Source organism: Sphingomonas molluscorum, assembly GCF_039522995.1.
Taxonomy (GTDB): domain Bacteria; phylum Pseudomonadota; class Alphaproteobacteria; order Sphingomonadales; family Sphingomonadaceae; genus Sphingomonas; species Sphingomonas molluscorum.
On record NZ_BAAAEL010000006.1, the window covers coordinates 227,071 to 282,525 of the forward strand.

The 55,455-nt window shown below is 67.6% G+C and carries 53 protein-coding genes (2 of these 53 cut by a window edge); 24 read left to right on the top strand and 29 right to left on the bottom strand.

Annotation, left to right across the window (positions count from 1 at the left end):
• The 5 genes from ntrX to dusB form a co-directional block, all read right to left on the bottom strand.
• Window positions 1–1,307: the 5' portion of a nitrogen assimilation response regulator NtrX gene (gene ntrX, locus ABDZ92_RS08765; RefSeq protein WP_125959648.1), read on the bottom strand. It extends 76 nt beyond the left edge of the window; only the first 1,307 of its 1,383 coding nucleotides appear in the window; its start codon is at window positions 1,305–1,307; its stop codon lies off the left edge, out of view.
• Complete coding sequence (locus tag ABDZ92_RS08770) at window positions 1,304–3,535, bottom strand: ATP-binding protein (RefSeq protein WP_241211754.1); 2,232 nt, start codon at window positions 3,533–3,535, stop codon at window positions 1,304–1,306. Before ABDZ92_RS08770 ends, ntrX begins: the two co-directional genes overlap by 4 nt.
• Before the next feature lie 89 nt (window positions 3,536–3,624).
• The gene (ntrC, locus tag ABDZ92_RS08775) at window positions 3,625–5,067 is read right to left on the bottom strand and encodes a nitrogen regulation protein NR(I) (RefSeq protein ID WP_125959646.1); all 1,443 of its coding nucleotides are present in this window, start codon (window positions 5,065–5,067) and stop codon (window positions 3,625–3,627) included.
• Window positions 5,064–6,191, bottom strand: a complete 1,128-nt coding sequence (locus ABDZ92_RS08780) for a two-component system sensor histidine kinase NtrB (protein WP_425542287.1) — start codon at window positions 6,189–6,191, stop codon at window positions 5,064–5,066. The genes ntrC and ABDZ92_RS08780 overlap by 4 nt, the downstream gene beginning before the upstream one ends.
• Window positions 6,167–7,165, bottom strand: coding sequence for a tRNA dihydrouridine synthase DusB (gene dusB, locus ABDZ92_RS08785; protein ID WP_125959645.1), 999 nt, complete (start codon window positions 7,163–7,165; stop codon window positions 6,167–6,169). Before dusB ends, ABDZ92_RS08780 begins: the two co-directional genes overlap by 25 nt.
• 92 nt (window positions 7,166–7,257) lie before the next feature.
• Between dusB and ABDZ92_RS08790 the strand changes: the two genes are divergently transcribed.
• The 3 genes from ABDZ92_RS08790 to ABDZ92_RS08800 are packed head-to-tail and all read left to right on the top strand — an operon-like array spanning window position 7,258 to window position 9,474.
• Entirely contained in the window at window positions 7,258–8,418 is a 1,161-nt protein-coding gene (locus ABDZ92_RS08790) for a bifunctional 2-C-methyl-D-erythritol 4-phosphate cytidylyltransferase/2-C-methyl-D-erythritol 2,4-cyclodiphosphate synthase (protein WP_125959644.1), read from the top strand.
• Window positions 8,415–8,933: a hypothetical protein gene (locus tag ABDZ92_RS08795; protein ID WP_125959643.1), complete on the top strand. Its 519-nt coding sequence runs from the start codon at window positions 8,415–8,417 to the stop codon at window positions 8,931–8,933. The genes ABDZ92_RS08790 and ABDZ92_RS08795 overlap by 4 nt, the downstream gene beginning before the upstream one ends.
• Before the next feature lie 4 nt (window positions 8,934–8,937).
• Window positions 8,938–9,474 (top strand): CinA family protein, encoded by a 537-nt coding sequence (locus tag ABDZ92_RS08800; RefSeq protein ID WP_125959642.1) that lies wholly within the window; start codon window positions 8,938–8,940, stop codon window positions 9,472–9,474.
• Here the strand turns inward: ABDZ92_RS08800 and ABDZ92_RS08805 are convergent.
• Window positions 9,399–9,896 carry a type II toxin-antitoxin system RatA family toxin gene (locus ABDZ92_RS08805; protein ID WP_125959641.1) on the bottom strand — a complete coding sequence of 166 codons (498 nt, stop codon included), beginning with the start codon at window positions 9,894–9,896 and terminating at the stop codon, window positions 9,399–9,401. The two genes, ABDZ92_RS08800 and ABDZ92_RS08805, sit on opposite strands and share 76 nt — an antisense overlap.
• 5 nt (window positions 9,897–9,901) lie before the next feature.
• A complete protein-coding gene (lipA, locus tag ABDZ92_RS08810) occupies window positions 9,902–10,828 on the bottom strand; it encodes a lipoyl synthase (RefSeq protein WP_125959640.1) in 927 nt (308 codons plus the stop codon).
• 140 nt (window positions 10,829–10,968) lie between these two features.
• On the opposite strand from lipA, the gene ABDZ92_RS08815 reads away from it, so the two are divergent.
• Entirely contained in the window at window positions 10,969–11,598 is a 630-nt protein-coding gene (locus tag ABDZ92_RS08815) for a carbonic anhydrase (RefSeq protein WP_125959639.1), read from the top strand.
• Window positions 11,599–11,601: 3 nt separating this feature from the next.
• On the opposite strand, the gene ABDZ92_RS08820 is transcribed toward ABDZ92_RS08815, so the two are convergent.
• Window positions 11,602–12,375, bottom strand: a complete 774-nt coding sequence (locus ABDZ92_RS08820; RefSeq protein ID WP_125959638.1) for a polyphosphate kinase 2 family protein — start codon at window positions 12,373–12,375, stop codon at window positions 11,602–11,604.
• A 75-nt stretch (window positions 12,376–12,450) separates the two neighbouring features.
• Window positions 12,451–14,280 (bottom strand): aspartate--tRNA ligase, encoded by a 1,830-nt coding sequence (aspS, locus tag ABDZ92_RS08825; RefSeq protein WP_125959637.1) that lies wholly within the window; start codon window positions 14,278–14,280, stop codon window positions 12,451–12,453.
• Between the two features lie 166 nt (window positions 14,281–14,446).
• Here aspS and rnd point away from each other — a divergent pair, with 166 nt between their 5' ends.
• Window positions 14,447–15,622: a ribonuclease D gene (rnd, locus tag ABDZ92_RS08830; RefSeq protein WP_125959636.1), complete on the top strand. Its 1,176-nt coding sequence runs from the start codon at window positions 14,447–14,449 to the stop codon at window positions 15,620–15,622.
• Entirely contained in the window at window positions 15,619–15,924 is a 306-nt protein-coding gene (locus ABDZ92_RS08835) for an I78 family peptidase inhibitor (RefSeq protein WP_125959635.1), read from the top strand. The genes rnd and ABDZ92_RS08835 overlap by 4 nt, the downstream gene beginning before the upstream one ends.
• Here the strand turns inward: ABDZ92_RS08835 and ABDZ92_RS08840 are convergent.
• From ABDZ92_RS08840 to ABDZ92_RS08855, 4 genes are read right to left on the bottom strand one after another with little or no spacing between them, the layout of a single operon-like run.
• The gene (locus ABDZ92_RS08840; RefSeq protein ID WP_125959634.1) at window positions 15,902–17,431 is read right to left on the bottom strand and encodes a Ppx/GppA family phosphatase; all 1,530 of its coding nucleotides are present in this window, start codon (window positions 17,429–17,431) and stop codon (window positions 15,902–15,904) included. The genes ABDZ92_RS08835 and ABDZ92_RS08840 overlap by 23 nt on opposite strands.
• 3 nt (window positions 17,432–17,434) lie before the next feature.
• A complete protein-coding gene (locus ABDZ92_RS08845) occupies window positions 17,435–19,558 on the bottom strand; it encodes an RNA degradosome polyphosphate kinase (protein WP_239434765.1) in 2,124 nt (707 codons plus the stop codon).
• A 2-nt stretch (window positions 19,559–19,560) separates the two neighbouring features.
• Window positions 19,561–20,202, bottom strand: a complete 642-nt coding sequence (locus tag ABDZ92_RS08850; protein ID WP_125959632.1) for a P-loop NTPase family protein — start codon at window positions 20,200–20,202, stop codon at window positions 19,561–19,563.
• Window positions 20,199–21,419: a heavy-metal-associated domain-containing protein gene (locus ABDZ92_RS08855; RefSeq protein WP_241211753.1), complete on the bottom strand. Its 1,221-nt coding sequence runs from the start codon at window positions 21,417–21,419 to the stop codon at window positions 20,199–20,201. Before ABDZ92_RS08855 ends, ABDZ92_RS08850 begins: the two co-directional genes overlap by 4 nt.
• Before the next feature lie 106 nt (window positions 21,420–21,525).
• Here ABDZ92_RS08855 and purM point away from each other — a divergent pair, with 106 nt between their 5' ends.
• From purM to ABDZ92_RS08870, 3 genes are read left to right on the top strand one after another with little or no spacing between them, the layout of a single operon-like run.
• Window positions 21,526–22,632, top strand: coding sequence for a phosphoribosylformylglycinamidine cyclo-ligase (gene purM, locus ABDZ92_RS08860; RefSeq protein ID WP_125959630.1), 1,107 nt, complete (start codon window positions 21,526–21,528; stop codon window positions 22,630–22,632).
• Entirely contained in the window at window positions 22,625–23,473 is an 849-nt protein-coding gene (gene purN, locus ABDZ92_RS08865) for a phosphoribosylglycinamide formyltransferase (protein ID WP_125959629.1), read from the top strand. Before purM ends, purN begins: the two co-directional genes overlap by 8 nt.
• A gap of 10 nt (window positions 23,474–23,483) precedes the next feature.
• Window positions 23,484–24,113, top strand: coding sequence for a hypothetical protein (locus tag ABDZ92_RS08870; RefSeq protein WP_125959628.1), 630 nt, complete (start codon window positions 23,484–23,486; stop codon window positions 24,111–24,113).
• Between the two features lie 68 nt (window positions 24,114–24,181).
• Here ABDZ92_RS08870 and ndk read toward each other — a convergent pair whose 3' ends face one another.
• The 3 genes from ndk to ABDZ92_RS08885 form a co-directional block, all read right to left on the bottom strand.
• Window positions 24,182–24,604 (bottom strand): nucleoside-diphosphate kinase, encoded by a 423-nt coding sequence (ndk, locus tag ABDZ92_RS08875; protein ID WP_125959627.1) that lies wholly within the window; start codon window positions 24,602–24,604, stop codon window positions 24,182–24,184.
• A gap of 96 nt (window positions 24,605–24,700) precedes the next feature.
• Complete coding sequence (locus ABDZ92_RS08880) at window positions 24,701–25,141, bottom strand: DNA polymerase III subunit chi (protein WP_125959626.1); 441 nt, start codon at window positions 25,139–25,141, stop codon at window positions 24,701–24,703.
• Window positions 25,142–25,159: 18 nt separating this feature from the next.
• The gene (locus ABDZ92_RS08885) at window positions 25,160–26,635 is read right to left on the bottom strand and encodes a leucyl aminopeptidase (RefSeq protein WP_125959625.1); all 1,476 of its coding nucleotides are present in this window, start codon (window positions 26,633–26,635) and stop codon (window positions 25,160–25,162) included.
• 175 nt (window positions 26,636–26,810) lie between these two features.
• Here ABDZ92_RS08885 and ABDZ92_RS08890 point away from each other — a divergent pair, with 175 nt between their 5' ends.
• Genes ABDZ92_RS08890 through rsmA form a run of 4 tightly spaced genes read left to right on the top strand, consistent with a single transcriptional unit; the run spans window position 26,811 to window position 32,369 of the window.
• Window positions 26,811–29,054 (top strand): LPS-assembly protein LptD, encoded by a 2,244-nt coding sequence (locus tag ABDZ92_RS08890; RefSeq protein ID WP_125959624.1) that lies wholly within the window; start codon window positions 26,811–26,813, stop codon window positions 29,052–29,054.
• Between the two features lie 59 nt (window positions 29,055–29,113).
• Window positions 29,114–30,502 (top strand): peptidylprolyl isomerase, encoded by a 1,389-nt coding sequence (locus tag ABDZ92_RS08895; RefSeq protein ID WP_125959623.1) that lies wholly within the window; start codon window positions 29,114–29,116, stop codon window positions 30,500–30,502.
• An 11-nt stretch (window positions 30,503–30,513) separates the two neighbouring features.
• Window positions 30,514–31,536 carry a 4-hydroxythreonine-4-phosphate dehydrogenase PdxA gene (gene pdxA / locus ABDZ92_RS08900; RefSeq protein WP_125959622.1) on the top strand — a complete coding sequence of 341 codons (1,023 nt, stop codon included), beginning with the start codon at window positions 30,514–30,516 and terminating at the stop codon, window positions 31,534–31,536.
• 5 nt (window positions 31,537–31,541) lie between these two features.
• The gene (gene rsmA, locus ABDZ92_RS08905) at window positions 31,542–32,369 is read left to right on the top strand and encodes a 16S rRNA (adenine(1518)-N(6)/adenine(1519)-N(6))-dimethyltransferase RsmA (RefSeq protein WP_125959621.1); all 828 of its coding nucleotides are present in this window, start codon (window positions 31,542–31,544) and stop codon (window positions 32,367–32,369) included.
• 6 nt (window positions 32,370–32,375) lie between these two features.
• Here rsmA and ABDZ92_RS08910 read toward each other — a convergent pair whose 3' ends face one another.
• The 4 genes from ABDZ92_RS08910 to ABDZ92_RS08925 form a co-directional block, all read right to left on the bottom strand.
• Window positions 32,376–32,897 (bottom strand): tetratricopeptide repeat protein, encoded by a 522-nt coding sequence (locus ABDZ92_RS08910; RefSeq protein WP_125959620.1) that lies wholly within the window; start codon window positions 32,895–32,897, stop codon window positions 32,376–32,378.
• Between the two features lie 34 nt (window positions 32,898–32,931).
• Window positions 32,932–34,113, bottom strand: coding sequence for an RsmB/NOP family class I SAM-dependent RNA methyltransferase (locus ABDZ92_RS08915; RefSeq protein WP_125959619.1), 1,182 nt, complete (start codon window positions 34,111–34,113; stop codon window positions 32,932–32,934).
• A 21-nt stretch (window positions 34,114–34,134) separates the two neighbouring features.
• A complete protein-coding gene (guaB, locus tag ABDZ92_RS08920; RefSeq protein WP_125959618.1) occupies window positions 34,135–35,592 on the bottom strand; it encodes an IMP dehydrogenase in 1,458 nt (485 codons plus the stop codon).
• Window positions 35,593–35,657: 65 nt separating this feature from the next.
• Complete coding sequence (locus ABDZ92_RS08925) at window positions 35,658–36,437, bottom strand: ATP-grasp domain-containing protein (RefSeq protein WP_125959617.1); 780 nt, start codon at window positions 36,435–36,437, stop codon at window positions 35,658–35,660.
• 122 nt (window positions 36,438–36,559) lie between these two features.
• On the opposite strand from ABDZ92_RS08925, the gene ABDZ92_RS08930 reads away from it, so the two are divergent.
• The 8 genes from ABDZ92_RS08930 to ABDZ92_RS08965 all read left to right on the top strand — a co-directional run bounded on the left by ABDZ92_RS08930 (window position 36,560) and on the right by ABDZ92_RS08965 (window position 43,599).
• A complete protein-coding gene (locus ABDZ92_RS08930) occupies window positions 36,560–38,377 on the top strand; it encodes a DUF885 domain-containing protein (RefSeq protein ID WP_125959616.1) in 1,818 nt (605 codons plus the stop codon).
• A 97-nt stretch (window positions 38,378–38,474) separates the two neighbouring features.
• Window positions 38,475–39,182, top strand: a complete 708-nt coding sequence (locus ABDZ92_RS08935; protein ID WP_125959615.1) for a response regulator transcription factor — start codon at window positions 38,475–38,477, stop codon at window positions 39,180–39,182.
• Entirely contained in the window at window positions 39,151–40,722 is a 1,572-nt protein-coding gene (locus ABDZ92_RS08940) for a sensor histidine kinase (RefSeq protein WP_125959614.1), read from the top strand. Before ABDZ92_RS08935 ends, ABDZ92_RS08940 begins: the two co-directional genes overlap by 32 nt.
• Window positions 40,722–41,150 (top strand): HPr kinase/phosphorylase, encoded by a 429-nt coding sequence (locus ABDZ92_RS08945; protein WP_206432145.1) that lies wholly within the window; start codon window positions 40,722–40,724, stop codon window positions 41,148–41,150. The genes ABDZ92_RS08940 and ABDZ92_RS08945 overlap by 1 nt, the downstream gene beginning before the upstream one ends.
• Window positions 41,147–42,070 carry an RNase adapter RapZ gene (gene rapZ / locus ABDZ92_RS08950; RefSeq protein ID WP_125959612.1) on the top strand — a complete coding sequence of 308 codons (924 nt, stop codon included), beginning with the start codon at window positions 41,147–41,149 and terminating at the stop codon, window positions 42,068–42,070. The genes ABDZ92_RS08945 and rapZ overlap by 4 nt, the downstream gene beginning before the upstream one ends.
• A 22-nt stretch (window positions 42,071–42,092) precedes the next feature.
• A complete protein-coding gene (locus ABDZ92_RS08955) occupies window positions 42,093–42,500 on the top strand; it encodes a PTS sugar transporter subunit IIA (protein ID WP_125959611.1) in 408 nt (135 codons plus the stop codon).
• Window positions 42,497–42,769, top strand: a complete 273-nt coding sequence (locus ABDZ92_RS08960; RefSeq protein WP_125959610.1) for an HPr family phosphocarrier protein — start codon at window positions 42,497–42,499, stop codon at window positions 42,767–42,769. The genes ABDZ92_RS08955 and ABDZ92_RS08960 overlap by 4 nt, the downstream gene beginning before the upstream one ends.
• 17 nt (window positions 42,770–42,786) lie before the next feature.
• Window positions 42,787–43,599: a TrmH family RNA methyltransferase gene (locus ABDZ92_RS08965; RefSeq protein ID WP_125959727.1), complete on the top strand. Its 813-nt coding sequence runs from the start codon at window positions 42,787–42,789 to the stop codon at window positions 43,597–43,599.
• A gap of 49 nt (window positions 43,600–43,648) precedes the next feature.
• Here ABDZ92_RS08965 and ABDZ92_RS08970 read toward each other — a convergent pair whose 3' ends face one another.
• A complete protein-coding gene (locus tag ABDZ92_RS08970) occupies window positions 43,649–45,043 on the bottom strand; it encodes a DNA recombination protein RmuC (RefSeq protein ID WP_125959609.1) in 1,395 nt (464 codons plus the stop codon).
• 149 nt (window positions 45,044–45,192) lie between these two features.
• Between ABDZ92_RS08970 and ABDZ92_RS08975 the strand changes: the two genes are divergently transcribed.
• Entirely contained in the window at window positions 45,193–46,857 is a 1,665-nt protein-coding gene (locus ABDZ92_RS08975; RefSeq protein WP_125959608.1) for a formate--tetrahydrofolate ligase, read from the top strand.
• A 37-nt stretch (window positions 46,858–46,894) separates the two neighbouring features.
• On the opposite strand, the gene def is transcribed toward ABDZ92_RS08975, so the two are convergent.
• Together def and recR are read right to left on the bottom strand one after the other, a co-directional pair.
• On the bottom strand, window positions 46,895–47,419 hold the full coding sequence (gene def, locus ABDZ92_RS08980; protein ID WP_125959607.1) for a peptide deformylase: 525 nt from the start codon (window positions 47,417–47,419) through the stop codon (window positions 46,895–46,897).
• 44 nt (window positions 47,420–47,463) lie between these two features.
• Window positions 47,464–48,060 carry a recombination mediator RecR gene (gene recR / locus ABDZ92_RS08985; protein WP_125959606.1) on the bottom strand — a complete coding sequence of 199 codons (597 nt, stop codon included), beginning with the start codon at window positions 48,058–48,060 and terminating at the stop codon, window positions 47,464–47,466.
• A gap of 54 nt (window positions 48,061–48,114) precedes the next feature.
• Here recR and fmt point away from each other — a divergent pair, with 54 nt between their 5' ends.
• Together fmt and truA are read left to right on the top strand one after the other, a co-directional pair.
• Window positions 48,115–49,017: a methionyl-tRNA formyltransferase gene (gene fmt, locus ABDZ92_RS08990; RefSeq protein WP_125959605.1), complete on the top strand. Its 903-nt coding sequence runs from the start codon at window positions 48,115–48,117 to the stop codon at window positions 49,015–49,017.
• On the top strand, window positions 49,014–49,763 hold the full coding sequence (gene truA, locus ABDZ92_RS08995; RefSeq protein WP_125959604.1) for a tRNA pseudouridine(38-40) synthase TruA: 750 nt from the start codon (window positions 49,014–49,016) through the stop codon (window positions 49,761–49,763). Before fmt ends, truA begins: the two co-directional genes overlap by 4 nt.
• Here the strand turns inward: truA and ABDZ92_RS09000 are convergent.
• From ABDZ92_RS09000 to ABDZ92_RS09025, 6 genes are all read right to left on the bottom strand, one after another.
• On the bottom strand, window positions 49,753–50,943 hold the full coding sequence (locus tag ABDZ92_RS09000) for a class I SAM-dependent RNA methyltransferase (protein ID WP_272695538.1): 1,191 nt from the start codon (window positions 50,941–50,943) through the stop codon (window positions 49,753–49,755). The genes truA and ABDZ92_RS09000 overlap by 11 nt on opposite strands.
• Window positions 50,940–52,337 carry an NAD(P)H-hydrate dehydratase gene (locus ABDZ92_RS09005; protein WP_206432140.1) on the bottom strand — a complete coding sequence of 466 codons (1,398 nt, stop codon included), beginning with the start codon at window positions 52,335–52,337 and terminating at the stop codon, window positions 50,940–50,942. The genes ABDZ92_RS09000 and ABDZ92_RS09005 overlap by 4 nt, the downstream gene beginning before the upstream one ends.
• Window positions 52,334–52,702, bottom strand: a complete 369-nt coding sequence (locus ABDZ92_RS09010; protein ID WP_125959602.1) for a hypothetical protein — start codon at window positions 52,700–52,702, stop codon at window positions 52,334–52,336. The genes ABDZ92_RS09005 and ABDZ92_RS09010 overlap by 4 nt, the downstream gene beginning before the upstream one ends.
• Complete coding sequence (locus ABDZ92_RS09015; RefSeq protein ID WP_125959601.1) at window positions 52,699–53,457, bottom strand: N-formylglutamate amidohydrolase; 759 nt, start codon at window positions 53,455–53,457, stop codon at window positions 52,699–52,701. Before ABDZ92_RS09015 ends, ABDZ92_RS09010 begins: the two co-directional genes overlap by 4 nt.
• Window positions 53,458–53,643: 186 nt before the next feature.
• A complete protein-coding gene (locus tag ABDZ92_RS09020; protein WP_125959600.1) occupies window positions 53,644–54,474 on the bottom strand; it encodes a 4-(cytidine 5'-diphospho)-2-C-methyl-D-erythritol kinase in 831 nt (276 codons plus the stop codon).
• Window positions 54,471–55,455, bottom strand: the 3' portion of a protein-coding gene (locus ABDZ92_RS09025) for a tetratricopeptide repeat protein (RefSeq protein ID WP_125959599.1). It continues 665 nt past the right edge of the window; the window shows 985 of its 1,650 coding nt (coding positions 666–1,650); its start codon lies beyond the right edge, outside the window; the stop codon is at window positions 54,471–54,473. Before ABDZ92_RS09025 ends, ABDZ92_RS09020 begins: the two co-directional genes overlap by 4 nt.

A 55,455-nucleotide genomic window follows, 5' to 3' on the forward strand; every position in this document is an offset into this window, starting at 1 on the left:
AAGCTCGCAGTGCGCGAGATGTTCCCTGAGAAACGCCGGATCTGCACCCGCAGATATTCCCGCTCGAACGACTCCCGGGCCTCGCGGAGTGGCGCCCCCATGATGGCATTGGCACCCAATCCGCCGCTCCCCTCGCCGGGCGTACCGAGCACTTCCGGAGGAAGCAGGTCCACGTCGATCCGGCCGATGCGGTTGCCAGGCGCAAGGATCACGGTGCGCTCGACGACATTGCGCAACTGGCGGACGTTGCCCGGCCACTCATAGGATTGCAGCGCCACCATCGCATCGGGAGCGATCTCCGGTGTCGGCACCCGCCGCTCGGAGGCGTAATGCGCGACGAAATGCTCCACCAGCGCCGGTATGTCCTCGCGGCGCTCGGTAAGCGCCGGGATCACCACCGGAACGACGTTGAGGCGGTAGTAGAGGTCTTCGCGGAAACGGCCCTCCGCGATCTCGTCCTGCAGGTTCCGCGCGGTAGCGGAGACGACCCGCACGTCCACCTTGACGACGCGCTGGCCCCCGACGCGTGTGAAGCTCTGATCGGTCAGCACCCGCAGGATGCGGGCCTGGGTCGTGATCGGCATGTCCGCGATCTCGTCCAGGAACAGGGTGCCGCCATGCGCCTGTTCGAGCAGGCCCGGGCGAACGAGCTCGCCCCCCTCCTCCACCCCGAACAACTCTTCTTCCACGCGCTCGGGCGTCATCCGCGCCGCGCTCACGATCACAAAGGGCGCAGCGGCGCGCTGGCTCCAGCCATGAAGCAGGCGGGCCGCGACTTCCTTGCCGATGCCGGGGCCGCCGGTGATGAGCACGCGGCTGCCGGTGGAGGCCACGCGCTTGAGCGTCGCCCGTACGGTATTGATCGCCGCCGAACTGCCGGTCAGGTCGTCCTCACGACCTGCCGATGCGCGGAGCGAGGCGACCTCGCGGCGCAGCCGCTCGGTTTCGGTCGCGCGTTCTACCAGGAACAGCAGGCGCTCTGCCTCGAACGGCTTCTCGATGAAGTCGACCGCACCGCGACGGATCGCCGCCACCGCAGTGTCGATGTTGCCGTGACCGGAGATCACCAGCACGGGAAGCGTCGGGTCCCGCTCTTTGATGACGTCGAGCAGTTCGAGCCCATCCAGTCGCGAACCCTGCAGCCATACGTCGAGCAGCACCAGTGACGGACGCCTTGCGGCAATCGCCTCCAGCGCTGCATCGCTGTCGGCAGCACCCCGCGTTTCATAGCCCTCGTCTTCCAGCACACCGGAGACGAGATCGCGGATGTCGGTTTCGTCATCGACGACAAGGATATCGAGCTTCATGAGCGGAGTGTTCCGTTACGGGTAAGCATTGCCTGGCGTTGAGATTCTTCGGGGCCGGTGTAGCCGGAAGCTGCCCCCTCTCCCTCCAGTGCTGCAAGGACGTTCAGGTCGAGTGTAATGGTGACGACCGTGCCGCCCCCGGGCCGATCGCCGAAGCTGATGTTGCCAAAATGCTCCTCGACGATCTTCTTGACGATGGCGAGGCCAAGGCCGGTGCCCCGTGCACGCGTGGTCATGTACGGCTCGACGATCCGATCCCGCTCCACCGGAAGGCCGATCCCGTTGTCGCTAACCGTCAGCTGTAGCTGACCAGCGCCGATTTCCTGGAGGCTGACGCAGATTTCTCCCTTGGGCGCATTTTCTGGCCGCCCCTCAACTGCTTCGACAGCATTCTTGACGATGTTGGTGAGCGCCTGGCCGAACTGGCGGCGGTCGCAGACGACAGGCGGAAGGCCATCCTCCGCGACGAGGGTGAAGGTGATGTCGGGATGCGCAACCTCGTGCAGGAACACAGCCTGGCGCGCAATGTCGAGCATCGACTCTTCATGGAAGACGGGCTTGGGCATGCGGGCAAAGGACGAGAACTCGTCGACCATCCGACGCAGATCGCCCACCTGCCGCACGATCGTATCGGTCAGCTTTGCGAAGGTGCCGTCGTCATTCTCGATCTGCCGGCCATATCGCCGCTTGAGCCGCTCGGCGGCGAGCTGGATCGGGGTGAGCGGGTTCTTGATCTCATGCGCGATGCGGCGCGCCACGTCCGACCAGGCGGCGCGCCGCTGGTCCAGCAACTGCTGGGTGATGTCGTCGAAGGTCAGGATGAAGCTGCCGTCGTCCCGCGTGATCTTGACGGCCAGCGTCTTCGCCTCTCCCCGCGCCTGCAGTTGGACGATCGCCTCTCGGGCGTCCCCTGCGAGCGTCGCATCGAGTTCGGCAGCCACGGCAGCAAGCGGTTTTCCGACTGCCGCTGCCGCATCGACGCCCAGCAGATTGGCAGCAGAGGCGTTGATCACACGGATGGCGCGATCGGGCCCGACCGAGATGACGCCGGCGCTGACGCCGGACATCACCGCCTCGATGAGGGCGCGTCGGCTGTCGATCTGTTCGTTCGCCTTCACCAACGCGCTCGTCTGCTCGTTCAGCCGCTGGGTCATCAGGTTGAAGGCGGTTGCGAGGGTGCCGATCTCGTCCATCCGCCGCGGAATGGCGACCCGAGCGGTCAGGTCGCCCCCGGCGACCCGGTCTGCGGCTTGCACCAATTCGCCCACGGGACGCACGAGGCGATCCGCCACGACCAGCGCCACCCACACCGCGAGCCCCACGATCATCAGTGAGATGACAAACAGCGAGATATTGAACCGCAACTGGATCGAGCCGGATCGGCCGAGAAATGCCTGGTAACTCTTCAGCATCGTCTCCGCACGACCGGACAAGGCCAGGTATTTGGTCATGTCCCACTCGCGCCCGCCGTACAGGTACAGGTTGTCGACGCCGGGGATGCGAGTGACGGACCGCGATCGACCGTTCTTGATGTCCGTGATGGCGTCGCTGTTCGACAGCGCGCGGACCCGGCTCATGTCGAACTCCGTCGAGAGATCGCGATCCGTGGGGTTGTAGAAGAGCTGTGTCTGGAGTTCTCCTTTGGGAGAGATGGAGAAGATGACCGCTTCCGACAGGTTCCGGTAATAGGCCTGTTGCGCAAAGAATTGCTGCACCTCCAGCTGGTCCGTCGGATACTCCCGGAGGACCGGGCCGAGGTCACCCGCCATGGTCACGACTTCGTTGCGAACGTAGCTGAGGATCTGCCGGTAGCTTTCCTGCGTCAGCGCGCGGGCATCGACCAGCATGCTGCGCGCCTGGTCGGAGAACCAGAACTCCACGCCCGTCTGGAACAGCAGCGATGCGAAGATGGTGACCAGCAACATGGGGACGCTTGCCAGCAGCGAGAACATCGCGACGAGGCGCACGTGCAGCGCGCCGCCGCCCCCGATCGACGCTGCGCGCTTCTTGGCCGCGCGACGCCCCAACAACACCAGCAGCGCCATGCAAGGCAGCAGGTTGGAGACGAGGAGCAGCGCCATCACCGGAGGGGTGAGCAGATGCTGCCGCTCTCCTCCGGACAGGACGAAGTAGCTGCCGACACCCACCGCGATGGCGATTGCCAGAACGCCGAACTCTATGGCTGGAACGAAGCGCGTCGGGAGCGTGAAGCTCCGCCTGTTCTCCATCCTCGCGCCATTGACCATCCGCCATGGCGTACAACGTTACTGTTGCCGAGAAAACACATAATCGTCCGTGTCGGACGGATGGAGGCTGCTCAGCGGGGGAGCGTTCGGACCATTCCCGGCTCGATCGCCAGGTCATCCAGGCGCTTGCGCAGCGTGTTGCGGTTGATGCCCAGCGCCCGCGCAGCCCGCAACTGGTTGTTGCCGTGCCGCTCCAGCATCGCCTCGATCAACGGACGCTCAACCTCCGCAATAACCCGGTCGTAGAGGGTGCCGTCGTCCAACGCCTGCGGGTTATCGTTGGCGAGGCGCCGGAGAAAGGCGCGAACCGCCCCGTCGATCGCGCCTTCCCCCTCGGCAGGCGCAAGGCTGCGCGAACCGTCGCCGAAGGAACCGCGGAGTTCGTCGGCGCTGATCCGCTCGTCCCGTCCCAGGACCGCGCAGCGCCGCATCAGGTTCTCGAGCTCACGAACGTTTCCCGGCCAGTCATGCCCATCCAGCGCCGCGACCGCATCCGCGGAGAGGGACCGCCGCGGAAGCCCTTCGTCAGCTGCGCGGTTCAGGAAATGCCGGGCAAGCAGCGCGATATCCTGCCGCCGCTCGCGGAGCGCCGGCAGGGCAACCGGCACCACGTTCAGACGATAGAACAAGTCTTCGCGAAACGCATTCGCCTGGACCAGGGACGCGAGATCCCGGTTGGTTGCCGCCACGATGCGAACGTCCGCGCGGATGGTCCGGGCACCGCCCACCGTCGTGAACTCACCCGATTGCAGCACGCGCAGGAGGCGCGTCTGCGCCTCCATCGGCATGTCGCCGATCTCGTCGAGGAACAGCGTACCGCCCGCGGCCCGCTCGAACTTGCCGGCGACACGCTGGGCAGCGCCGGTGAAGGCGCCTCGCTCGTGCCCAAACAGCTCCGCTTCGATAAGCTCCCGCGGGATCGCCGCCATGTTGAGCGCGATGAAGGGAGCCCGACGTCGCGGGCCGAGGTCGTGCAGGGCGCGGGCCACCAGCTCCTTGCCCGTTCCCGACTCGCCAGAGATCAGCACCGTCAGGTCGCTGGACACCACCCGGGCGATCACGCGATATACGTCCTGCATCGCGGGCGAGCGCCCGATCAGCGGGAGATTGGCGTCGATCGCCTCGCCCGGATCCGCGGGTGCGCTGGTACGCCGAGCGAGCGCCGCCTTTACCGCCATTCCGAGAACGTCCAGGTCGAAGGGCTTGGGAAGATAGTCGAAGGCGCCGGCCTCGTTCGCCCGCACCGCGGTCGTCAGCGTATTCTGTGCAGAGAGCACGATGATCGGCAGGGCCGGGTGCTCGGCCCGCAGCTTGGTCGCCATCTCCAGCCCGTCCCCGTCTGGCAGCACGACGTCGGTGATCAGCACGTCCGGTAGCGCCGCCCCGATTTCCGCTCGAAGCTGCGTCAGGGAGGCGGCGGCCGAGACGCGGTAGCCGTCGCGCCGCAGCGCCTGCGCGATGACGGTGCGAATGCTCGCGTCGTCGTCCACGACCAGAACGGAGGCGTCGATCATGCGTCGGGTGCTCTCGGCAAGAGGATACGAAAGACGGTGGAGGGCGGCTCTCCTTCGCGGGCGTAACGGATCACGCCTCCAAGCTCGCCGACCAGCTTCTCGACCAGCGGCAGCCCGAGTCCACGTCCCTCCCGCTTCCCGGACACAAAGGGTTCGAACAGATGCTCCGCCAGATCGGGAGGAGCGCCAGGACCGTTATCGATTACGCACAACTCGATCGGCAGTGGCCGGCGGGCTTTGCCGCGTCCACTGCTCACCGAAACGCCATGCCGGTAGGCCGTCGCCAACGTGATCCGGGGTGCCGCCGTCTCGCCCAGTGCCTCGGCAGCGTTCTTGAGGAGGTTGAGCAACAACTGCACGAAGGCGTCGCTCTCGAGCAGCACATCGGGAAGCGAGGGATCGAACCGCTCCTCGATGAGGATGCTGCTCGCAAAGCCCGCAGCTGCGATCTGCCGCGCATGCGCGATCAGCGGGTAGATGTTGCGCGCTTCGAGGGTCCGGGGCCGCTGGTCGGTGAAGTCCTCCATCCGGTCGATCAGCGCGGCGACTCGGTCGACCTCCGCCGTGATCAGGCTGGTAAGTTCCCGCCGCTCGTCCTCCTGCCCCACCTGCGCAAGCAACTGCGCGGCGCCCCGGATCCCGGAAAGCGGATTCTTGATCTCGTGCGCGAGCATCGCCGCGGCGCCGATTGCGGCGCGGGCTCCGCCTCGGTCGCCCGCGCTGGCGAAGCGGCGGGACGCCCCCTCCGGATGGATCGTAATGATACGCCAACCCGGCTGCTCCGGCAGTGCTCCCTCGACATAATCCGCACGCACCGGTCCTATACGATCGAGCACCAGCTCGACGTCATATGCTGCGAACCCGTGCCCGTCCCGTCGGGCCGCCGGCCCGCTCGGGAGCCGGACAAGCAGATCGACCAGCTGGCCCCGCATCGCACGTTCCGAATGGTTGAGCAGGCTCTCGCAGGCGCTGTTCGCATGCGCGACGGTTCCATCCGGCCGCACCACCAGCGCCGCGACCGGCAGCGCCGCGAACCACTCCGCCGCCTCCGGCTCTGCCATGGAAGGGGCGGCAGTGCCGCTTGCCACGTCGATACGGCTCAAGCAGCCGCGCGCGAGCGCCAAGGGGCGTAGAACTCGGCCAGCATCCGCCGGACGACGGCCGGATCCGCCTCTTGGTTCACCTTGTTGCGGAACTCGGCGGACCCATGCAGGCCGCGCGTGTACCACCCGATGTGCTTGCGCATCATGTTCACACCCACTTCAGTGCCATAATGCTCCAGCATCATCTCGTAATGCTCTGCAATCAGGAGATATTGCTCGTCGAGCGTCGGCTCTGCGCGCTCGGTTCCGTCCGTCAGCGCGTCCATCACCTGCCGAAGGAGCCACGGGCGCCCATAGGCGCCGCGACCGATCATCACGCCATCGGCGCCGGACTGGTCGAGCGCCTTCCGCGCATCCTCAACCGAGCAGATGTCGCCATTCGCGATCACCGGGATCGACACGGCGTCCTTCACGCTGCGGATGAACGCCCAGTCCGCCTCGCCCTTGTACATCTGGTTGCGAGTGCGGCCGTGGACCGTCACCATCCGCGCGCCGAGATCCTGGGCGATCCGGGCGAGTTCGGGCGCGTTGAGGCTGCTGTGGTCCCAACCCATCCGCATCTTGACCGTGACGGGCAGCTTCACCGCCTTCACCGTCGCGTCGATCAAGGCCGCGGCAAGCTTCAGGTCGCGCATCAACGCCGATCCGGCGTCGCCGTTCGTCACCTTGCGAACCGGGCAGCCCATGTTGATGTCGATGATCGCCGCGCCCCGCTCCTCGCTGAGCTTCGCGGCTTCGGCCATCTCCGCGGGCGTGCAGCCGACCAGCTGCATCGACACCGGCTCTTCGGCCGGGTCCCACGCTGCCTTCTGGATCGACTGGCGAGTCTCGCGAATGGCCGCCTGGCTGGCGATCATCTCGGTGACGTTGAGACCGGAGCCGTAACGGCGCACGATGCGTCGGAACGGCAGATCGGTCACGCCCGTCATGGGCGCGAGGATCACCGGCGCGGAGACGGTCACGGGACCGATCTGGATAGGAGCGAGGGTCTGCATCGGATGTGCCTGAAAAACGGGCAGCCTGTACGCGACTGGGCCGCACTAGGCAAGGCTGGCGGCGCGCAGCCGCTTGCGCTAACCGGCGCCGCATGAACGGCCATCGCACGGTCGCGCTGATCGTCGCCGCAGGTCGTGGCGAACGGTCCGGCAGCGCGCTTCCCAAGCAATTCGCATCGGTCGCCGGTCGGCCGATGGTGGCGCACAGCCATGCCGCCCTCGCCGGCCACCCTGCCATCGATCACGTTCTGGTGGTGACGGGTGCCGATCAGGCCGAGGCCCTGGAAGCCGCTCTCGGCCCGGTGCCCCACGTCGCAGGCGGCGCCACGCGCCGTCTGTCGGTGCTCGCAGGTTTGGAGGCAATCGCAGCGACGGGGGGCGCCGACCGGGTGCTGATCCACGATGCGGCGCGTCCGTTTCTGAACGCCGACGTCATCGATCGGCTGCTGAGCGCGCTGGATGCTGCGCCGGGGGCGGTGCCGGTGCTGCCGGTGGCGGACACCGTCGCACGGGCCGTGGGCGATGGGCTTGGCGAGGTCGTACCCCGCGAAGAACTGGTGCGTGTCCAGACGCCGCAGGCATTCGCGTTTTCCGCTATTCTCGCGGCGCACCGCGGCTGGGTTGCGGAGGCGGAGCCGACAGATGACGCACAACTGCTGCGCGCTGCCGGAGGCCAAGTCGTGCCGGTGATGGGAGATATCATGCTCGAGAAAGTCACCTACCCCGGCGACTTCGCCGCGGCGGAAGCGCGCGCTGCGGCGCGCTTCCGCGTCCGCAGCGCCACCGGCTACGACGTCCACCGACTCGAGGCGGGCGAGGAACTGTGGCTCGGCGGCATCCGGATCCCGCATGACCGCGGCCTCTCCGGCCACAGCGACGCAGACGTGGGGCTCCATGCCCTCACCGACGCGCTGCTGGGGACGATCGGCGCCGGTGACATCGGCACGCACTTTCCGCCCAGCGACCCGCAGTGGAAGGGCGCTGCATCCGACCGTTTCCTGGTTCATGCCGCCGACCTGATCCGCGCGAAGGGCGGGATCATCGACTTCGTCGACCTGACGCTGATCTGCGAGGCTCCGAAGATCGGACCGCATCGCGAGGCGATCCGCACCCGGATCGCAGACCTGCTGGTGCTTTCCGAGGACCAGGTGAGCATCAAGGCAACCACCACGGAGCGGCTGGGCTTCACCGGCCGCGGCGAGGGCATCGCCGCTCAGGCGATCGCCACCGTCCGGATCCCGGAGGCAGGATGAAGCCCTTTTTCTCAGCGGCGCTGGCTGCGCTACTCGCGACGGCAGGGACCGCGCAGGCGCAGACCAACGCCTGTGTCACCCGCACCGAAGCGGAGGCGCTGGTGCTGTTCGTCGCTCCCGACCTGATCCGACAAACGGGGCAGCGTTGCGCGGCCGCGTTGCCGGCAACGGCCCTGCTGCGGCAGACGAGCGGTGCGCTCCTCTCGAAATATGAAGCGGAGTCCGAGCGTGCGTGGCCGGAGGCTCGCAAAGCGCTGCTCAAGATCGCTGGTCCGGACGTGAGCCAGATGCTAGACTCCGCCTTTGCCAAGCCGATGATCGGAGCGCTGGTCGCACCCCTCGTCACGGGCGACCTGAAGGCGAAGGACTGCCCCACCGTAGAACGGGCGCTGACGCTGGTGCAGCCGCTCCCCGCTCGGAACACCGCCGCACTGCTCGTGCTGTTTGCGCAGGCCGACGCCGCAAGCCCGCGCCCGATGATGCGCCTGCCGGTCTGCCCGGCGGGCAAGGAATAAGAAGATGGACACCATTCTCCCCTCCCCGCTCGTTGAGGCCGCGCGCCGCGTGGTCGAGGAAAACCGCGCCGCCGGTCGTCGCATTGCCGTTGCGGAAAGCTGCACCGGCGGTCTCGTCTCGGCTGCGATCACCGCCATTCCCGGCTCCTCCGAAGTGTTCGAGGGCGGGCTGGTTACCTATTCCAACGAACTGAAGGCGAAGGTGCTGAACGTCAGCACCGACGTTCTGGAGACGTTCGGCGCCGTGTCGATCGCGACCGCCTGGAGCATGGCACAGGGACTGATCGAAGTGACCGACGCCGATGTCGGCGTGGCGATCACCGGTGTCGCCGGTCCCGGCGGCGGAACGGAGAAGAAGCCGGTGGGAACAGTGGTGTTCGCGCGCGCCGAGCGCGGCGGCGATCCCCAACACGTAATGGCCGACTCGCGCCATTTCGCCGCGGCAGACCGCGGGGACGTGCGGCTTCAGGCAGCGCTGTGGGCGCTTGAGCTGCTGCTGCCGGGCGTTGGGCTGGAGGAGGAACTGCCCCCCGCCCCGTAAAGCACGGCGGCGCGTTCCTCAAAGGCGCCGATCATCTTGCGAAGCGCACGATCGAAGACCTGGCCGGCGAGAAGCTCGAACATACGGTTCTTGAACGCAAAATCGACGCAGAAATCGACCAGCGTGCCGCCCTGCCCGTCCGACCGGAATTTCCAGTCGTTGTTCAGATACTTCAACGGCCCATCGAGATAGTCGACGCGGATATGCGCCGGCCGCTCCTTGGAAACCTTCGAGGTGAAGGTCTCACGCAGGCCCTTGAAGCCGACGACCATGTCGGCGACCATCTCGCTCTCGCTGTTCGATCGAACACGCGTCGCGCTAACCCAGGGCAGGAACTCGCCGTAGCGACCAACGTCGGCGACGAGTTCGAACATCTGTTCCGGCGTGTAGGGCAGATGGCGCGTTTCGGAGTGGCGCGGCATAGCGTTCAGCCCCGCGCCACGCCGAGCTTCGCGTCCCGCGCGGCGCGCATCTTCTCGAAGTCGTCGCCCGCGTGATAGCTGGACCGCGTGAGCGGCGAGGAAGCGACCAGCAGGAATCCCTTCGCGCGCGCAATCGCCGCATAGGCATCGAACGCCTTTGGCGTCACGAACTCAGCCACCTTTGCATGGCGCGGCGTCGGCTGGAGGTACTGACCCATCGTCAGAAAATCGATGTCGGCCGAACGCATGTCGTCCATCACCTGGTGTACCTCCAGGCGCTCCTCACCCAGGCCCAGCATCACGCCGGACTTGGTGAAGATCGACGGATCGAGCTTCTTGACGCTCTCCAGCAGCCGCAGCGACGCGTAGTAGCGCGCGCCCGGGCGGATCGTCGGATAAAGCCGCGGCACCGTCTCCAGATTGTGGTTATAGACGTCCGGCCGCGCGGCAACGATCGCCTCGACCGCCGCCTCATGCTTGTTGCGGAAGTCCGGCGTCAGGATCTCGATGGTCGTGGTGGGATTCGCGTTGCGGATCGCCTCGATCACCTTCACGAACTGCTTCGCACCACCGTCCGGCAGGTCGTCGCGATCGACTGAGGTGATGACGATGTGGTTCAGCCCCATCTGCGCGGCGGCATCGGCAACGTTCTGCGGCTCCATCGGATCGACGGCGCGCGGCATGCCGGTCTTCACGTTGCAGAAGGCACACGCCCGGGTGCAGGTGTCGCCCAGGATCATCACCGTCGCGTGCTTCTTCGACCAGCATTCGCCGATGTTCGGGCACGCCGCTTCCTCGCAAACGGTCGTCAGGCTCTTGGACCGCATCAGCGCGCGCGTCGCGGCGAAACCGGCCGATGTCGGCGCCTTGACGCGGATCCAGTCGGGCTTGCGTTCGCGGGGCGGGCGGGCGAGCGGCGTCATCTCGTTCATGGGCGCCAGATAGCGCTCGCGGGGCGCTCCCACAACCGCCGAGCGCCGCAAGCGGGCTTGCATTGGGCGCACGCGAAAGGCTGCGCGCAGAAATCGTTTGTTACTCGCCTCGCCGCGCGGGCTTTGATAGTCGGATCCCTATGACACGCATGACCGACCTCATCGAAGGCTATTACCGCTTCCGCGGCGGTGAATGGCAGGAAGAACGCGAGCGCTGGGCGGAGCTCAAGACTGGCCAGTCCCCGCGGGTGATGATCATCGCCTGCTCGGACAGCCGAGTCGATCCGGCGACCGTGTTCGGCACCCGCCCCGGCGAAGTGTTCGTGGTCCGCAACGTGGCGAACCTGGTGCCGCCGTTCGAAGTCGGCGGCGGCCGCCACGGCGTTTCCGCGGCACTCGAATTCGCCGTGACCAAGCTCGAAGTCGAAGAAATCCTCGTCATGGGCCACGGTGCCTGCGGCGGCGTCAACGCAGCGCTGACCCGTAGCCTGGAGCATGCTGCGCCCGGCGAAGGCGGCTTTGTCGCTCACTGGATCGACCTCCTCGACGAAGCGCGCGACCGCGTTCTCGCGCAATATGGTGACGGCCCTGAGGGCCAGGCCGCGCTGGAGCAGGAAGGCGTCCGCGTCTCCATGGCCAATCTGATGACCTTCCCGTTCGTCAAGGAACGGGTCGAAGACGGCCGCCTGAGCATTCATGGCGCAGTGTTCGCGATCGCAGACGGCAAGCTGCGCGTCCGCGACGAGAACGACGTCTTCTCGGCAGCCTAATCGCTAACCGCCGGCGAGTTGGTCCCTGAGGGTGGCCAACTCGCCGGTCAGCGGCGGCGGGTCCATTGGGACCGCCCTTTCCAGTCGCTCGGCGATCGCGGTGAGTGCCGCGATCCGGGCGGCTTTTTTGTTGTTTCCATCGATCGCGATCCACGGCGCCTGCGGCGTGTCGGTGCGGGCGAACATTTCCGCCATCGCCTCCAGATAGTCCGCGCGCCGGCTGCGATTGTGGAAATCATCCGGCCCGGTTTTCCAGCGTTTCCAGGGATCCTCGATCCGCGCGCGCAGCCGCTCGTCCTGCTCCTCCTGCGTCACATGCACGAACAGCTTCACCAGCGTGGTGCCGGATGCGATCTGCTGCGCCTCGAACGCATTGATCTCGCCATAGGCACGCTGCCATGCGTCGCAGGTAGCGAGCCTCTCCACCCGTTCCACCAGTACGCGTCCATACCAGCTGCGATCGAACAGCGCGATCGAGCCCGCCGGCGGAAGATCCCGCCAGAACCGCCAAAGGAAATGGCGGGCGCGCTCTTCGTCGGTCGGAGCCGCGACAGGGTAGACCTGGAAGTGCCGAGGGTCCCAGCGGGCGGTCAGCCGCTGGATGATCCCACCCTTGCCCGCAGCATCCCAACCTTCGAACATGACGATAGCGGAGCGGCCATGCACGATGTGCGCGACCTGGATATGCTGTAGCCGCTTCTGAAGCGCCTTCAGATCCTCGTCATAGTCGCCGTGGTATTTGGCGCCGGTCTCGTGATCGGAAAGGCAGAGGGTCATGCCGCTACAAGCGCGCGAGCCCCCGTGCCGTTCCGCAAACCCGCCAGCGCGCCATACGCGCCAGCGGGCTCGGCATCAGCCTGCCGCGCTTGGCGCCACGGCTTCGGCGGTGTCCTTCTTCGCCGTGTCGGCGGTCACCCGGATGTTGAGCTCGCGCAGCTGCTTGTTCGAGACGAAGCTCGGCGCGCCCATCATCAGGTCCTCGGCCTTCTGCGTCATCGGGAAGGTGATGACCTCGCGGATGTTCGGCTCGTCCGCCAGCAGCATCACGATGCGGTCGACGCCCGGTGCCGAGCCGCCGTGCGGGGGCGCGCCATACTTGAACGCGTTGATCATGCCCGCGAAGTTCGCGTCGACGTCCGCCTGCGAATAGCCGGCGATCTCGAACGCCTTGTACATGATTTCCGGACGGTGGTTCCGGATCGCGCCCGACGACAGCTCGATGCCGTTGCAGACGATGTCGTACTGGTAGGCCAGGATGTCGAGCGGGTCCTTGCTCTCCAGCGCCTCCAGCTCGCCCTGCGGCATCGAGAAGGGATTGTGGCTGAAGTCGACCTTCTTCGCGTCCTCGTCATACTCGAACATCGGGAAGTCGACGATCCAGCAGAATTCGAAGCGGCTGTCGTCGATCAGGCCGAGCTGATCCGCCACACGGGTGCGGGCGATGCCTGCCAGCTTGGCGGCCTGCGCCTCCTTGCCGGCGGCGAAGAACACGCCGTCGTCCGGGCCGAGGCCCAGCGCCTCGGCGATCTTGGCCATGCCTTCCTCACCGTGGTTCTTGGCGATCGGGCCGCCCCACTCGCCGCCCTTGCGGGTGGCATAGCCGAGGCCAGCAAAGCCCTCGGACTGGGCCCAGCTGTTCATGTCGTCGAAGAACTTGCGGCTCTTCTCGGCCGTGCCCGGTGCCGGCACCGCGCGCACTACGTCGCCCGCTTCCACGATTGACGCGAAGCGGCCGAAGCCGGAGCCCTGGAACAGCTCGGACACGTCGGTGATGATCAGTGGGTTGCGTAAGTCGGGCTTGTCGTTGCCGTACTTCAGCATCGATTCGCGGTACGGAATGCGCTTGAACGGCAGCGCGCTGACGGTGCGGCCCTTGCCCTGCCAGTCGGCGAACTCCTCGAACACGCCGTGCAGCACCGGCTCGATCGCGGCGAATACGTCGTCCTGCGTGACGTAGCTCATCTCGAAGTCGAGCTGGTAGAACTCACCCGGCGAACGGTCGGCGCGGGCATCCTCGTCGCGGAAGCAGGGCGCGATCTGGAAATAGCGATCGAAGCCCGCGACCATCAGCAGCTGCTTGAACATTTGCGGCGCCTGCGGAAGCGCGTAGAACTTGCCCGGGTGGACGCGGCTCGGCACCAGATAGTCGCGGGCGCCTTCCGGTGACGAAGCGGTCAGGATCGGCGTCTGGAACTCGGTGAAGCCCTGGTCGATCATGCGACGGCGAAGCGACGCGATCACCTGCGCGCGCAGCATGATGTTGGCGTGCACCTTCTCGCGACGCAGGTCGAGGAAGCGATAGCGCAGGCGGATGTCCTCGGGATATTCCGCGTCGCCCGCCACCGGCATCGGCAGCTCCTGCGCCATCGACTGGACGGTCACGGCGCGCGCGAACACCTCGATCTCGCCGGTGGCGAGGTTCGGGTTGACCGTCGCCTCGCTGCGGCGTTTCACCACGCCGTCGATGGTCACGACCGATTCCGCGCGCAGCGACTCGAGCGTCGGCAGCGCCGGCGAATCGCTGTCCGCGACGATCTGGGTGATGCCGTAATGGTCGCGCAGGTCGATGAAGAGCACGCCGCCGTGGTCGCGCTTCCTGTGCACCCAACCCGACAGGCGGACTTCCTGGCCGTCGTTGTCGGCGTCCAGCTGGCTGCAGTTGTGCGTACGATAGGCGTGCATAGTGCAATCTCTAGATTGCGCCGCCCAGCGGGAGCCGGGATTTCGCAAGCACGACGCTCTCAACGCGAAATCCCCGGCCCATGCTGAACCGGCGAGGAAAGGCAGGCCCGCCGCTTCCCTCCCCATCCCCCTTTTGTCAACCCGCAGCACCGCCTATGGGCATGCGATGCACATCCATCCGTTGATCACCGACAGCGCCGCCCTTGCCGATCTCTGTGCGCGCCTCGCCACTGCCGACTATGTCTGCGTCGACACCGAGTTCATGCGCGAGAACAGCTATTACCCAGAGCTGTGCCTGATCCAGATCGCCGACGACAAGGAAGCCGCCGCGATCGACCCGATGGCGCCGGGCATCGACCTCAAGCCCCTGCTCGACCTGCTGGTCGAGAACGAGGACGTGCTGAAGGTCTTCCATGCCGGCGGCCAGGATCTGGAGATCGTCTATAACCTGACCGGCAAGACGCCCCACCCGCTGTTCGACACGCAGGTCGCGGCGATGGCGCTCGGCCAAGGCGAGCAGGTCGGCTACTCCAATCTCGTCGACGCCTATCTCGGCATCACCGTCGACAAGGGCGCGCGCTTCACCGACTGGAGCCGCCGTCCGCTCGACAGCCGGCAGCTCGATTATGCCATCGCCGACGTGACGCACCTGTCCAAGATCTTTCCCAAGATGCTCAACCGCCTCCGCAAGACGGGGCGCGGCGACTGGCTCGACGAGGAGATGGAGCGGATCGGGAACCCGTCCAACTATTTCAACGATCCCGATCTCGCCTGGCAGCGCATCCGCATCAACAGCCGCAAGCCCGAGGTGCTCGGCCGGCTGAAGGCGCTGGCCCGCTGGCGCGAACTCGAAGCACAGGGCAAGGACCTGCCGCGCGGCCGCATCGTCAAGGACGAGACCATCGCCGATTTGGCCGGCAATCCGCCGAAGAAGCAGGCGGACCTCGCCAAGGTGCGCGGCCTCTCGGCGACCTGGGCCGGGAACGACATCGGCGGCCGGCTGATGGCGGCGCTGGCGGATGCGACGCCGCTTCCCGCGTCCGAGATGCCTGCTCGCGACGAACGCGGGCCCTCGCTGGGCAAGGAAGGGGCACTCGTCGCCGACCTCCTCAAGCTGCTCCTGAAGATCCGTGCCCGCGACATCAACGTCGCCGCCCGCCTGCTCGCCCGTTCCGACGAGCTCGAAGCGCTGGCGGCGGGACAGCGGGACAAGCTGCCTATTCTCCAGGGATGGCGCTATGAAGAGTTCGGGCGCGACGCCCTCGCGCTGGTGGAGGGCCGCATGGCGTTCTCGGTCGGAGGCGGCAAGCTCAAGATGACGTTGACGGAGACTGCAGAATGATCCGGTATCTTTTTCCGCTGGTGGCGCTTGCCGGCTGCACGCCTACCGTCGCGACGCAGGAGCCGTCGGCCCCGCCCGAGACAGGTACCCTCGGCGAGGGTCTGTGCAAGGTCGAGCCCCTGGCCGACCTGGTCGGCTCGCCCGCAAGCTCCGACCTGGCGGCGGAAGCGCTGCGCCGTTCCGGAGCGCGCGCGATGCGGTGGATCGCTCCCGACAGTGCAGTGACCATGGATTTCAGGCCCGACCGCCTCAACGTCGACATCGACGCAGGCGACAAGGTCACCCGCTTCCGCTGCGGCTGACGGCGCTCCCTGCCGCGGCTTCCAGTCCGAAGGCCGCGGCAAGCGCTCGGTGGCGCTTTTCGACGGCCTCACCGTACAAGGCAGCATCCACCGGCGCGTAGCGCAGGAGAATGGCACGGCCGGCGCGTTCCAGACGCGTTCGGTTGAGCGGCGCTCCCAGACCGCCGCTCAATCGCTGACCCAGCCGGATTGCGAGCCCCCACCGCCGCGCCGTGTCCAGCATCTCGGACCGGGCGAGCGTCGGAAGCGGTGCCGGCGAATCGCTTCCGCCCCCCAGCGCGGTATGCAGCGCTTGCGCCACCAGCGCGCGGCCAGCCGGATCGATCGCCACCCACTGGCCATGCAGCGCGATTTCCACGCCGCGTTCGGCGCGGAAGTCCGGGTTGGCATGCCAACCGACATCGGCAAGGAGGCATGCGGCGTGGCGGAGCCGTGCCAGATCCGCGGGCTCGTCGGCGAACAGCGGTGCGATCCACTGGTTCAGCAGGTCGCCATGTTCTTCGAACCGCGAGAGCCGGCGACCTTCCTCACGTGCAGCCGCCAGCAGCGGATCCTCTCGCCGCGCTTCCGGATCGAGCGCCTGGTAGAGCAACCCCTCGCGAAGACCGAAGGAGGACGTCACGGTGCGTTCGCTGCCTAGGCCCGACAGCACCTCTGAGAGCAGCGCGGCTGCGTCCCCTAGGGTGGGGATCCGGCCCGAGGACAGGTTGGGGACGGCCTTCAGGTCCTGCTTGCTGGCGGTCGTCAACATCGCCCCCAGCGTGCGGATGCGCGCCGCAGACATGGCATAGCCGTTGACGATCGGCAGCGGATATCGCGTCAGGTGCATGTCCCATTGGGTGAGCCCGCGCCAAGATCCTCCGACGAGGTAGAAGGGCAGCCCCGACCCCCGCCCCGCCCAGCCGCTGTTCTTCAACACCCCCGCGATGTGGCGCGCCAAGGCGTCCTTTCCCTTCTCGCGGATGGCGGCGATCCGCAGGACCCCCAAGGGGAAAGATGCCCGCTCGCGCACCTCTCCGCCGGAGACCCGGACCAGTTCGAGGCTACCGCCGCCCAGGTCGCCCACGATGCCGTCGGCGTCGGGAAACGCAGACAGCACGCCGTACCCCGCTCCGATCGCTTCCGCTTCGCCGGGCAGGATCTCGACCTCAAGGCCTTCCGCCGCGGCCAACGCGATCAGGTCGGACCCGTTGCTCGCATCGCGGACCGCGGCAGTGGCGACGGTGCGGACTTCCGGAACCGCCATCTCCCGCGTCAGCCAGGCAAAGCGCGCGAGGGCCGTTGCCGCCATCGCCATCGCCTTTCGATCGATGCTCCCGGTGCGGCTGAGGGAGCCGCCCAGGCCGGCCAACACTTTCTCGTTGAAGAGCACGGAGGGCAATCGTGGCGGCCCGTTGTAGACGACCAGGCGAACGGAGTTCGAGCCGATGTCGATGATCGCGTTCCGCGCGGTCACGGGCGCGGCAGGCAGCGGCGCAGGCGCGCGAAGGAGAGAAAGCAGCGCCATGGGTCAACCGTCCTGTTCGGTGAGATGCTGTCGGAGCGAAAGCTCCTGGGGCATGGTGTCGTCGAGCGCCGCCCCACGTCCGGACAACGAAGGATTGGTCATGAAATAGCGGTGCAGGTTGAAGCCCGGGCCATCCACTTCCACCCGCTTGTAGCTGCCGTCCGGCCCCAATTCCCAGCTTTGCTCCTCGTCGATCAGGTTGGCGAGCAGCACCTGATCGAGCACCTGCTCGTGCACGGTGGGGTTGGTGATCGGCAGCAGATATTCCACCCGCCGGTCGAAATTGCGCGGCATCCAGTCGGCCGACGAAATGAACAGCAACGCCTCGTCATTGGGCAGGGCGCTGCCGTTGCCGAAGGCCCAGATGCGGCTGTGCTCCAGAAAGCGGCCCACTATCGACTTGACGCGGATATTCTCCGACATGCCTGGAACCCGCGGCCGCAGGCAGCAGATGCCGCGGATCACCAACTCGATCTGCACCCCGGCGCAACTCGCCTCGTATAGTTTGTCGATCACCCTCGGATCGACCAGCGAGTTCATCTTCGCCCAGATCGCCCCCTCCCGACCCGCCTTTGCATGGCAGATCTCTTCCTCGATCAGCTCGATGAGGCGATCGCGCAGGTTGCGCGGCGAGATCGCGAGCCGCTCCAGATGCGCAGGCTCCACATAGCCGGTGATATAGTTGAACACCTGCACGGCATCGCGCCCGATCATTGGATCCGCCGTGAAGAAGCTCAGATCCGTGTAGATGCGCGCGGTGACCGGATGGTAGTTGCCGGTGCCGAAATGGCAGTAGGTCCGCACCCCGCCGTCCTCGCGCCGCACGACCATCGAGATCTTCGCGTGCGTCTTCCAGTCGATGAAGCCGTAGACGACCTGGACGCCAGCCCGCTCGAGCGCCGATGCCCAATAGAGGTTCTGCTCCTCGTCGAACCGCGCCTTGAGCTCCACCACCGCGGTCACGGACTTACCCGCCTCCGCCGCCGCAATCAGGGCGCTGACGACGGCAGATTGCTTGCCCGCCCGATAGAGCGTTTGCTTGATCGCGAGGACGTCCGGGTCGGCAGCCGCCTGCTTCAGAAAGGCGAGAACCACATCGAAGGTCTCGTAAGGGTGATGAACGACAATGTCCTTCGCCCGGATCGCCGCGAAACAGTCTCCACCGAATTCCCGGATACGCTCAGGAAACCGCGGACTGAACGGCGGAAACTTGAGCTCCGGGCGATCTTCCTCGACCAGGAGCGAGAGATCGCCGAGACCCAGGAAGCCACTCTTCTCAATGAGCAGCGCATCGCTGCCGCCGAGTTCCTCCTTGAGCACGCTGAGCAGGCCGTCGCTGATCCCGCTTTCGACCTCCAGCCGGATGACACGTCCGCGCCGGCGCCGCTTGATCGCGGAGCGGAAATAGAGAACCAGATCCTCCGCCTCTTCCTCCAGCTCGATATCGCTGTCGCGCAGCACGCGGAAATCGGCCGAAGCCCGAACTTCGTATCCGGGAAAAAGCAGCGAAGAGAAGCGCTTGATCAACGTTTCTATCGCGACGTATCGCGCTGGCGTGCCGGGCAGACGGACGAAGCGCGGAGCCGCCGCCGGTAGAAGGACCAGTTCCCGCACCCGCACGCCATCGGCAATGCGGACGAGGTCGAAGATCACGCTCAAACCCTGGTTCGGGATGAACGGGAACGGGTGGGCCGGATCCAACGCCTGGGGCGTGATCATCGGGAACAGCTGTTCCTGGAAATGGCGACGGAGCCACGCCTCCGCCTCGCCCGCAATGGCGTCGCTTTCGAGGACGAAGATGCCCGCCTCCCCGAGCGCTTCCGCGAGGTCATCCCAGATCCGCTGCTGGCTCGCCACCAGTGCTGCCGCATCCTCGACGATCGCGGCAAGCTGTTGCGCGGGTGTGAGGCCGTCGATGGACTTGAGTTCGACGCCCTGCATCACCTGGCCCTTCAGGCCGGCAACGCGCACCATGAAGAACTCGTCCAGGTTGCTCGCGGAGATCGAGAGGAACCGCAGCCGTTCGAGCAGCGGATGCGCCGGGTTGCAGGCCTCCTCCAGCACCCGCCGATTGAACGCCAGCCAGGAGAGTTCGCGATTGAAATATCCTTGGCCGGTTTCCGTCACCTTCAAGCTCCCTCTTGTTCCGCGCCTGCTGGCGGCGCGTTCGGCACCAGCCCCGCATTGGTCAGGACTGGCCGCGCCGTCGTGATGGAAAGGCGACGGTTCTGTCGAACCATCGCATCTTCCTCCAGCGCTTCGACAACGCCGAGGATGCTGATGTAGCTCCGTTCCACCCGGCGCGTGATCCAGTCGATCAATCCCGGTCCTGCGACGAGCTCCCGTCGCTCGAACAGATAGTCGAGCAGCGAGGCCACGAGCCGCGCGTCGGGAAGCCCCAGCGTCAACACCGGTGTTGCGCCGATCCGCGACCGGAGATCCGGCAGGCGAACGTCCCAGGCGGGGGGCGGCGCGTCCGCGACGACCAGCAACGGTCGTCGTTCGGCCTGCGCACGGTTCCACGCATGGAAGATGTCGACCTCGCTCTGGCGTTCGGCATCATCGATGACGGTCCCACCGGTGCGCAGTGCGAAGAGCCGAGACAGCAAGGAGCGACCGGACTTGCGGGGGCCGACCAACAGCGCGGCCATCACGGGCCAGGTGCCCCAATGTTCCAGGTGCTGGACGGCGTGCGCGTTGATGTCGCTCACCAGAAACTCGTCCGCCCGCGCGCCCACCGGCTGACCCAGCGGCAGGTCGAGCTGCATCATCCGCCGGTCGGTGCCGCCGGTGCGGCCGAGGGAGTGGGCGAAGGGGTGCCGGCGGCCCGGCGGATGCGCAGCACGCCCCCGCCCTGCGTCACCTGCCAGCCGCGCGCCTGCAAGGCTGCAGAAAGCACGGCGGGATCGCCGTCAAAGACGACCCGCATCACGGACACGCCACCCAGCGCGAGACTGGTGGTGACGGCGGAACGGACGCCGGCGATCGCGCGGACCGAAGCTTCCGACGATGCGAGCGCAGCGACGCCGGGCGTATCGAACTGGATCGAAAGCGTCGTGCGACCCTCCGGCGTGGTCGTGGCGACCTCCGGTCCCAGGTCCGCCGCCCCAGGCGCGGGTACGTTCACGGTCGGAAGTGGTTGGCCCGGCGGCGGTGCACTGAGCGCTGCATCGGTGCGCAAGGCGCCTTGGCGGAGCGCCTGCTGATAGGCCGCATCGATCCGGCGGACGCCCTCATCCAGCAGCGCCGGCAGTGCGTCAGTCCGCTCGACCCGCAGGGTGAACCGGGTGAGCACATGATGGTCGGGACCATAGCCTGCGGAGAAGTCGGCGATCACCGGACCGCCCGGCCATTGGCGCCGCAGCTTCACCTGCGGCACCAGGACGTCGGCTGCGCCATATTGATCGAGGATAGTGCGCCACCACCCACGGCCGCGGCGGCTTACCTGGCCGCCGTTCACCAGCAACGCGTCGGGGCCGGTGCCGGTCAGCCGGACATAGTCGATGACGCTGTTGCCGGTGCGGAACCGTGCCCACGCCTCCTGCCAGGGCGTGGCGCGCTCGAACACCGTCGCCGCGCCCCCCGATTCCTGAAGCGGCACGACCAGCAACGCGGGCGAGCGGAGCGTCTCCCCGGCGACGCCGAGGATGGAGCCCGCGCGCCCACGATTGAACAGCACCCCCAGCTTTGCGACGTAGCGGTTCGGTCCGATCTGCTCATTTTCGATGACGATCCCGCTCACCAGCGAGTCGAGCGCCGAATCGGAAAGCGAGCCCGCACGACCCGTCAGGCGTCGGGACAAAATGTCCCAGCCCTTGCGCTGCGCCAGCCGCCAGCCTGCGGTTCTCGCGGCTTCGGCATTGGGGCCGGCTACATCGACGGAAACGCCGGAAACCTCGAAACTACCGGAACTTGCGATCGGCGCGACCCCGCGGCCGCTGTCCTCGATCTGCGCGATCACGGTACCGCCGGTAGCAAGCAGCGCCACCAACAGGCCGGCACGCAGAGTTCGGGAAAAGCGCAAGCAAGGCATCGGCCGCCTTTTGACGAAGCGGGCGTGGAAATCCAAGCAGGATATGGCTAGTCGGTCGCCCATGAGCACCGAAGATGCGGGCGCGACGCCCTATACCTACGCCGGAGCCGGCGTTTCGATCGCCGCGGGCAATGCCCTGGTACGGGCCATCGCGCCGCTGGCGCGCTCGACCCGCCGCAGCGGGGCCGACGCCGATCTGGGCGGGTTCGGCGGCATCTTCGATCCCAAGGCGGCCGGATTCAAGGATCCGCTCTTGGTGGCAGCGAACGATGGTGTCGGCACGAAGCTGAAGCTCGCGATCGAGCACAACGCCCATGATGGCGTCGGCATCGACCTGGTGGCGATGTGCGCCAACGACCTGATCGTCCAGGGCGCCGAGCCGCTGTTCTTCCTCGACTACTACGCCAGCGGCAAGCTGGAGCCCGAGGTTGCCGAGCGCGTGATCGCCTCGATCGCAGAAGGCTGTCGGCAGGCAGGCTGCGCGCTGATCGGTGGCGAGACGGCGGAGATGCCGGGCATGTATGCCGCGGGCGACTATGACCTTGCGGGCTTCTGCGTCGGCGCGGTCGAGCGCGAGCAATTGCTTACCAAGGGCCGTGTCCAGGTCGGCGACGTGATCCTGGGGCTCGCCTCCTCCGGCGTTCACTCGAACGGGTTCTCGCTGGTTCGCCGTTTGGCTGCCGACAAGGGCTGGAAGCTCGATCGGCCCGCCCTCTTCGACCAGGATCGCCTCCTGATCGACGCATTGATGGCGCCGACCAAAATCTATGTGAAGAGCCTGCTGCCGCTGCTGCGTGAAGAGCGAATCCACGGCCTGGCCCACATCACCGGCGGGGGCCTGCTCGAGAACATCCCCCGCGTGCTGCCCGAAGGCTGCCACGCCCGCGTCGACGCCGATTGCTGGGAACAGCCTCGCCTGATGGCGTTCCTCCAGGCGCAGGGCGCGATCGAGCCGGAAGAGATGGCACGGACCTTCAACTGCGGCATCGGCATGGCCGTGCTCGTCGCAGCGCAAGAGGCGGACAGTGTCGCGGCGGCGATGGAAGAGGCGGGCGAGCAAGTCTTCCGCATCGGCACGGTCGAAGCGGGTGACTGTGGTTGCACGGTGGTCGGAAGCGCCGGCACCTGGAGTGGGCGCAGTGCGTGGACGGCGACCCACCTTGGCTGATAACGTCCGCCGCAAGCTCGGCATCCTCATCTCGGGCCGCGGCTCCAACATGGCAGCGCTGGTAGAGGCGGCCCACGCCCCGGATTGCCCGTTCGAGGTCGCGCTGGTGGCGAGCGACAAACCCGAAGCGGCCGGCCTCGCCTGGGCAGCCGAACAGGGCGTGGCGACCTTCGCGCAGAGCCCGAAGGGGATGCCGAAGGCCGAGTATGAAGCCGGCATCGACGCCGCACTTCGGAATGCCGGCGTCGAGTTGATCGCGCTGGCCGGCTATATGCGCCTCCTGTCCCCGGCGTTTGTGGAGCGTTGGGCGGGACGCATCCTCAACATCCACCCCTCGCTGCTGCCGAAGTACAAAGGGCTGGACACGCATGTCCGGGCGATCGAGGCGCGCGACGCGGTCGCCGGCTGCTCGGTGCACCTGGTCACCGAGGAGCTCGATGCCGGCACCGTGCTTGGTCAGGCCGAAGTACCCGTCAACCTCGGCGATACTGCCGAGGCACTTGCCGCACGGGTGCTGGTAGAAGAACATCGACTGTACCCACGGATCCTGGCGGAGTTCGTACGCAGCATGGCCGACACCCCCCTTGCCCGCGTCCGCAGCGTCGCGCTCGCCCTTCCCGAAGCGGAGGAGGAAAACGAAGGCGACACGTCGAGCTTCTCTGTCGACGGGACTGTCTTTGCGCGGATTACCGGCGACGGCGCCCTTGCGACCCGCAGCGAGAGCGGCTGGCGCACGCTCACACTCACCGAGGATGCCGATTGGACGGTGATCGGTGACGCGATCGCTCGGGGCTGGGAGCTGTCTGCGCCCCAGGCATTGCTGGAGGCCGGCGGACGATGAGCGACCTGGGATGAGCGAGAAGCCACGCAAGCGCTGGCGCTGGTTGACGTTGGCGGAGATCGTCGGCGTCGTGGCTCTGGTCATTTCGGCGCTGACGCTCTGGAACAACGTCTCGCTGCGCAAGGACAGCCAGATCGAGCGCGAGGAAGAGGTGGCACGCCAGCGGGCGGCCGCGGATGCCAAGGCACATGTCGCCCAGCTCGTGACGCTTGTCGGAACCCCGGGAAGCGACGGAAGCAGCCTGGAACTGAGCGATGCGAACCACAGGATCGAGCGGATCGAGGTTCAATTCCCGCCTTCGCTCAAAGTGCCGTCGAAGGACGGCGTGCTGGATACCCGGATAGACGCGGACTGGATCGCGGAGCCGGTGCTCAAGCTCACCGATGGCGGCGCCGATACCATCCAGGGGCGCCTGCCCATCCGCATCGACAGCCACTATTGGGACGCAGACGTCCAGCGCGAGGACAGCGCCATCTATGAGCTGGTTTTCGCGACGGAGGGGCGCCTGCTCAGTGGCAGGACGCTGAAGCTGCAGGGGGTGGCGCTGAAGCAGCGGCATCCTGGGAGCAACTCGGCTGCGCTGCTCGAACGGCTTTGGACGGCGGAACGGCGCCGCCTGGCCATTCCCACAAAGAAATAGGGCGCAGCTCCTTTCGGAGCCGCGCCCTCAATTCCGCTGGATCGCCGCCCATGCGGGCGGCGTCCCGATCAGCCGACGATTTCTTCCGGCTTGAAGAAGTAGGCGATCTCGATCGCGGCGTTCTCTTCCGAATCCGAACCGTGGACCGAGTTCGCTTCGATCGACTCGGCCAGCTCCTTGCGGATCGTGCCCGGCTCGGCGTTCGCAGGGTTGGTCGCGCCCATGATGTCGCGGTTGCGCTTCACGGCGTCCTCACCCTCGAGCACCTGCACGACCACCGGGCCGGAGATCATGAAGGAGACCAGGTCGTTGAAGAACGGGCGCTCGCTGTGCACCGCGTAGAAGCCCTCGGCCTGTTCCTTGGTCATCTGGATGCGCTTGGACGCGACGACGCGCAGGCCGGCTTCCTCCAGCATCTTGGTGACGGCGCCCGTCAGGTTGCGGCGGGTTGCGTCGGGCTTGATGATCGAAAACGTGCGGGTCGCGGCCATGGCCGTACGGCTCCTTGAGATGATGGCTTGTTGGAAAGTCGCGGCTCCCTAGTCTTCATGCCGCTTTGATGCAAGCCGGAGCACCCAGGGAGCAGGTCAGGCCGCCTGTTCCCAGCGGCCGCTCTCGCCCTGCTTCCAGTACCGGCGCGAGACGTCGGGCCGGTCGCCAAGCGTACGCCATGCCTGGCGAGCCTCCACGATCCGTTCGTCGTCGAAAAAGTGGAAGGCTCGCTCGAACGCCAGCGCGCCGTCGCGCCATAGGCCGTCCGCAATCGCGATGTTGCGGGCGCCGTTCGTGGGCTGGATGTCGCCCGCAATCAGCACCGGCTGGCGAGCGTCGCTGGGCGTTCCCGCCTGCGCGTGCGGCAAGAAGCTTTCGGGCGCATAGGCCCACAGGCACCGGTCCAGCGCCTGCCGCGCCTCTTCATGCTCGGCCACCACCAGCAGGCGACCGCCCCCCGCCACCACCCGCTCGGCGATGCGCGGCAACGCACGCTCGAGCGGAAGCTGGGTGAGATGGTAGAAGTCGACCTGCATGGCGGTGGCGCGTCGCGATCAGCCTTCGAACTGGTCGCGCACGAAGCGGTCGAGCACGCGGACGCCATATCCGGTCGCCCCCTTGTCCCAGGCCACGCCCGGCTTGTCGGCCCAGACCATGCCCGCGATGTCGAGGTGGGCCCAACGGACCTCCGGCTCGACGAAGCGGCCGATGAACTGCGCGGCAGTGATCGAGCCGGCGCCCCGGCCGCCGATGTTCTTCATGTCGGCAATCGGCGAGTCGATCAGCTTGTCATAGGCCGGCGACAGCGGGAACCGCCACAGCTTGTCGCCCGTCGCCTTGCCGGCGGCCAGCAGCTCGTCGGCGAGCGAGTCGTCGTTGGCGAACAGGCCGCCATGCTCGTTGCCCAGCGCGATGATCATCGCCCCGGTCAGCGTCGCCAGGTCGACGATGGTCTTCGGCTTGTGCGTGCGCTGGACCCAGGTGATGGCGTCGCACAGCACCAGGCGGCCTTCCGCGTCGGTGTTGAGAACCTCGATCGTCTGGCCGGACATGGAGGTGACGATGTCGCCGGGACGCTGGGCGTTGCCGTCGGGCATGTTCTCGACCAGGCCGCACACGCCGATGACGTTGGCCTTCGCCTTGCGCAGCGCGAGCGCCTTCATGGCGCCTGCCACGGCACCCGCGCCGCCCATGTCCCACTTCATGTCTTCCATGCCGGCACCCGGCTTCAGCGAGATGCCGCCGGTGTCGAAGGTCACGCCCTTGCCGACGAACGCGACATCGACGTCGCCCTCGCCCTTTCCGTTCCAGCGCATGGCCAGCAACTGCGCCTCACGCACGGAGCCCTGGCTCACGCCGAGCAGCGCGCCCATGCCCAGCTCCCGCATCGCGGCTTCATCAAGCACGGTGATCTCGACGCCGAGCTCCTCGAGATGACGGCAGCGCTCGACGAAGCTCTCCGGGTACAGCACGTTCGGCGGCTCGCTCACCAGGGTGCGCGTGAGCGCCAGGCCATCCGTCAGGGCCTTGGCATCCGTCCAGGCAGCGTCGATCCCTTCCGGGGCGCCTACCACCTCGATCCGCTCCAGCGTCGGGCGGGCGCTTGCCGGCATGCGGGTCCGATAGACGTCATGGCGCCAGCTCCGCTGCTCCGCTGCGGCGAGCAGCCGCGCAACGGCGGTGGCGCCGGACGTCGCCGAGAGCGTCGAGAGGTCGATCACCAGCGCAGGGATGCCGGCAGCCAGGAAGCGAGCGGTCAAGGCGCCGCCGGCGCGCTCGAGGTCCTGTTCGGTGCCGCTGCCGGTGCCGAGCAGGATCACGCGCGCAGCCCCGTTCCCCTGCGGCACGAAAATCTCGGCGATCGTGCCGGGTTCGCCATCAAACCGGCCGCCCTCGGCCGCTCCCCGCACCAGTGCAGCCGTGGCGCTTTCCAGGCCCGCGTCGCCGAGCGAAGCAATGCCTGCTTTCCCGACCGGCAGCACCAGCGCCGCAGCATCTGCGGGCCGCGAGGAGATGAAACGGATCTGCATCGATAATGTCCCTGTGGTGGAATCGGGCGCCGGACGGCGAGCCGCACCCTTAGGCCAGGCGCGGCACGCACGCAAAGCGACTGGAGGGCGATTGCGGTTCCCGGAAGCGGATGCGATAGGGCCGGTTCATGGATCGCCCCGCGAGCCGCGGCCGCCGCATGGAGAGTAGTTCTAGGTGAAGCGTAGCGTCCTCCTCCTGTCCGGCGCGGTGCAGTTCTGGCTGGCGTTCGGCGGCGCCTCCGCCATGGCGCAGGATCTTCAGGACCGGCCGGTGCCACCACCGCCGCCCGAAGCCGCAGCAGCGCCAGCCTCCGAGGATGAAATCCGCTTCACCGCGGACCGGCTCGACTATGACACCGAGGCCGATGTGGTCACGGCGACCGGCGACGTGCGGATGTTCCGCGAAGGCGACCGGCTGCGCGCCGACCGTGTCAGCTGGAACCGCAAGTCGGGCCAGGTCGTGGCCGAGGGGAACATCGCGGTCACCAACCCGGAGGGTGACACCGCCTATGGCGATCGCATCGAGCTGACCGACTCGTTGAAGGATGGCCTGATCCAGAACATGCTGGTCGTGCTGGACGAGGGCGGCCGGATCGCCGCCCAGCGCGGCAGCCGCGACGCCGGCGGCGTGATCCAGGTCGAGCAGGCCGCCTACAGCCCGTGTGCCGTGACGAATTCTGAAGGCTGCCCCAAGCAACCGTCGTGGCAGATCACTGCCGTCCGGGTGACCTACAATCCGACGGATCATCGCATCCGCTACTCCGGCGCGCAGCTGAAGCTGTTCAGTCTGCCGGGAATTCCACTCCCCGCGTTCAGCCATTCGGTAGGTGGTGGGAGCGCGGGCGGCGTGCTCACCCCATCGTTCCGGATCGACCGGGTGAACGGGGTCGAGGTGGCGGTCCCCTATTACTTCGCACTCGCGCCGAACCGCGACCTCACCATCACGCCACACATCTTCACCTCGGTTCTGCCGATGCTGGAGGCGGAATACCGGCAGCTCACCGAAACCGGCGCGCTGCGGGTGATCGGATACGGAACCTATAGTCGCCGGAGCGACGAGGTTCTGGACAGTGGGGAGACGGTGAACAGCGAGCGCTCCTTCCGCGGCTATATCGACGCGGTGGGCAGGTTCCAGCTCGACCCCAACTGGAGCGTGAGCGGGTCCCTGCGCCTCCAGACCGACGACACGTTCCTGCGTCGGTACGACATCTCCCGCGAAGACCGGCTCCGCAACAACCTGAAGGTCGAGCGGATCGACGAGAATAGCTATCTCTCGATCGATGGCTGGGCGGTGCAGACGATGCGCACCGGGGACAACCAGAAGATGCAGCCGATCGCCCTTCCCGCGATCGACTATCGGCGGCGGATCGAAGGGATCGCCGGGGGTGTCCTGCAGCTTCAGGCGAACTCACTCGCGCTGTTCCGCCAGGAGGGCCAGGATACCCAACGCGCCTTTGCATCCGCCCAGTGGGATCTGCGGCGCATCACGGACTGGGGACAGCAGGTAACGTTGACCGCCTATGCCCGCGGGGACATCTACAACGCGAACGACACGCTGGAGACGATCGTTGCCAGCTACCGTGGCAATGAGGGCGTGAGCACGCGCGCGATCGGCGCCGTCGCAATCGACGTGCAATGGCCCTTCGTGGGAGAGGTCTTCGGCGGCACTCAGCGGATCACGCCGCGACTGCAGGCGGTCGTGTCGCCGCATGTCGCCAACCTTTCGGTTCCGAACGAAGACGCACGGGCGGTCGATCTCGAGGACTCCAATCTCTTCGCGCTCAATCGCTTCCCCGGCTACGACCGGTTCGAGGACTCGACGCGCTTCACCTACGGCATCGACTACGCGCTCAACCTGCCGGGGGTGGAGATCAACGCGACCGTGGGGCAAAGCTATCGCCTCTCGAACCGCGAGACGATCCTTCCGGACGGCACCGGGCTGGATGATCGCCTGTCCGATATCGTCGGGCGGACCGAGGTCCGGTTCCGCGACTTCGTGCAGTTCACGCACCGCTATCGCCTCGACAAGGACGGGCTGGCCGTGCGCCGCAACGAAGTCGACGCGACGATCGGATCGCGTAAGACGTACCTCCTGCTGGGCTATCTCCGGCTGAACCGCGATATCGATGCGGTCGAGGACCTGCTGGACCGCGAGGAGGCTCGAGTGGGCGCTCGGGTGCAGTTTGCACCCTTCTGGTCCGTGTTCGGCTCCGCGACCGTCGATCTTACCGACCGCAGCGAGGACGTCCTCTCCGCCGCGGACGGCTTCGATCCGATCCGGCACCGGATCGGCGTCACCTATGAAGACGATTGCCTGCGGCTGGGCGCCACCTGGAAGCGGGACTATCAGGACAACGGCGATGCGCGCGGCGGCAACAGCTACTTGCTGACGCTGGCATTCAAGAACCTGGGCCGCTAAGCCCCTGTTCAGGGACGTGCGGGCAAGGTGAGCGCTGGATTGTGCCCCTGTCGCGCCGGATGGTTGATGAGGTTGAACACCAGGTGATCAAGAATTTCGTGAACGGGCGCCGCTTCCGGAATGCCGCCACGCTGCTGCTGCTCGCCGGTGCGGCGACCGCATCGACCCTGTCGGCGCAGGTCGTGCCCGACGACCAGGCAAGCCCCGCGGCGAACCTCAATCTCCCACAAAATCCGACCATCTTCGGCAAGCAGGATCCGAACGTCCGCAAGGCGACGGCGATCGTCAACAATGCGGTTCTGACCGGTACCGACGTGGACCAGCGCATCGCGCTCGTCGTGGCGCTCAACAACATCAAGCTGAGCCCCGAGGATCGCGACCAGCTGCGCCTGCAGATCGTCCGCCAGCTGATCGACGAGACGCTGCAGATCCAGGAAGCCAAGAACAACGACATCACCGTCACGACGACGGAGATCGACCAGGGCTTTGCCCGGGTGTCACGCAACTTCAAGCGGACGCCGGACCAGATGCGCGCCTACCTGCGCCAGGTCGGTTCGTCGGAAAAGTCGATGAAGCGCCAGATCGAGGGCGAGCTCGCCTGGAGCCGCCTCCTGCGCAGCCGTGTCGAGCCCTTCATCAACGTCGGCGACGAAGAGGTGAAGGCGATCCTGGACCGACTGGAAGCGGCCAAAGGCACCGACGAGTATCACCTGAAGGAAATCTATCTCTCGGCCACGCCGGATCGTGAGGCCGAGGTGATCGACGCGAGCCGTAAGATCATCGAGCAGATCCGCAAGGGTGCACCGTTCGAGTATTTCGCGTCGAACTTCTCCGAAGCGTCGACGCGTGCGGTGCAGGGAGACCTGGGCTGGATCCGCCTTGCCACCCTGCCGGCGCCGCTCGCACAGGCAGCGCAGGGCATGGAAGTTGGCCAGATCGCAGGCCCGATCCAGACGCCGGGCGGCTTCTCGATCCTGTACCTGACCGACAAGCGCCAGGTGCTGATGGCCGATCCGCGGGACGCGCGCCTTAGCCTGCGACAGCTCACCAAGAACTTCCCTGCGGGCACGAGCCAGGCACAGGCGACGAAGCTCGCCGCGCAGTTCGCAGAGGCGACCAGCAAGATCCGCGGCTGCGGCGAAGTCAGCAAGGTCGCCAGCGACCTCGGCGTGGAGGTCGTAGACAACGACTCGGTCCGTGTCCGGGACCTGCCCCCGGCGCTCCAGGACCTGATGGTGAAGCTGCAGGTGGGCGAGGCCACCCAGCCGTTCGGCAGCCCGACCGAAGGCGTGCGCGTACTGGTGCTGTGCGGCCGCGATGACAGCCGTACCGCTAGCCTGCCCTCCGCCGAAGCCGTCCAGCAGCAGGTCGAGCAGGAGCGCGTGAACCTTCGTGCTCAGCGCATGCTGCGCGACCTGCGTCGCGACGCCATCGTGGAGTATCGCTGATCCCTAGCGCGATGCCTTCCAGCCAGCGGCCGTCCGAGCTTCCCCCGCTGGCCGTCTCGATGGGCGATCCGGCCGGGATCGGGCCGGAGATCATTGCCAAGGCCTGGAGCGCGCGGGCGCCGCATATGCTCCCGCCGTTCTTCGCGGTCGGCGATCCGCGCGCGGTGTCGCAGGTCTGGGATGGCCCCGTCGTTGCCATCAGCGACCCGCATGAGGCGACTGCCGCGTTCGGCAACGGGCTTCCGGTGATCGCGGCGGCGGATGCTGGCGAGGTCGTTCCCGGGGCGCCCGACATCGACGGTGCACGGTGCGCGCTTCAATCGCTGGAGCTGGCGGCCGGCCTCGCCCGATCGGGAGCCGCCAGCGCGGTGATCACCGGGCCGGTTTCCAAAAAGCAGCTGTACGACATCGGGTTCACCTATCCCGGCCAGACGGAGTTCGTGGCGGAGCGGTGCGGTGTCGCGCATGAGAATGCCGTGATGATGCTCGCCGGCCCTACGCTCCGGGTCGTTCCGATCACCACGCACATCCCGCTGCGGAGTGTTGCGAGCACGATCAGCATCGAGTTGATCGTCGCGAAGGCGCGCGCCACGGCTCGTGGCCTCCAGCGGAACTTCGGCATCCTGAAGCCGCGCCTGGCCTTCGCCGGGTTCAATCCGCATGCCGGCGAAGGCGGCGCGATCGGGAGTGAGGAGATCGACTTCCTGATTCCCGCCATCGAGCAGCTTCAGGCAGAAGGCATCGACGCGGTCGGGCCGTATGCAGCGGATACGATGTTCCACCCGCGTGCGCGCGCACTCTACGACGTGGCGCTGTGCCTCTATCACGACCAGGCGCTGATCCCGATCAAGACCCTCCACTTTGACGAGGGCGTGAACATGACCCTGGGCTTGCCCATCGTACGCACGTCGCCGGATCACGGCACCGCGTTCGGGATCGCCGGACGCAACGAGGCGGAACCCGGAGCGATGATCGCGGCGATCCGCATGGCTGCACAGGCGGCAGCCGTGCGGCGCACCAGCGCCTGCCAGTAGCATCCATGGACACGCTGCCCCCGCTCCGGGAGGTTATCCGCCGCCATGGTCTGAGCGCAAGCAAGGCGCTCGGCCAGAACTTCCTGTTTGACGGGCAGCTTCTCGCCCGGATCGCTCGTGTGCCGGGTGATCTTGCCGGGCAGGAAGTGCTCGAAGTCGGCCCTGGGCCAGGCGGGCTGACGCGCGCACTGCTCGCCGCCGGAGCAAAGGTGACGGCGATCGAGCGCGACCACCGGTGCATCCCCGCCCTTCAGGAACTGTCCGAAGCCTATCCGGGCAAGCTCCGGCTCATCGAGGGGGATGCGCTGGAGATCGACGCGCCCGCCCTGTTCGAGGGCCGGCCGCATATCGTCTCCAATCTGCCGTACAATGTCGGCACGGCGCTGCTGATCGGCTGGCTCTCGTCGGAGTGGTCTCCCTGGTGGCAGAGCCTGACGCTGATGTTCCAGAAGGAAGTCGCCGAGCGGATCGTCTCGCACGCAGGTGAGGAAGCCTATGGCCGACTGGCGGTCCTCGCGCAGTGGCGATCGAGGGCGCGTATCGCGATGCCGGTGCATCGCTCCGCCTTCACCCCGCCCCCCAAGGTGATGTCCGCCGTGGTGCACATCCTTCCTGCCGAGATGCCGGAGGGTGTGCGAATGGCGACGCTGGAGCGGATCACCGCTGCCGCATTCGGCCAGCGTCGCAAGATGCTTCGGCAGAGCCTGAAGCCGCTCGCCGGTGCACTCGACGCGGCCGAGCGCATCGGGATCGACGTCACCCGGCGTGCGGAGACGGTCCGGGTGGAGGAGTTCGTTGCCCTGGCGCGGGCGCTCGAGGCGCCAGCGCGCTGATCGGTCTTACGGCTTGGCCGGTGTCGCCGCCGGCGCCTGGGCAGGCGTGACCGACTGCTGCGCGGTAGCGGTGGCCGGCGGCCCCTTGCTGATCGCAGCGGCGAGGGCCGTCGCGTCCGTGCAGTCATTGCCGCACAGCTTCCGGATCTTCGCCAGATTCTCCTGCGCCTTCACCATGGCACCCTTCGCCACCAGCGCCTCACCCTGCCCGCGTAGCGCCCGCAGGTCGGTCGGCTCCAGTGCCAACGCCTCACGGTAGAGCCGGATCGACTGCCCGGGCAGCCCGCGCGCCCGCGCGATCTCCGCCAGCACGTTGAAGGCCTGTCGGTTGCGCGGATCGACCGCCAGCGCGGTTTCGATCAGACCGGCTGCCCGGTCCAGCTGTCCGGCCGCGCGCGCGGCCTCCCCCTGTTGCAGCAACGCCATCGACCGCGGGTTGATCTGGTCGTCGGGACGCTGGCCGCTCAGCGACGTGGAGATGCTGACGAGCGCCAGTGCAGCTGCCGCCGTCAGAGTGGTGAGGCGCATGATCTTCTCCGTTAGCGTCACGAGTGCACGGCTATCATGCGCGCACCAGCCTCGCGACAAAAAAGCCATCCGTGCCATCGTGCGCGGGCGTCAGGCGGCGCCCGTCGCCATGCCGTCGCCCGACGGCGGCTTCGATCGGTGCAGCCGACCAGCCAGGGTGCCGGCTCAGGAAGGCTGCGACCTGCTCCCGTCCCTCTGCGTCCAGCAGAGAACACACGACATAGGTGAGGGCTCCGCCGGGGCGCACCAACTCCGCCCCGACGCCGAGCAGCCGCGACTGTACCTCGGCGAAACGGGCAAGCCGCTCAGGCGTCAGCCGCCATCGCGCCTCGGGATTGCGTCGCCAGGTCCCGGTGGCCGAGCAAGGCGCGTCGACCAGCACGACATCGGCGCTTCCGTGAAGGTCCGCCAGTCCTTCGGCTTCGCGCTTGGGGTCGAGCAGCCGGGTTTCCGCGATGGCGACACCCGCTCGTGCGGCGCGTTCGGGAAGTCGGGAAAGCCGCGCGCGATCGGTATCGCTCGCCACGATCCGTCCCCGGTTCTCCATTGTAGCCGCCAGGGAGAGGGTCTTGCCGCCCCCTCCTGCGCAAAGATCCACGACGCACATGCCGGGCTCCGCACCTGCGAGGCTGCCGACGATCTGGCTGCCCGCATCCTGCACTTCGATGCGGCCTTCCCGCCATGGGGGCAACGGCTCTACCGGGGCGTCTGTCCCCAGCCTGAGCGCGTCCGGTGCAAACGGCAGCGGCTCCCCGCCGACCTCCGCCTGTACCGAGGCGCGATCCGCCTTCAGGCGGTTGACCCGCACGTCGACGGGCGCCCGCTCCAGGAGCGCAGCGACTTCGTTCGTGTCGAGTCCGGAAGCCGCGAACGCCTCGATCAGCCACGCAGGCGCGAGCGCCGCCTCCGCCTCGGGTTCATCCGCCTGGATCGGAGCCGGTCCGTAGCCGGAACCGTCGAAGCACTCGGCCAATTCTGGACGGCCACGCGCCAGCGCGACCATCGCCGCACGGCCGCTCGCCGGCCGCTCCCCGAAGCTGCGGATCGCTTCGTAGACAAGCCCGCGGATCGCCCGCCGGTCCTTAGATCCGGCGTAGCGCCGGGCCGCAAAGAAGCGCTGGGCGACCGTGTCGGCGGCCGCACCCCCGCTGCGGGCCGCCTCTATCACGGCATCCAGCAAGTCGATTGCGGCCTGCGCCCGCGCAGCCGGTGTCACGGCAGCACCCTCGTCGCGCGGTCAGCGGGTCGGATAGTTGGGCGCTTCACGCGTGATCGTCACATCATGCACATGGCTCTCGCGAAGACCCGCGCCGGTGATACGGACGAAGCGCGCGCGCTCCTGAAGCTCCGGGATCGTGTGCGAACCCGTGTAGCCCATCGCCGCCTTCACGCCGCCGACCAACTGGTGGATCACGTCGCGCGCCGGGCCCTTGTACGGCACCTGCCCCTCGATCCCCTCCGGAACGAGCTTCAGCTGATCCTTGATGTCCTGCTGGAAATATCGATCGGCCGAGCCCTTCGCCATCGCGCCGACGGAGCCCATGCCGCGGTACGACTTATAGGCGCGCCCCTGGTACAGGAAGGTCTCGCCGGGCGCCTCTTCGGTGCCCGCAAGCAGCGATCCGATCATCACCGCGGATGCGCCGGCAGCCAGCGCCTTGGCCACGTCGCCCGACGTGCGGATGCCGCCGTCCGCGATCACGGGCACGCCCGACTTTCGGGCTTCCTTGGCCGATTCCATCACCGCGGTCAGCTGCGGCACACCGATGCCCGCGACCACGCGGGTGGTGCAGATCGAGCCGGGTCCGATGCCGACCTTGATGCCGTCGGCGCCCGCATCGATCAGCGCACGGGTCGCCTCGGCCGTGGCGACATTGCCTGCGATCACCTGGACGGAGTTGGAGAGCTTCTTCACCCGCTCCACCGCGCGCGCGACCTCGCGGTTGTGGCCGTGTGCCGTGTCGATCACGATGAGGTCGCACTCGGCGTCGACCAGAGCGGCGGTACGCTCATAGCCCTTGTCGCCGACGGTGGTCGCCGCCGCCACGCAGAGCCGGCCGGCGGCGTCCTTGGTGGCCGAAGGATAGGTGACCGCCTTTTCGATGTCCTTGACGGTGATGAGGCCGACGCAGCGGTACGCCTCGTCCACCACAAGCAGCTTCTCGATGCGACGCTGGTGGAGCAGGCGGCGCGCTTCTTCCTGGCTGACGCCGGCTGGGACCGTCGCGAGATTGTCGCGCGTCATCAGCTCAGAGATCGGCTGCGCCGGGTTCTCGGCGAACCGGACGTCGCGATGGGTGAGGATGCCAACCAGCTTGCCCGTCGGGTCCGTCACCGGGATGCCGCTGATCCGATGGCGCTCCATCAGGAGCCGCGCTTCCGCGAGCGGTGCGTCTGCCAGGATGGTGATCGGGTTGACCACCATGCCCGACTCGAAGCGCTTGACCGCGCGCACCGCGGCGACCTGTTGCTCGATGTCGAGGTTGCGATGGAGGACGCCGATGCCGCCGAGCTGGGCCATCACGATCGCCATGTCCGCCTCGGTCACGGTATCCATTGCCGAGGACAGGAAGGGGATGTTGAGCGCGAGGCTGCGGGTCACCTGCGTCCGCGTGTCCGCCTGGCTGGGCAGAACGTCGGATTCCGCCGGGTACAGGAGAACGTCGTCGAAGGTGAGACCGAGAGGGATGTCCATGGGGGCGCCAGATCCTGCGGGAGTCGAAGGTTGGCGGCCCATGTAACCAAGGTCATGCCGCCGCGCTAGGGGGCGATTGGCGCCAGCGCGTCGACGTGCGCCTGGAGATAGGCGCTGACTTCGCCGACAAGCGAGCCGCCGAAGCGCGGGTTGATCTCCAGGATCTGCGGTCGCCCGTCCTCCAGCTTGTAGTTGAAGCAGCAGGTACCCTCGTACTGCATCGCGTCCAGGACGGCACGGCAGAGCGATAGCGCGTCACCGGGATCGGCAGGCACAACCGCCTTGGCTCCCTGAGCTCCGCCGCGCACGGCCAGAGGCGTTCCCATGTCGTATCGGTAGCAAAGCTGGAAACGGACATGCCCGTCGATGCGCAGAAGGTGCAGAACATATTCGTCGGCGCCCGGCACCGCCCGTTGATGGAACGAGTCTTCCGGGATGGCGCCGATCGCCGCCGCCTCCGCGGCATCGCGCACCATCACGCAACCTGCCCCGAAGTTCCCGTGGCGGGATTTGCGGATGTAAGGGAAACAATCCGGCTCGTCGTCCAGCAGCGCCGGGACGTTCTCTCCGAAGCCGTGCTCGATCAGCCACTCGTTGCATGCGAGCTTGTCGTCGCACAGTGCCACGAGCTCCGGACTCGGCAGCACCGCGCGGCGGACGCCGTCGAAGTTCGCTGGGCGTGCCTGCGCAATCTGCGCGACGCTAAGCGGCACCACCAGATCGAAGCCTGCGAAGTCCGCAGAAGCGAGGTACGCGAAGCTCGGCTCGAACCACGCACGGTCGATGAACTGGGCGATTGCCGGCGCTTGCGTGGAATGCTCGCCGAACAGCACGCGGCGGATCATGGGTGCGCCGCCAGGCGGCGGGCGAGATGGGCTGTCCTCATGGCGCCGTCATGCTAGCAAAGCCGCTCAATTCCAACCCGGGGCCGATGTCACCGCCCCGGAGCTGTCCTTGAGGAGCCCGCATGACCCTGACCCGCCGCGAACTTCTGGCTGCCAGCGCGGCCGCCGCTGCGACCCAGGCTCTGCCGGCGACCGCTTTCGCCGCCACGGGAGCCGACGCCGCGGCGGAAGCGCTGTTGTCGCAGATCGCGGAATCCCTGCTGGCGGATATGCCCGAAACGGCATCGGGACTGGGGATCGACACAGGCAAGCGGGCCGCGCTCAAGTCCCGGCTCGGCGACCGCTCCCCTGCGGGTCAGGCGAAGCTGCGCCAGCACCTCACGGATCATGTGCGTCGCCTGAAGGCAATCGACACGGCGCAGCTCTCGACAGCCACGCGTACCGATGTCGACGTCGTCCGCACCGCGTTCGAGACTGCGCTTGAAGGCTTCGCCCAACCCTATGGCGACGTCGCCGTCGGGGGCTGGCGCAACACGCCCTATGTGGTCGTGCAGAACGTCGGGGCCTATCTCGACACCCCACGCTTCCTGGACAGCGATCACAAGATCGAGACCCGGGCGGATGCAGAGGCATTCGTCGCCCGCGTTGACGCTTATGCCGATCAGCTCGACGGCGAGACCGAGCGCCTGCGCGCTGCGACGGCGCTGGGCGTGATCCCGCCCGACTTCCTGCTCGACAAGACGCTGGCGCAGATCGGCAAGAGCCATGCCGGGGCGGTGACCGGCTGGGATCTCTACAAAAGCTACGCCAGCCGCACCGCCAAGATCCCGGGTACGGACGCCAAGGCTGTCGCGCAGGTGTTGGAGCAGAAGGTCCGACCCGCGCTGCTTCGCCAGGAGGCGGCGCTGAAGGAACAGCGGGCAAAGGCGACCAGCGACGCCGGCGCCTGGAAGCTTCCGAACGGCGACGCCTATTACGCCTGGGCGCTCCGGGCCTCCACGACGACCAACATGACGCCCGACGAGGTCCACGCCATGGGCCGCGAGGAACTCGCGCGGCTTCAAGCGGAAATGGATACGATCCTGAAGCCGCTCGGCTATACCAAGGGCACCGTCGGCGAGCGGATGACGGCGCTTGGCAAGGACCCGCGCTTCCTGTTCCCGAACGACGACAAGGGTCGCGAGCAGATCATCGCGCTGCTGACCGACCGCATCCAGGACATGCGCGCCCGCATGCCGCGCGCCTTCCACACCCTGGTTCCCGGTCGCGCCGAGGTGCGCCGTATCCCGCTGGTGGAGGAAGCGGGCGCGCCCGGTGCCTATGGCGGGCCCGGGTCGATCGACGGCAGCGTCCCGGGGAAGCTGTGGATCAACCTGCGCACCACGGAGATCTGGCCGCGCTATGCGCTTCCCACTCTTTCCTATCATGAAGCCATCCCCGGCCATGTCTGGCAGGGCGAATATACGTTCCGCTTGCCGCTCATTCGGTCGCTGCTCGGGTTCAACGCCTTCTCCGAAGGCTGGGCACTCTACGGCGAGCAGCTTGGCGATGAGCTGGGTGTCTACGAGAAGGATCCCGTGGGGCGGCTCGGCTACCTCCAGTCGATCGCCTTCCGCGCCTGTCGTCTGGTGGTCGACAGCGGCCTCCACGCGAAGCGGTGGACGCGCGAGCAGGCGATCCAGTGGTTCGCCACCACCAACGGCTCGACCGTGGAGGAGGTAAGCGGTGAAGTGGACCGCTATTGCTCCTGGCCCGGCCAGGCCTGCGGCTACAAAGTCGGGCATTCGGAGATCAACCGGCTGCGGCGTAAGGCGCAGCAGGCGCTTGGCGACCGCTTCGACTTCCGCGGGTTCAACGACGCGGTGATCACCGGCGGCGGCGTCCCCATGACGGTGCTCGAGCGAAACATCGACGGCTTCATCGCCAAGGCGCGGGGGTGACCCCGCGCACGCGCCGGCATCACGATGCCGCCGAGGTTGAGCCTCCCACCTCTTTGGGATACCGCCGGGGCATGGCAGCGAAACCAGGGGACCAGCGATGACGGCGACGATCGCGCTCGTCGATGACGATCGCAACATCCTGACCTCGGTCTCGATCGCCCTTCAAGCGGACGGATTCTCGACGCGCGTCTATTCGGACGGCGAGGCGGCGCTGAAGGCGTTGATCGACAACCCGCCGGACCTTGCCGTGCTGGACATCAAGATGCCCAAGATGGACGGGCTCGAGCTGCTGCGGCGCCTGCGCGAGAAGAGCCAGATCCCGGTGATCTTCCTGACCTCCAAGGACGACGAGCTCGACGAGGCCCTCGGCCTGGCGATGGGAGCCGACGATTACATCGCCAAGCCCTTTTCCCAGCGGCTGTTGATTGCCCGCATCCGCGCGATCCTCCGCCGTGCCGAAGCGCCCGCGGTCGCTCTCGGCGCGGGTGAGGAGCCCCCGCAGCCGGTTCTCGTCCGCGGGCGTCTTTCGATGGATCCGGCGCGCCACCGGGTCACCTGGAACGGCGGCCCGGTGACGCTCACGGTGACCGAGTTCCTGATCCTCGAGACGCTGGCACAGCGTCCCGGTATCGTGAAGACGCGCAACCAGCTGATGGACGCGGCCTACCAAGACGACATCTATGTCGACGACCGGACGATCGACAGCCACATCAAGCGCATTCGGCGCAAGTTCCGGCAGGTAGACTCCGAGTTTGACGCCATCGAGACGCTCTATGGCGCCGGCTACCGCTTCTCGGAGGAATAGGGAGCAGGCGCTGGGCTCCCGCCGCTCGGGACGGGTTTCGCTCACGCCGCGCATCCTGTTCGTCAACATCTTCGCCCTGGCGCTTGTCGCCGGCGGCTTCTTCTACCTGGACAGCTTTCGCGCGCGCATCCTCGATGAGCGGGTGAGCCAGGCCGAGCGAGAGATTGCGCTCACCGGTGAGGCGCTGCGCGCGGTGGACCCGGAAGCACGTACCCGGCTCCTGCTGCGAATGGCCCGCGCCCAGGGTGCGCGACTGCGCGTGTATGACGCCGGTGGCATCGAGCGCTTCGACAGTCGCGCGGCGGGCGTGCAGAATTTCCGACTGCGGGATCCCGACAAGGAGCCGTGGCAGCAAGATGTCGCACGGCTGCTCGACGCGATGATCGACACCGTCGCCGGCACCCGCCGTGCCCCGCTGTACCGCGAACGCGGCAAGTCGGACGGGCTGAAATGGCCCGAGGTAGTCAGCGCAGCCGCCACGGGGAGAGGCGTCGCAACCGTCTGGCGCGCACCGGATCGCTCGCCGGTGATCACCGCCGCCGCCCCGCTCGCGGCCGGGGCTACGCTGCACTCGACGGTGGACGCCCGCGACATCGTCCAGACCGTCCGCGCCGAGCGCCTGCGATTGAGCCTCGTCCTGCTGGTGGTGGCGCTCGTCTCCGTGCTGCTCTCCCTGTTCCTCGCGCGCACCATCGTGCAGCCGCTCCGGCTGCTGGCGCGCGCCGCGGTGCGCGTCCGCCTAGGCCGGGCGCGCGAGGTCGTCGTGCCCCGCCTGCCCTACCGCCGGGACGAGATCGGGATGCTGGCCCGCGCGATCTCCGACATGAGCGGCGCCCTGCGCGCGCGGATCGACGCGACGGAAGCCTTCGCCGCGGATGTGACGCACGAGCTCAAGAACCCTCTAGCCTCGCTGCGCTCTGCGATGGACAGCCTCGACCACGTCAAGGACCCTGCCTTGCAGGAACGGCTGATGGCGATCATGCGCGACGATGTGCACCGCTTGGACCGGCTGATCAGCGACATTTCGGATGCTTCGCGCTTGGACGCGCAGCTGAGCCGCGCCAAGTTCGAGCCGATCGACGTGGCGGCGCTGCTGGAGGCGCTGGTTCGGCTGCGGGCCGAACGCGAGCCGGTCAGGGGCGTGCGGGTCCGCTTCGATCGGCTCAGCGAAGGGCCTTTGCTCGTCTCTGGCGAAGGCTCGCGGCTGGAGCGGGTGTTCGAGAACCTGTTGGACAACGCCGTCTCCTTTTCGCCCGACGACGGACTCGTCACCGTGTCGGCGGTCGCCGAGGACAGCTCGATCGTGGTTCGCGTGGAGGACGAGGGCCCCGGCGTGCCCGAGGAAGCGCGGGACGCGATCTTCCGCCGCTTTCACTCGGTCCGTCCGGCGAGCGAGGCTTTCGGCACCCACTCGGGCCTGGGCCTTGCCATAGCGCGCACCATTGTCGAAGGGCATGGAGGCATGATCGCCGTCGAATCCCGAGAAGATCGCCTGAGTGGTGCCCGCTTCGTTGTCCGCCTGCCGCAGGTGGCGGCGTGATGCCGGCTGCCGAGACACTCCACGCCTGCTGTGTCGCAATCGACGGCCGTGGCGTGCTGATCGAAGGAGAGTCCGGCGCTGGCAAGTCCGACCTGACGCTCCGGCTGGTGGATCGCGGCGCCGAGCTGGTCAGCGACGACTATACGGTGCTTGAGGTGCAGGAATCCCGCCTGGTGGGTCGCGCACCGGAACGAATTGCGGGGCGGATCGAAGTGCGCGGGATCGGCATTGTCTCTTTGCCCTTCCGGAACGAGGTACCCGTCGCCATGATGGTCCGCATCGAGCCCACGCCAGAGCGGCTGCCGGAACGCCCGGAGCAGCGCTGCATCGCCGGTATCAAAATCCCGCTCGTAGCGCTTCCTGCCCTCGAGCCCTCTGCACCGATCAAAGTGGAACTCGCCCTTCGCATGCTCGCGGGCGCTGCATGAGCGCGCGGAACGAGCCCCAGCGCATTCTTCTCGTCACCGGCCTGTCCGGCGCGGGCAAGTCGACCGTGCTCAAGACGCTTGAGGATCTCGGCTGGGAAGTGGTCGACAACCTGCCGCTGCTGCTGCTCGATCGCCTTCTTGCGACCGAGCAGCCGGTCACCCACCGCGAAGGTGGTCAGCCGCTGGCCATCGGCATCGGTTCGCGCACCCGCGGCTTCGACGCGGAGAGCATCGTCCGCCGCATCAAGCTCCTGAACGAGGAAGGCGGCCGCGACATCGGCACGCTGTTCCTCGACTGTGCCAGCACCGAACTGGAGCGGCGTTACGCGGAGACTCGGCGGCGGCACCCGCTCGCGCTCGATCGCCCAGCGAGCGACGGCATCGCGCGGGAGCGGGAGCTCCTGGCGCCACTGCGCCGCTGGGCGAGCCAGCTCGTCGACACCACCGACATGTCCGCGGCCGACCTGGCGCAGCAGGTCCGCGTCACCTATTCGATCCCGGGCCACGGCGAGCCGACGCTGTCGGTGCTTTCGTTCGGGTTCGCACGGGGACTGCCACGCAACGCCGATATCGTCCTGGACATGCGCTTCCTGCAAAATCCCCATTGGGTGCCGGAGTTGCGCCCCGGAACGGGACAGGACGCCGACGTTGCCGCCTATGTGGCGGAGGATCCGGCCTATCCAGCGGCGATGCAGGCGATCGAGACGTTGCTGGGCACCCTCCTCCCGCGCTACCGGGCCGAAGGAAAGGCCTATGTTACGGTCGCGTTCGGGTGTACCGGGGGGCGACACCGTTCGGTCCACGTCGCAGAACGGATGGCGTCATGGTTGCGCGACGCAGGATTTTCGCCCACGGTGACCCACCGCGATCTGGGAACAATTCCCCAGAACTCGCTGGAGGATGCACCGCAGGCTCCATGAATCGCTCGGGGGCTCGAGAGAAATGATCGGCTTGGTACTCGTGACGCACGGGCGGCTCGCAGAAGAGTTCGTCGTCGCGATGGAGCATGTCGTCGGCCGGCAGGAACGGATCGCAACCGTGTGCATCGGCCCGGAAGACGACATGGAAGAACGCCGCGCGGACATCGCGCACGGCATCGAGGAAGTGAACGACGGCAACGGCGTGATCGTGCTGACCGACCTGTTCGGCGGCACCCCGTCGAACCTCGCCATTTCGCTGATGGAGACGGGACGGATCGAGGTGATCGCCGGCATCAACCTGCCGATGCTGATTCGCCTCGGCGGTGCGCGCAAGACGATGAAGGTCGTCGAGGCCGTGGCGGCCGCGCGTGACGCCGGGCGCAAATATATCTCCGTCGCCTCGGAAGTGCTTGGGGAAGCTGCTGCATGAGCGAGGTCCGCCGTGAAGTCCGCATCGCCAACCGGCGCGGCCTGCATGCCCGTGCCAGCGCGAAGTTCGTGACCCTGGCCTCGAGCCAGCCGATCCCGCTTACGGTGGAAAAGGACGGCTCGCAGGTTACCGCCACCTCGATCATGGGCCTGATGATGCTGGGCGCGGCCATGGGCGACACGATCGTGATCAGTGCCACTGGACCGGAAGCCGATCGCGTGGTCGGCGAGATGGTTGCCCTCGTCGAGGATCGTTTCGGCGAGGATTGATCCTCGCTCTTGCTGCCATGCCCAGAGAAATCACCGCCTATTCGAACCCGCTGGTGAAGCGGGTCCGCACCCTTCGCGACAAGAAGCACCGCCGCGACGAGGGGCTCTTCCTGGCCGAGGGGCTCCGCATCCTGACCGAGGCGCGCGAGGCTGGCCATCTGCCGCGCTACCTGTTCTACACGCGCGCGAGTGCCGACCATGCGCTGGTCCGGCCGCTGGTCGCCGCCTGCGAAGCTGCGGGCGGCGAGGCGATCGAAACGAATGCCGACATCCTTTCCAAGCTTTCGGGCAAGGACAATCCGGGTGCGGTGCTCGGCGTCTATGACGAGTTGCCGACTGCGCTCGATCGACTGGATCGCAACACCGCCCCCCTGTGGCTCGTGGCCGAGCGGCTCCGGGATCCGGGCAACCTGGGTACGATCCTGCGAACGGCGGATGCGACCGGCGCAGGCGGCGTGATCCTGCTCGATGACTGCGTCGACCCCTTCTCGGTCGAAGCCGTGCGGGCGAGCATGGGTGCGATCTTCACCGTGCCGTTTGCCCGGGCGCGATGGGACGAGTTCCGGGACTGGCTACGGTCCGGCCTAGGACAACTGGTCGGGCTCAGCCTCGACACGGAGCATGATTACCGCACCCCGGCCTATCAGGCGCCGGCATTCCTGCTGACGGGCAACGAGGCCCAGGGAATGCCCGACTTCATGGCGGCGGAGTGCGACCTGCTGGTGAAGATCCCGATGCGGGGCAAGGCCGACAGCCTCAACGCGGCCGTCGCAACCGCCGTGATGGCCTACACCGTACTGGATCGCCTGGAGCAGCCGGCGACCCGCTGATCGCCTGCCGACGTGCCACGGGCACCGCCCGCAGCACGTCGGGAGCGCGTCACTCGGCCGGCTCGGGTTCCGCTGCCGGCAGGACCGCTGCCAACTTGGTCAGCGGCCGGGTCGTCTGCTCCACGACCGGGAGCGGATCGAGCGACTTGCCCGCCGTATCGATGTTGAGCGTCTCGAAGCGCTTGGCGGAAGTCAGCACCTGCGACTCCAGGCTGCCGACGAAGGCGTTGTAGGCGCTGGTCGCGGTCTCCAGGTTCTTGCCGAGCTTCGCGACATGGGTCCCCATAGTGCAGAGACGGGTATGAAGCTCCTTGCCCAGCTCCGCGATCTGGCGGGCTTCGCCAGCAAGCTTCTCCTGCCGCCAGACCGCCGCCACCGTACGGGCGATCGCGATCAGGTTGGTCGGGGTGGCGATCAGCACCCGACGATCGAAGGCGAAGTCCCATAGATCCGGCGCATGCTCCAGGGCCGCCGAGAGGAAGTGCTCGCCCGGCACGAACATGATGACATAGTCGGGCGTATCGTCGAACTGCGCCTGGTACGACTTCGCCCCCAGCTGCGTGATGTGCGTCTTCATTGACACCACGTGCGCTTGCATGTGGGTCGCGCGTTCGCGTTCGTCGAGCGCGCCATGTGCGTCCTGATAGGCGTTCAGCGACACCTTGGCATCGATCACCAAGCTCTTGCCGCCAGGGACGCGGACGATGGCGTCGGGACGAAGCCGCCCGCCCTCGCTCTCGACGCTCACCTCCATCGCGAAGTCGGTGTGTTCGGCCAGCCCGCAGGTCTCCAGGACGTTGCGGAGCTGCTGCTCGCCCCAGCGCCCGCGCGCCTTGGGCGCGGAGCGCAGCGCGTTGACGAGCTTCGCTGCCTCGCTCTTCACCGACTCCTGCCCGATGCGCATCGCGTCCATCAGCCCCGCAAGGTTGCCGTAGGCCTCCTTGCGCTCGCCCTCGACCTTGCTGACGTTCTGCTCATAGCGCTGTAGCGTCTGCTCGACGGGTGCCAGCAGCGCCTTCAGCTTCATCTCGTTGGTTTCGCCCGCCTGCTGGAACCGCTCGCTCGCGCGCTCCAGGAAGGTCCGCTGCGCCCCGTCCAGCATCACCTGGGCAGTCTCACGGAACTGCGCCGACATCGCCTCGCGCGCGTCCTTGAACTCCTGGAGGCGCTCGTCGAACGCCTCGGCGGTGGCCTTCAATCGCGCATGCTCGACCCGCTCCGTCTGGAGGTCGCGACGGAGTCCCTCGACCTCCTGGCGCAGGGTGCCCGCCTCTTTGGCGCGTTCGCTTGCCAGCGCGAGATCCGCGATCGCCGCCTTGAAATCGGCCTCTCGCCGATCCCTCTCGCCCCGCGCTTCGGCGATGCCACGCTGCCCGAGGAACCAGCCAAGCGCGAGCCCCACGACCATCGCCACCACGATCACCAGCAGAACCACAGCGTCCATCAACTCAAACCCCTCACGCGAACGAACCCGGAACTTACGCGTCCGCCCAAGAGGTCACAAGCAGAACATCGGCAACGTGCCGGGCGCTCCGCACCAGAGCCTGTCCAACCACCCTTCCCGCCGGCACCCCGCTCGCCTAAGCCGCACCGATGCCGACCGACATCGAAATCTCGCGCGCCGCAACCCTGCTCCCGATCACCGAAGTAGCGGCGAAGCTCGACATTCCGCCTCAGGCGGTGGAACCCTATGGCCATCACAAGGCCAAGATCGCGGTCGACGGGCTGCCGAAGCGGGATGCGACCGGCAAGCTGATCCTGGTCACGGCGATCAATCCCACGCCCGCCGGCGAAGGCAAGACCACGACCTCGGTCGGGCTTGCCGACGCCCTTTCGCGGAGCGGCCGCCGCACCGCGCTGTGCCTGCGCGAGCCATCGCTTGGCCCCTGCTTCGGCACCAAGGGCGGGGCAGCCGGCGGCGGCTATGCGCAGGTTGTACCGATGGAGGACATCAACCTCCACTTCACCGGCGATTTCCATGCGATCACCAGTGCCCACAACCTGCTCGCCGCCATGATCGACAATCACATCTACTGGGGCAGTGCCCTGGGGCTGGACGTGCGCCGCATCACCTGGCGCCGGGTCGTCGACATGAATGACCGCGCGTTGCGCGACATCGTCCACTCCCTAGGCGGTGCCACCAACGGCTACCCCCGCGAATCCGGGTTCGACATTACGGTCGCTTCCGAGGTGATGGCGATCCTCTGCCTGGCGAGCGACCTCGCCGACCTGGAGGCCCGCCTGGGCCGCATCATCGTCGGCTACACCGCCCACCGCCGCGCCGTCACCGCGCGCGATCTGAATGCCGCGGGGGCGATGGCGGCGCTGCTCGCCCAGGCCGTGAAGCCCAACCTCGTCCAAACTCTGGAGGGCACCCCCGCCTTTGTCCATGGCGGCCCCTTCGCCAACATCGCGCATGGCTGCAACTCGGTGATCGCCACGCGCACCGCACTCGGCCTCGCCGACTATGTCGTGACGGAAGCGGGGTTCGGGGCTGATCTGGGCGCGGAGAAGTTCTTCGACATCAAGTGTCGGATGGCCGAGCTCGCACCGGATGCGGTGGTGATCGTGGCCACTGTGCGGGCGCTCAAGATGAACGGCGGGGTCGCGAAGGCGGATCTCGCGGCGCCCGATGTTGCCGCCGTGCAGCGGGGTGGCGCGAACCTGATGCGCCACCTGGAGAACGTCGCGCAGTTCGGCGTACCGGCGGTGGTGGCGATCAACCGCTTTGCTTCGGACACGGAAGAGGAGATCGCGGCCGTGCGCGCGATCGCCGCGGCACAGGGTTGCGAGGCGGTGGTCTGCACCCACTTCTCCGATGGCGGAGCGGGCGCTGGCGAACTGGCGGAGGCGGTCGCGGCGCTGGCGGACTCGGGCTCGGCGCGGTTCATGCCGCTCTATGACGATCGCCTGAGCCTGTTCGACAAGATCAACACGGTCGCGAAGCGGATCTACCATGCCGAGGAGGCGGTGGCAGACGCGAGCGTCCTCGCGCAGCTTCGTCGCTGGGAAGCCGACGGCTTCGGCGACCTGCCGGTTTGCATGGCGAAAACTCAGTACAGCTTCTCGACCGATCCGACCAGGCTTGGCGCTCCATCGGGACATGTGGTGCACGTGCGCGAAGTGCGCCTCGCCGCGGGCGCGGGATTTGTGGTCGCCATCTGCGGAGAGATCATGACCATGCCGGGCCTACCGCGGGTACCCGCAGCAGAGGGCATCCGCGTCAACGCGGCCGGGCAGATCGACGGACTCTCGTGAGGGGACCGGGGGGCGGGACGATGCCCCGCCGCCGCGATCAGGCCGCCTTGCGCGCCTTGTTGAGCCGCTTGATGACCATCTCCCGCTTCAGCCGCGAGAGGTGATCGATGAACAGCACGCCGTTCAGATGGTCCATCTCGTGCTGGAGACAGGTCGCGAGCAGCCCCTCGAGCCACTCATCATGCTCGGCCCCCTGCTCGTCCAGCCAGCGTACGCGGCAGCGCGCCGGCCGCTCGACATCCGCAAACTGGTCCGGGATCGACAGGCAGCCCTCCTTGTACAGGGAGCATTCGTCGGAGGTTTCGAGGATCTCGGGATTGACGAAGGCGCGCGGCTCCTTGACCGGCTTGCCCTCTTCATCCTCCTGCTCCTGCAGGTCGATCACCAGTACCCGCTTGGGCACCGCAACCTGGATCGCCGCAAGGCCGATGCCGGGCGCGTCGTACATCGTGTCGAACATGTCGGCGATGAGCGTGCGAACCTCGTCGTCGACCGCTTCCACGGGGGTGGAAATCAGCCGCAGGCGCGGATCGGGAATCTCGATGATGGGCAGGATGGCCATGGGCGCTAGCTAGGTAAGCCCCCCCGGCACGTCAAGCGATGCACTCACACCACGGGCCGCCGGGCACGCAACGCCTGTGCCAGGGTGCCCTCGTCCAGATAATCCAGCTCGCCGCCCACCGGCAAGCCATGCGCCAGCTGCGTGATCCGTACCGGATAGGCCTCGATCCGCTCTGCCAGATAGTGCGCAGTCGTCTGTCCCTCCAGCGTCGCGTTCATCGCGAGCACCACCTCGTCGACGCCGCCATCGGCCACGCGCGCGACGAGCCGGTCGATGGCGAGATCCTCCGGGCGAACGCCCTCGAGCGCCGACAGCCGCCCACCCAGAACGTGGAAGCGGCCTGGGAACAAGCGGGAGCGCTCCAAGGCCCACAGATCCGCCACTTCCTCCACGACGCACAGCGCACGCGCGTCCCGCCGCGGATCGGCACAGACGGCGCAAGGGTCGCTGGTATCGACATTGCCGCAGACCGAGCAGGTGGACAGCCGCTCGCTCACCCGCTCCAAGGCGCCGAGCAGCGGAACCAGCGCCGTTTCGCGCTTCTTGATGAGGTGCAATACGGCCCGACGCGCGGAGCGTGGGCCAAGGCCCGGCAAGCGGGACAGCGCCTGCGTCAGCGCCTCGATCTCTGGGGAAGCCATCGCTACGACAGATAGGGGGTTGCGTGCCGGGCCGCTAGCGTGTCGAGAGCGCGGATGCGCATCATCTTCATGGGCACGCCGGGCTTTGCGGTCACGATCCTGGACGCACTGGTGGCTGCCGGGCACGAGATCGTCACCGTCTACACGCAGCCGCCGCGTGCAGGAGGCCGCCGCGGCAAGGCGCCGACCCCGACGCCGGTGCACGCCCGCGCCGAAGCGCTCGGGATCCCGGTCCGGCACCCGACGACGTTGCGCACTGCCGAAGCCCAAGCGGACTTCGCAGCGTTGGGCGCGGACGTGGCAGTCGTCGCGGCCTATGGGCTCATCCTGCCGCAGGCGGTTCTGGATGCGCCGCGGCTCGGCTGTCTCAACGTCCACGCCTCGCTGCTGCCGCGGTGGCGGGGCGCCGCGCCCGTGCAGCGGGCGATCCTCGCCGGCGACGTCGAGACGGGCGTCGGCATCATGCAGATGGAGGCTGGGCTGGACACCGGCCCGGTGCGGCATGCGCTACGCACGCCGACCGGCAGGGACACGGCCGCCGAACTGACGGATCGCCTTGCGCAACTAGGTGGCGCGGCAATGGTCGAAGTACTTGGCAACATCGACGCCTATCCGCCTGTTCCCCAACCGGAAACTGGCGTCACCTATGCCGCGAAGCTCGACAAGTCCGAGGCACGGCTGCGCTTCGATGCGGCAGCGGACGCGGTAGAGCGGCAGGTCCGGGCGTTTCATCCGACGGCATTTTTCGAACTTGATGGCGAGCGCTTTCGTGTCCTGGCGGCGGACGTCTCGGACGAGACCGGCGCCCCGGGCACCGTGCTGGACGAGCGGCTTACGATCGCGTGCAACACGGGGGCGATCCGGCCCACCCTGCTTCAGCGCGCCGGCCGGGGCGCCATGCCTGCGGCAGACCTGCTGCGCGGCTTCCCCATTCCCGCGGGCACGCTGCTGTCGTGAGCCGGTTTGCGCTGACGGTCGAATATGACGGCCGCCCCTTCATGGGCTGGCAACGGCAATCGCACGGGCCGAGCGTACAGCAGGCGATCGAGGAAGCGGCTTGGCGGGTCACCGGTGAGCAGGTCGCGGTGCACGCTGCCGGCCGCACGGACGCAGGCGTCCATGCGCTCGCCATGCGGGCGCACGTCGAAATCGAAAAGACCATCCTGCCCTTCCGCCTCATGGAAGCGCTGAACGCGCATCTGCGGCCGGATCCCGTCGCCATTCTCGCCTGCGAGGCGGTGGAGGACGACTGGCACGCCCGCTTCTCGTGCGTCGGTCGCTCCTACGAATACCGGATCGTCAACCGGCGGGCGCCGCTCACCTGGGAAGCGGGTCTCGCCTGGCAAGTGCCGCAACCGCTCGATGTCGATGCGATGCAAACCGCGGCGCAGTATCTCGTCGGGCGGCACGACTTCACGACCTTCCGCTCCGCGCATTGCCAAGCCGAGAGCCCGCTACGCACCCTCGATCAACTGGACGTCGAACGGCGTGGCGACCGCGTGCTCATCCACGCCGCCGCCCGTTCGTTCCTGCACCACCAGGTTCGCTCGATGGTCGGATGCCTCGCCTTGGTGGGGCAAGGACGCTGGCGCCCAGAGCAGGTGCGCGAGGTGCTCGCCGCGCGCGATCGCTCGCGGCTGGGCCTCAATGCGCCGCCGGACGGGCTCTACTTCACCGGCGCCGTGTACCCCGCTAGCGGCTGAGCCGCGCCACCAGCTCGACATGGGTGGACCAGCGGAACTGGCCAACCGGCTGCACCCAGTCGAGCCGGTAGCCGCTCTCGCACATCATCTTCACATCTCGTGCGAAGCTGCTGGGATTGCACGAAACATACGCCACGACCGGCACCTTGCTGGCGGCGATCGCTGCTGCCTGCTCGCGAGCACCGGCACGCGGCGGATCGATCACGACTGCCGAGAACCGATCGAGTTCGGCAGGCGCCAGCGGGCGGCGGTAGAGGTCCCGATGCTCGGCAAATACGGGGCGGCCGGCGCGCGAGGCAGCGGCCTTTAGCGCCAGGATCGGCTCACGCGCTGCCTCGCCCGCATACACCTTGGCGCGCTCTGCCAACGCGAGCGAGAAGGTGCCCAGTCCGGCGAACAGGTCTGCAACGATTGGAGCGCCCCCGACCGCGTCCTTCACGCCCGCGACCAAAGCCGCCTCGCCTTCTCGCGTAGCCTGCAGGAAGGCCCCCGGCTGCAGCGCGACCGGCACGCCTGCGAAGCTGATCGTCGCGGGCTCCGGCTCCCACCGGGTCTCCGGACCATAGCCATCATCCACCGACAGGCGGGCGAGGCCGTGCCGCTCCGCAAAGCCGGTCAGCGCCTCCACTTCGGCAAGCTTGTCGCCGAGGGAGCCGGTGATCAGCACGTCGACGCCGCGATCGGTCTGCGCCAGATGCACGTCCGCGCGGCGCTTTCCCAGCATGGCCGCCAGCAGCGTCCGCAGCGGCGCGACCAGCGCGAACAGCTCCGGAAGCAGCACGTGGCATTCCATCATGTCGACAATGCGGTGGCTGCCGGTCTCCGTGAAGCCGAGCAACACCTGTCTTCCGCGACGCTCGGCATGCAGCGTTGCGCGACGCCGGGTGCGCGGCGGCGAGACAAGCGCGGGAAGGACTTCCGTCGCCAGGTTCTGAGTCGAAAGCGCGCCAAGCACGCGATCGCGCACGAACAGGGCGTAGCTTTCTTCGTCGAGATGCTGGAGTTGGCAGCCGCCGCACGCCGGGAAATGCCGGCAGGGTGGCACCTGATGATGGGAACCGGGCACCACGCTGTTGTCGGGGAGCAGCCGGTCGCCGGGGGCCGCAAAGGCTACGTGACGGCCGTCAGCGGAGATGCCCTCGCCGCGGGCCGCCACGCGCACGATCAGATCGCCGCTCACAGGCATTCTCCCATTGCGACTGGGATTCGGGCGATCAGGTCGTCGGCTGCGAACGCGGGGCCGGCAAGTCGCGCGGCGCGGCTGTGCAGCCACACGGCTTCGTCTGCGCTGCCACCGGCGGCGTGGCGCGCGGCGACGAGCCCCGCCAGGACGTCGCCGGTACCGGCGGTCGACAGCCACGACGATGCCGCGGATGCGACCACGGCCTTGCCGCCAACCCACGCGATGACCGTGTCCGCGCCCTTGTGGATCACCGTAGCGCCGCTGTTCCTGGCGGCAGCGAGTGTCGCCTCGATCTTGCTGCCGGCGGCATCGAACATGCGCGCGAACTCGCCCGAGTGAGGGGTAAGCAGCGTCGCGGCCTTGCGGGTGCGCAGACGTTCGGCAGCGGTCTCGCCCAGCAGGCTGAGCGCGTCGCCGTCGATCACCAGATCCCGCTCGCAGTCGATCGCCGCCTCGAGGAGGTCCATGGCCGCTGCGTCCCGGCCGAGGCCAGGTCCGATCACCACCGCGCCGATGCGCGGGTCCGCGAGCAGGTCGGCGAGCGCATCCCCGCCGTCGATCGTGCGGTGGACGATGGCGTCGGGGCCGCCGGTGGCAGGCTCCGGCGCCGCCAGGATCACATAGCCGGCGCCACCGTGAAGCGCCGCGCGCGCCGCGAGACGAGAGGCTCCGGCCATGCTGCCGGCGACCACGACCACCAGCCCACGATCATATTTATGCGCCTGTGCTTTCGGAGCCTGCATGGTCGGACGTGCGATGCTGCGCCAGTCAGTGACCATCTCCACGCCGATGTCGGCAACCAGGACGTGGCCGCACTTGGAGAGGCCGGCGCCGAGCAGATGCGCCGGCTTGAGCGCGCCGAGCGCCACGGTGGACGTTATCCCGTCCGGGGCGCCCAGATCGAGGCCGGTGTCGGTCTCGATACCCGAGGGGATATCGATCGCCACTGAAACGGAGGCCGCCGCAACGAGCCGCGCCAGGTGGGCGGCTACGGGAGCGTCCAGCGCGCGCGACATGCCGGTACCGAACAGGCCGTCGACCAGGATCGGCCTTGGGCTCACCTGCTCCAGGCTCTCCACCTGCCCCTGCCACGCCGCGGCATTGGCTGCGGCCGCACCGCTCGCAGGCCGGCCAATCGCCGCGACTGCCACGTCATGGCCCCAGTCGCGCAGCAGCCTCGCGACGCCATAGGCATCGCCGCCGTTGTTCCCCGGTCCCGCAAGCACCAGCGCCGGCTGCCCCGCGCCCAGCCGGGCGACTTCCCGCGCAACGGCGAGCGAGGCACGCTCCATCAGTTCGGATTGGGAGACGCCGGCACCGAAGCAGCGCTGCTCGGCAGCCCGCATCTCGTCTGCACGCAGGATGGGGGCGCCTGGAGGCAGGATCCTCATGCCCCAGCCGCTCCGTCTACACGTGCAGGCAAACGGTACCGATCGCCGCCGATCTGCACCTCGATCTCGCTGGGCGACCGCAAGCGCACGACCGCCGGCTCCGCGCCGTCCGCGGCAGTGACGCCGCTCCCGTCCCTGGCGACGAGAAGACGCCGGAAGCCGCCATCGGCACGCCGCACGGTCAACACCAGGCCCTGCTGCCCCTCACTTTGTTCGACCAAGCAGTTCTGCGCCAACTGCGTACCCTCCGCTGCGCAGGCGATCCGCAAGCCGCGGGGAGGCTCAGGCGGCCCGGCGTCGCCGCACGCTGCGAGCATCAGCGACAGAAGCCCGGTGCCGCCGCATCGCCAGAACGCCGCCGTCATCGCACGAGCTCCGCACGCACCTGAGCGATGACATCTGCGAGGATCGTCGACCACTCGGCTACGCCGTGTTCGTCTTCGATCAGGTCGTTGCGAACCTCGATGGACATGCTCGGGATGCCATGCGCCTCCGCATGCCGATTGAGCGTCGCGTTGAGCTCGCGTCCGGAATAGGGCTCATTGTCTCCCGTGACAAAACCCCGCTCCCGAAGCACCCGGATCGCGGGGTGCGCCGCCCGACTGTCCTCGTTGTAGAGAATCCCCACCTGCCAGGGCCGTTCGCGGCCATCGCTCGCGAGCCGCGGCGTGAAGCTGTGGATCGCCACGACCAGCTCGGGCCGATAGTCCTGCACCGCCTGTTCGATCGCGGCGTGATAGGGAATGTGGAACCGCTCCACGCGGGTGGACCGATCGGCCCCCTGGTTGCCGGGGATCGCGTGGCCATCGCTCAGAGCCGGGATGAGACCGCTGTGGTCGGGCTCCCGATGAAGGTCGATCACCAGCCGGGAAACGGTGCCGAGGACGGCCGGCACACCCAGGCTTGATGCGAGGCTGCGGGTCAGCGCGGCCGCGCCGATGTCGTAGCCGATGTGCAGATCCAGCAAGGCGGGCAGCACGCCAAGGCCGATGTCTGCCGGGACGTGGTTGGACGCATGATCGCATAGCAGCAGCACGCCGCCTGCGATGCCGTCGATCCGCTCGGCGGGCAAAAGATCGTTCGGGTCGGAAGAGGATACGGCAGGGCTGCGGTCTGACATGGCAGCGACCTGCCCCAGGAACGGCCGGCTGTCACCCCCGGACGGGAGGATGGCGCCTGCACGAGGCAGGGGCCATCCACGGACGTCCGCTGACGGCGTCTGATCCGCTCACTGCTTAGGCCCGACCGCAGACACGGCTGCAATCCTACAAAGCCCGCCCCTTCGTCCCGCCGCGGGATTCCCACCCTAGATCAGTGCCGTTTCGAGACACCACCACGCGGGCTCGGCATCCCGGACCGCCTCGGCTGCCGAAGCGCAGGCGGGTGTGTCCTCGAACAAGGCGAAGCAAGTCGCGCCCGAACCCGACATCCGCACCAAACGGGTACGGGGCTGGTGCTCCAGAAGGGCGAGCACGGCGTCGATGGCAGGTGCGAGCGACCGTGCCGAAGGCTCCAGGTCATTGCGGCCGGAACAGGCGACCTCCAGCAGGTTCCCGCTGCCGATCGGCCCACGGTCGACGCCGTCCCAGCGGCCGAACACCGCTGCCGTGGAGACGCCCACGCCCGGGTTCACCAGCAACGCAGGTATACCGGTGAGACCGTCCACCGGCACCAGATCCTCACCGCGCCCCCGCCCGATCGCCGTTCGGCTGAGCAGGCACGCCGGTAGGTCCGATCCGAGCGCGTCCGCACAGGCGAGCAGGTCCGGATCGTCGTGCCGTACCCCCGCGCGAGTCGCGAGCGCCCGAAGCGTTGCTGCCGCATCGGCCGATCCGCCGCCGATGCCGGACGCGACCGGAAGCCGCTTGTCGAGCAGAATTGCGCAGGGTCGATCATCACAGAAGGCCATGCGGAAACGATCGCGGGCGCGCGTGACGAGATTGTCGCCCTCCGCCTGGAGCGTGCCCGCGAACGGGCCGGTGATGACGAAGCTGTCCGCCTCGGCGTCGGCAACCGTCAGCAGATCGCCGTCCTCAACGAACGCGAACAGGGTCTCTAGAGCGTGATAGCCATCGGGACGGCGGTGCCGGACATGAAGCGCGAGGTTGAGCTTCGCGCGAGCCACTTCGCGGATCATGAGCGAGGCGACGCCGAGGCCGCGGGCAATCCTTGCAGGACCTTCTCCGCCAACTGCGCATCCTTCGACGGGTCCGCGTCCAGACGGGCAGCGGACCAAGCATAGCGTGCTTCATAGCGGCGGCCGAGCCGCCAAAGCACGTCTCCCAGATGTTCCTGCACCGTCCCGCTCACCTCGTTGGCACGGGCTGCCTGCTCCAGCAGCGGCAGAGCCCGGGCCGCGTTCCCCTGTCGATAATAGGCCCATCCAAGCGAATCCGCGATGTTGAGATCCTCCGGGGCAAGCTGATGGGCCTGCTCGAGCATCGCGATGGCTGCAGGCAGGTTCTGGTTCCGCTCGACCTGTGCATAGCCGAGATAATTGAGGACCAGCGGCTCTGCGGGCGCGACCTCGACGGCGCGGCGCAAGACCGGCAGCGCCTCGTCCCACCGTCCCGCCTGCTCCAGCGCTGCCCCTCGCTGGAGCAGCAACGTCCAGTCCGGCGGTTCCCCTTCCCGATCGAGCGCCGTCGCATAAGCAGCAGCGGCCTCCACGAACCGACTCTTCTCGGCGAGCAGGTCTCCCAGCCGGCGTGCATCCTCCCCGCTGCTATCGGAGCCGGAGGAGAGCACCGCGGCTGCAGCGATGGCGGCATCCTCCTCGCCGGCGCGCGCCAGCACGGCCGCCTCTGCGGCACGCCCCTCGCGAGCAAACGGGCTTCCGGCGGAGATCGCCGCCAGCGCCTGATGCGCCTTGGCATCGGCGCCCTCCAGCGACAGCGCGTCGGCGAGTGCGATCCGTGCCCGGTCGTAGCGCGGATCGAGGACCAGGGCCGCACGCGCGAGGGCGATCGCGAGGGACGCGGTCTCCTCGGACGCGAGATCCTTGGCAACGCGCGTCAGGAAGCGCGAGGCCCCGAACCTTGCGCCGCCCTTTGCACCCCGCCCCAGCCGCTGGCGGTAGAGCGCGAGCACGGGATCCTCTCCAGCCAGCAAAGCCCGC

Bases quoted from the DNA above. Each gene is read 5' to 3' on its own strand.
- ABDZ92_RS08770 (WP_241211754.1), bottom strand. From the start codon at position 3,535: ATGGAGAACAGGCGGAGCTTCACGCTCCCGACGCGCTTCGTTCCAGCC.
- ntrC (WP_125959646.1), bottom strand. From the start codon at position 5,067: ATGATCGACGCCTCCGTTCTGGTCGTGGACGACGACGCGAGCATTCGC.
- dusB (WP_125959645.1), bottom strand. From the start codon at position 7,165: ATGCAGACCCTCGCTCCTATCCAGATCGGTCCCGTGACCGTCTCCGCG.
- ABDZ92_RS08790 (WP_125959644.1), top strand. From the start codon at position 7,258: ATGAACGGCCATCGCACGGTCGCGCTGATCGTCGCCGCAGGTCGTGGC.
- ABDZ92_RS08795 (WP_125959643.1), top strand. From the start codon at position 8,415: ATGAAGCCCTTTTTCTCAGCGGCGCTGGCTGCGCTACTCGCGACGGCA.
- ABDZ92_RS08800 (WP_125959642.1), top strand. From the start codon at position 8,938: ATGGACACCATTCTCCCCTCCCCGCTCGTTGAGGCCGCGCGCCGCGTG.
- ABDZ92_RS08805 (WP_125959641.1), bottom strand. From the start codon at position 9,896: ATGCCGCGCCACTCCGAAACGCGCCATCTGCCCTACACGCCGGAACAG.
- lipA (WP_125959640.1), bottom strand. From the start codon at position 10,828: ATGAACGAGATGACGCCGCTCGCCCGCCCGCCCCGCGAACGCAAGCCC.
- ABDZ92_RS08815 (WP_125959639.1), top strand. From the start codon at position 10,969: ATGACACGCATGACCGACCTCATCGAAGGCTATTACCGCTTCCGCGGC.
- ABDZ92_RS08820 (WP_125959638.1), bottom strand. From the start codon at position 12,375: ATGACCCTCTGCCTTTCCGATCACGAGACCGGCGCCAAATACCACGGC.
- aspS (WP_125959637.1), bottom strand. From the start codon at position 14,280: ATGCACGCCTATCGTACGCACAACTGCAGCCAGCTGGACGCCGACAAC.
- rnd (WP_125959636.1), top strand. From the start codon at position 14,447: ATGCACATCCATCCGTTGATCACCGACAGCGCCGCCCTTGCCGATCTC.
- ABDZ92_RS08835 (WP_125959635.1), top strand. From the start codon at position 15,619: ATGATCCGGTATCTTTTTCCGCTGGTGGCGCTTGCCGGCTGCACGCCT.
- ABDZ92_RS08840 (WP_125959634.1), bottom strand. From the start codon at position 17,431: ATGGCGCTGCTTTCTCTCCTTCGCGCGCCTGCGCCGCTGCCTGCCGCG.
- ABDZ92_RS08850 (WP_125959632.1), bottom strand. From the start codon at position 20,202: ATGATGCAGCTCGACCTGCCGCTGGGTCAGCCGGTGGGCGCGCGGGCG.
- purM (WP_125959630.1), top strand. From the start codon at position 21,526: ATGAGCACCGAAGATGCGGGCGCGACGCCCTATACCTACGCCGGAGCC.
- ABDZ92_RS08870 (WP_125959628.1), top strand. From the start codon at position 23,484: ATGAGCGAGAAGCCACGCAAGCGCTGGCGCTGGTTGACGTTGGCGGAG.
- ndk (WP_125959627.1), bottom strand. From the start codon at position 24,604: ATGGCCGCGACCCGCACGTTTTCGATCATCAAGCCCGACGCAACCCGC.
- ABDZ92_RS08880 (WP_125959626.1), bottom strand. From the start codon at position 25,141: ATGCAGGTCGACTTCTACCATCTCACCCAGCTTCCGCTCGAGCGTGCG.
- ABDZ92_RS08885 (WP_125959625.1), bottom strand. From the start codon at position 26,635: ATGCAGATCCGTTTCATCTCCTCGCGGCCCGCAGATGCTGCGGCGCTG.
- ABDZ92_RS08895 (WP_125959623.1), top strand. From the start codon at position 29,114: ATGGTTGATGAGGTTGAACACCAGGTGATCAAGAATTTCGTGAACGGG.
- pdxA (WP_125959622.1), top strand. From the start codon at position 30,514: ATGCCTTCCAGCCAGCGGCCGTCCGAGCTTCCCCCGCTGGCCGTCTCG.
- rsmA (WP_125959621.1), top strand. From the start codon at position 31,542: ATGGACACGCTGCCCCCGCTCCGGGAGGTTATCCGCCGCCATGGTCTG.
- ABDZ92_RS08910 (WP_125959620.1), bottom strand. From the start codon at position 32,897: ATGCGCCTCACCACTCTGACGGCGGCAGCTGCACTGGCGCTCGTCAGC.
- guaB (WP_125959618.1), bottom strand. From the start codon at position 35,592: ATGGACATCCCTCTCGGTCTCACCTTCGACGACGTTCTCCTGTACCCG.
- ABDZ92_RS08925 (WP_125959617.1), bottom strand. From the start codon at position 36,437: ATGATCCGCCGCGTGCTGTTCGGCGAGCATTCCACGCAAGCGCCGGCA.
- ABDZ92_RS08930 (WP_125959616.1), top strand. From the start codon at position 36,560: ATGACCCTGACCCGCCGCGAACTTCTGGCTGCCAGCGCGGCCGCCGCT.
- ABDZ92_RS08935 (WP_125959615.1), top strand. From the start codon at position 38,475: ATGACGGCGACGATCGCGCTCGTCGATGACGATCGCAACATCCTGACC.
- ABDZ92_RS08940 (WP_125959614.1), top strand. From the start codon at position 39,151: ATGGCGCCGGCTACCGCTTCTCGGAGGAATAGGGAGCAGGCGCTGGGC.
- ABDZ92_RS08945 (WP_206432145.1), top strand. From the start codon at position 40,722: ATGCCGGCTGCCGAGACACTCCACGCCTGCTGTGTCGCAATCGACGGC.
- rapZ (WP_125959612.1), top strand. From the start codon at position 41,147: ATGAGCGCGCGGAACGAGCCCCAGCGCATTCTTCTCGTCACCGGCCTG.
- ABDZ92_RS08955 (WP_125959611.1), top strand. From the start codon at position 42,093: ATGATCGGCTTGGTACTCGTGACGCACGGGCGGCTCGCAGAAGAGTTC.
- ABDZ92_RS08960 (WP_125959610.1), top strand. From the start codon at position 42,497: ATGAGCGAGGTCCGCCGTGAAGTCCGCATCGCCAACCGGCGCGGCCTG.
- ABDZ92_RS08965 (WP_125959727.1), top strand. From the start codon at position 42,787: ATGCCCAGAGAAATCACCGCCTATTCGAACCCGCTGGTGAAGCGGGTC.
- ABDZ92_RS08970 (WP_125959609.1), bottom strand. From the start codon at position 45,043: ATGGACGCTGTGGTTCTGCTGGTGATCGTGGTGGCGATGGTCGTGGGG.
- ABDZ92_RS08975 (WP_125959608.1), top strand. From the start codon at position 45,193: ATGCCGACCGACATCGAAATCTCGCGCGCCGCAACCCTGCTCCCGATC.
- def (WP_125959607.1), bottom strand. From the start codon at position 47,419: ATGGCCATCCTGCCCATCATCGAGATTCCCGATCCGCGCCTGCGGCTG.
- recR (WP_125959606.1), bottom strand. From the start codon at position 48,060: ATGGCTTCCCCAGAGATCGAGGCGCTGACGCAGGCGCTGTCCCGCTTG.
- fmt (WP_125959605.1), top strand. From the start codon at position 48,115: ATGCGCATCATCTTCATGGGCACGCCGGGCTTTGCGGTCACGATCCTG.
- ABDZ92_RS09005 (WP_206432140.1), bottom strand. From the start codon at position 52,337: ATGAGGATCCTGCCTCCAGGCGCCCCCATCCTGCGTGCAGACGAGATG.
- ABDZ92_RS09010 (WP_125959602.1), bottom strand. From the start codon at position 52,702: ATGACGGCGGCGTTCTGGCGATGCGGCGGCACCGGGCTTCTGTCGCTG.
- ABDZ92_RS09015 (WP_125959601.1), bottom strand. From the start codon at position 53,457: ATGTCAGACCGCAGCCCTGCCGTATCCTCTTCCGACCCGAACGATCTT.
- ABDZ92_RS09020 (WP_125959600.1), bottom strand. From the start codon at position 54,474: ATGATCCGCGAAGTGGCTCGCGCGAAGCTCAACCTCGCGCTTCATGTC.